The organism is Limosilactobacillus sp. (assembly GCF_022651205.1).
Taxonomy (GTDB): Bacteria; Bacillota; Bacilli; order Lactobacillales; family Lactobacillaceae; genus Limosilactobacillus.
The window spans coordinates 1-57,671 of sequence record NZ_JALCQI010000006.1 but is presented as its reverse complement, the minus strand read 5'-3'; the positions used below and the strand labels follow the sequence as shown (position 1 = coordinate 57,671).

Sequence of the window (57,671 nt, the reverse complement as noted above, 5' to 3'; positions counted from 1 at the left end):
ACCAGTTCTTAACATCCGGATTGATCACTGTTTCTGTTGGAATTTCTTCCATCACCGGATTTTCCATGTACTTTTTCAGGAATGGCCGTAACTTTTGCGGGATTGTTGCCGAAAAGACCATCATTTGTAGATCATCTGGAAAATGACTAGCAATTTGATCTACTTGATCCAAGAACCCCATATCAAGGGTCATATCAGCTTCATCAACAACGAACCTGGTTGCCGTATGAATATCAAGTGCTTGGCTTTTAATCAGGTCTAATACCCGTCCCGGTGTTCCGATAACAAGCTGTGGTTGCTGACGTTTTAATTGCTCAATTTGGTGTTGTTTGTCAGTACCACCAACATAATTATGAATTGTTACCGGAGTTGGTAAGTGCTTATTCAACTGTTTAGCGGCCGCATAAATTTGGTAAGCTAATTCTCGACTCGGGGTAGTAATAACAGCCTGAACTTCTTGCTTATCCTGATCCAATTGGGCAAAAATTGGCAAGAGAAATGCGTGAGTTTTCCCACTACCAGTTGCGGACTGACCGACAACGCTCTCCCCTTTTAAAATTAACGGAATTACTTTTTCCTGAACTGGCGTTGGCTGGCGGAAATTAATTTCTTTGACTGCTTCTAATAGGTATGGCTGTAAATTAAAATCTGCAAACGATTTTGTTTGGCTCATTATTAGCCTCCTTCTTACTTTTGGTATTCACTTACTAACTTATCTAATTCTTCAACTACCTGGTTAATCTCAGCATGATCTGCTGCCTTGGCACCACTGGCTAATGGGTGACCACCACCATCATGCTGCTTAGCAAGTTCATTAATAACAGGACCCTTTGACCGAAGCCGAATCCTAAAGTGACCGTCTTCCTGCTCCACAAAGATTGCCCATGCAAGAACATTTTGAATTCTTCCGGGAAGTGAAACAACCGCTGAAGTGCCTGATTCTGCTAAGCCAAAGTGACTTAATGTCTCATTATTCAAAACGATGTATGCAGCACCACTATCATTAATCGTTAGGTGTTCATAAACGTAGGCTGATAGACGAGCTACTGGTTCTGAAATCTCATTTTCTCGTTGACTAATTGCCGAAGCATCAGCACCTGCAGCCATCAAAGCTCCAGCCACCAACATTGTCCGTGGCGTAGTGGCCGGGTATAAGAAGCGTCCAGTATCGCCAATAATCCCAGCGTAAAGTGCCGAAGCTGCCTTCTTAGGTAGTTTTAATTCCTTAGCAAAGTGTTGGTAAAAGGAATAGATCATTTCTGAACAACTCGATGCTTCTGGTTCAACCCACATTAAATCACCATAAGGCTCGTCATTCGGGTGGTGATCAATTTTAATTAGTTGGTCACCGTTATCAAACCGCCGATCATCAATTCGCGGTGCATTAGCTGTATCGGTAACAATTACCAGTGCATCATCAAAGGTTTGCCCTTCAATTTCATCCATCTGACCGATCCAGTCCAATCCAGGAATGTCTTTCCCCACTACGTAGATCTGCTTGTAAGGGAATGAAGCCCTTAAAATTTCCGCTAACCCAATTTGGGAACCGATTGCATCAGGATCAGGCCGCTGGTGACGGTGAATAATAATCTTATTGTATTTTTTTATTTGTTCAAGAATTGCTTCTAATTGATCAGCCATGATGTATCTCCATTTCTAAATTTATGCTTTTTAAATTATAGCACTGCTAACCAGTTCGATTAAAATATTAATTTTACCGATAAAACGATTGAAAGTCTAGGTTAGCTTTCAAATTCAAAAAAATAAGTCTAAACAATCATCACTGAATGCTTAGACTTATTATTCTAAGAAAGAGTCGAATCACAAACGATCCTGAATACTCTCTCATATTTATAGTTAGTAATTAAATGGTTTACTTAGCCTTGTCCATTGCGTGGCCACCGAAACCATTCCGCAATGCAGAAACAACCTTACCATCAAAGCTGTCGTCTTCCATTGAACGGAAACGAGCACTTAATGCTTCGTAAATAACTGGAGCTGGAACTTGCTTGTCCATAGCATCCATCAAAGTCCAGTGAGCTTCACCAGAACTGTGCATCCGTCCAGCAATGTTATCAAGGTGTGGATCCTTTTCAAAGGCTTCTTGAGCCAATTCCATAAGCCATGAACGAATAACCGAACCATGGTTCCACATCTTTGCAACGGCAGCGTTGTCGTAGTCAAAGTCAGAAGCTTCAAGAATTTCGAATCCTTCACCCATAGCTTCCATCATACCGTATTCGATAGCGTTGTGAACCATCTTAAGGTAGTGACCAGAACCAGCCTTACCAGTGTAAAGATAACCATCCTTTTCAGCGATACCATCGTAAAGTGGAGCAAGACGTTCGTCGAAGACCTTCTTGTCATCCCCACCAATCATGAAGTTACCGTTCTTAAGGGCACCCTTCCAACCACCGGAGGAACCGCAGTCAAAGTAGTGAATACCCTTTTCGGTAAACATGCGGTTGTGACCCATAGAGTCCTTCCAGAAAGTATTACCACCATCGATAACAACATCATCGGCATCAAGTAATTCAGCTAACTTGTCCATGGTGTCGTCAGTTGGCTTACCAGCAGGAACCATTACCCAAACAGTCCGAGGCTTGTCAAGCTTAGAAACCATTTCATCCAAGCTGAAAGCCTTAGCAGCACCGTAAGAACCAGCTTCTTCAACAAGGTCCTTGCTTAAATCAAAGGCAACAACATCGTTACCATTGTTCATCATGTTTTGGGCAAGGTGAATACCCATCTTACCTAAACCAATCAATCCAATTTGCATTCTAAAATTCCCTCCTGTTTTACAGTCGTGATGAGCGAAAATGCAACACTCAATAGTAATAATGGCAATGAACCATTGCCATTATGAAATCACAAACTAAAAGGCTTGCAATAACATTCTTTAAAAGTGTCCCACGTTTTGCCATACGTGTCAATTACTTTTCGTCACTATCAGCATCAGATGCTGGTTCCTCATCCTTAGATGAATCAGAAGCAGCTAATTCTTCCTTTGTTTCTGAACTAGCTTCTTTCTTTTCAGCAGGTTCACTAGCCTTATCTTCAGTCTTTTCTGCATCAGCCGATTTAATAACCCTTGCAATTGCGACCATATCGAAAGTTAAGTAAATTCCTTCACAGTCCAAAGTTACGGTCCGGTCTTCACGGTTAATTGAATCAATCTTCCCGTGCATCCGACCAATTGTGACAACTTCATCACCCTTATGCAACTGACTCATCATATCTTGATGTTGCTTCCGTTGCTTTTGTTGTGGGCGAATCATAAAGAAATACATTAAAGCAATCATTAGGACGATCAAGATCAATCCAGAATAACTGCTGGCACTACTTGATGCGGCACCAATGTTTAAAAAGTTTAACCCGTTCACTAAATATCCATCCCTTCAAAATTCTTCAAGTCTAACTTTAACAAAAAATACGGCAAAAAGCTACTCACTACTAGGGATAATCGTATCCTAAATCAATTAATTTACGAACGAAAATCAGCAACAAAGTGGTTTAGCCAAAACAAATTATGCTGCAAGATTAAACCTATATACTGTGGCGAGTTAGTCTTGGCAAGGTAATGAAGGTAAGCTCGAGAGTAATGACCAGTACATATTGGGCACCGACACTCTGAATCAAGCGGTTCTTGATCATTAGCAAAGTGGGCATGATCAAAGTTAAGCCGCTTTCCACTAGCTACCAACGCATTTCCCATCACCGCTTCGTGAACTGCCACGTCGGAATATATAATATCAATTCCTGAAGATAATGCGGCTACCAAATGTTCGAAACTCGCCCTTGTTTTCGTTACCCGTAATTTCTGCGACGGTAACATACTAGTCACTACAGAAAGGTTTCGTTTTATCTCCGCAGGTGAATCAATTTGTTGTGTCTGGGTAATAATGTATCCCAGTGACTGTTGTCCGGCTAGTGAATCAACACTCTGCTTATGAAATCCTTTTAATCCACCACCAGTAACTGGTAAAAGAAAATTATTCTTGCTTAATGTCGAGTTCCAGCGTCCTGTTAACTCTACACCGGCTGCTAAATCATCAACTGGAGCGTAATAATCTACGTCCCGATAAAGTCGTTCACCAATGTTTGCATCTAATTGTTCTTGAAGCTGAACCGCCTCTTCAGGAGAAAGGTGAATTAGCTGACCTTCACCTGGTAGCCGAAAATTAACCCCATCACTCTTGTAACCACGTGACTTAGCCAGTTTGGCAACTTCACTTGCTCCAGAAGTTGTAAACAAGGTCCCCCGCCAGCCAAGTAACTGACGTAAATTAGGTAGTTTATTTAGATTGCCTGTTCCTATATCTTCCGCAAGAATAAGTGGATCATAAAAAAGAGCCTTCGTATTAGTTGACCAGATCTCATCTGGACGTAAATATTGAACTGTCTTCCCCGAATGGACGAGCAGTGGTGTTGCTAAAGTTAAGTCACCAGTAGATAGCTTCCCAGTCCGTAAGTTACCGGTAGAATGGTCAATTTTAAAGTACTTATCCATAATAGCCTCACTTTGTTGGATATTCTAATCCAAGGTGCTCATATGCCGCTGCTGTCACCATTCTTCCTCGTGCAGTTCTTGTTAAGTAACCAATTTGAAGGAGGTATGGCTCATACATTTCCTCAATTGTTGATTTTTCTTCACCAATATTTGCGGCAATCGTTTTTAAACCTACCGGGCCTCCATGATAATAGTTAATCATTGTTAAAAGAAGCTTGCGGTCGATCTCGTCGAGGCCTTGATCGTCTACTTGAAGCAATTTAAGTGCCTGTTGGACACTTAATGAATCAATTGAGTCTTTCCCAGCAACTTGAGCAAAATCACGGACTCGTTTTAATAGACGGTTAGCGATCCGAGGTGTCCCTCGTGACCGTAACGCTAATTCATGTGCTCCTTCATCCTCAATTTTTGTTTGAAAAATCTTAGCGGAACGAAAGATAATCTTAGTTAATTCGTCCTGGTTATAGTAGCTCATATGCTCCACAATCCCGAAACGATCCCGCAACGGTGCAGATAACATTCCAGCACGGGTAGTTGCCCCAATTAAAGTAAACGGTGGCAAAGGAAAATGAACGGGGTGTGCCGTTGGACCTTCACCAATCACGATATCAATATAGTAGTCTTCCATTGCGGAATACAGCATTTCCTCAACTACTTTTGGTAAGCGGTGAATTTCGTCAATAAATAAAACATCACCCGGCTTTAACTCGTTCAATAAGGCAACAAGATCTCCCGACTTTTCAATTGCCGGCCCACTTGTGGTCTTAATATTAACGCCTAGTTCGTTGGCAATCACCATCGCTAATGTAGTTTTTCCTAAACCTGGTGGCCCATACAAAAGAACATGATCCAATGCTTCTTCACGTTCCTTAGCGGCCTTAATATAAACGCTTAGTTCATGTTTTATCTTGGTTTGACCAATATAATCAGCTAATGTTTGCGGACGGAGGGTTAATTCAATTGCCGCTTCTTCTTTTCCCGTTGTCTTACCAGAAACAATCTGATGTTCTTCCTGATCTGCCATTTCAACCACCCTCCTTTAGTTTAGTAATCTTAGCGCATGACGAAGATACTCTTCCGTAGACATTGCATCCTCTTTCTCCAATTCCTTCTTAATCCGTTTAACTTCTCGCTCCTTGTAGCCTAAAGCGTTCAATGCTTCTAATGCATCTTGCAGTTCTCCATTAACAGATGCATTTTCAGGTGCTAACGGTTTTAAAAGATTATTTTCGTTTGAAGATAATCGTTCAATTTTATCCTTAAGATCCAGGCAGATTTGCGAAGCAGTCTTTTTCCCGATCCCAGGGAACTTTGTCAAATACTTAACATCATCATTAGCAATTGCGTTAATCAAGCCTTCATGATCCGGATTGGCCAAAATTGCTAAAGCGCTCTTGGGACCAATTCCAGAAACATTAATCAATTGTAGGAATAATCGTTTTTCATCTTGATCATTAAAACCAAACAATGAAATGTCGTCATCCCGGACTGCCTGGTAAACATACACCGTTACCTTTTCTTGCTTATCAACATGGTAACGGTAAGGATTAGCAACTAACAATTGGTATCCGATGCCATTAACCTCCACTACAATATAACGAGGTTCTACCATCGTGACCAATCCTGTCAGGTATTCATACATTCTCTTGCACTCCTCTTTTAAAATTCATGTTCATCAAAGTCCTGAGCAAACGGAACGTGAGAATCTTGAATCCGTTTAAACATTTTTTCCAAATCCCGATCATTAAAATGCACCGTAACTGGCCGTCCATGGGGACAATTAAACGGATTTTCACATTCTGGCAACCGCCACAATAACGCTTTGGCTTCACGATCGTCAAGGTGATGGTTCGCTTTAATTGCTCGCTTACAACTCATCATAATTGCGGTTCGTTGGCGAAAGTCATGAACTGAAATCTTACCATCATTAATTAGCCATTCAATCATTTCTTTAGCAGTTGCTTCCTCTTGCCCTTCCGCAAACCAGGTTGGGTGAGAACGCAAAATAAAACTATTTGGTCCAAATGATTCCAGGTGAAGGCCAACAGCTTCAAGAACGTCAAGGTGCTGCGTAATCGTCATTGCATCAACGGTTGAATAATTTAGTACTAAAGGTACCAAAAACGTCTGCTGATCATCACTCACCTGACCGATCTCTTTCCGGAATCGTTCATAGTTGATCCGTTCCTGAGCGGCATGCTGATCAACAATATACAGGCCATCCCCTGCCTGCGCAAGAAGAAAAGTCCCCTGCAGCTGGCCAATGTATTGCAAATCAGGAAACCTTTTTTGCGATTGGTCACTTTTATCCCGGACGTCCAGCTCGATATTTTCTGCCTTAGCCGGCTTTTGGGGAGCCTGTTCGTCTGGTCTCCCAAATGGATACGCAATGTTTTCATCCTGGTAACGACGGTCAAATTCTTGCATTTGAGAACCGGTCAATTCATCCTTTTGGTGAATAACAACTGGCTCGCGAACGATACTATCACTAGCATCCGCAGCGGCCGGCCCTCCATTACTTACTCCACTGACTGGTGAAGATGAATGCTGAAAATCATCACTAGGGGTTGTATATTGCCTAGCCGCCTCGCTTAATTGGTGTTCCAAATCATCCACAGTTGGTTCATCAGGAATAAACTGTTGTGCATCCACATCGGGGATCAAATTTTCGGTTGATATTCGTTGACGAATCACCTTGGCAATTAGGGACGCTAACTGCGGTTCCTTACTCAAACGGACTTCCCGCTTAGCTGGGTGAACGTTAACATCAACCAGTACCGGATCAAGTTGGATATTCAAAACCGCAATCGGATAACGACCAACCATTAATTTTGACTCATAGCCGTTAATAATGGCCTTCGTTAATTCAAAATTGCGAATGTAACGATGATTAATCGTGATCGTAATATATTGACGCGATGCCCGGGTAAGTTCAGGTAACGATACTAAACCAGACACTTTAAAATCATTATCCTCTCCCGCAAATGGCAACATCTTTTTACCAACTTGAATGCCATAAATTGCCGCAACAACCTGTTGGAGGTTATCGTTACCTGCAGTTCTGAATAGTTCTTTATTATTATGGGTAAGACTAAACGCCACTTGCGGGTTAGCTAATGCCAATCGGTTCACGATATCAGTAATCCGTGCTAATTCAGTTTGTGGCGATTTTAAATATTTTAACCTGGCAGGTGTATTAAAGAATAGTTCACGAACAATCACATCAGTTCCCTGACGCGCTGGTCCTGGCTTAAAATCCACTAACTCGCCACCATGAATATGAATTAGCGAACCAGTGGTACTTCCTGAAGTGGCAGTGGTTAAAGTCACGTCAGCTACCGAAGCGATACTTGGCAAAGCTTCACCTCTAAAGCCCATCGTTTGGACCTTAAATAGATCACGACGAGTTGAGATCTTACTAGTTGCGTGTCGCTTAAACGCGATCTTTACGTCATCTTCCGCAATTCCGGAACCATCATCAATTACCCTGATGCTATCCAATCCAGAATTTTCGACAATAATATCAATTCTTTTACTATTCGCATCCAGTGAGTTTTCAACTAATTCCTTAACGATTGATGCGGGACGCTCAATCACTTCCCCAGCAGCAATCTGATCCGCTAAGACATTGGTTAATTCATGGATCTTTCCCATTTATGCCACCTTACTTTAACTTTTGTTGCCATTGATAAATTTGATTCATAACATCCATTGGCGTCATCCCCATTAGGTTAAGTTCCCTTAGCTGTTTAACAATTTTAGTAGCCACCGGATCCTTTGGCTTTGGGGTAGGGGCCTTAAACAATTCAACTTGGCCATTGGAGTCAATTACTGGCGCTTCAGCTGACACTTGATTAATCGGTTTGGCAGGCTCTTCACTAACCTTATTTGCTTCACTTTGCTGATCACTTGAAGCGGAAATTGTTGGCAATTTAACGTCCTTCTTCTCAAGTGAACTAAGAATCTGATCAGCACGCTTAAGCAACTCATCTGGCATTCCGGCTAACTTAGCAACATGGATTCCATATGACTTATCTGCTGGGCCTGCACTCACCTTATGAAGAAAAACCAATTCCCCATTCTTCTCGGTTGCACCAACATGAACATTCTTCAACCGCTTTAAAGTCGTTTCAAGAGCGGTTAATTCATGGTAGTGGGTTGAAAAGAGGGTCTTTGCCCGTAAGTGTTCATGGATATACTCAATAATTGCCTGAGCAAGTGCCATTCCATCGTAGGTCGCTGTTCCCCGTCCAATTTCATCGAACAGGATCAAACTTCGGTCGGTAGCGTGAATTAGCGCATTGTTAGCTTCCATCATTTCGACCATGAAGGTACTTTCACCAGAAATCAAGTCATCAGCTGCCCCAATCCGGGTAAAGATCTGGTCAAAAATTGGTAATTCTGCTCGCTCTGCCGGAACAAAGCACCCCATTTGTGCCATAACTGCAGTTAAAGCCAGTTGACGCATATAGGTGCTCTTACCTGACATGTTTGGTCCCGTAATAAGGAGGATGTCCGTAGAATCATCCATCAAGACATCATTAGGAACGTATTCCTGGTGACCCATAAACTTTTCAACAACTGGGTGACGACCATCCTTAATCTTTAGAACATGTCCCGTATTCATTGTTGGCCGAACAAAATGGTAATCTTCACTAACCACCGCAAAGCTTTGTAAAACGTCTAATTCAGATAAGGCCTGAGCCAAACTTTGGAGTCGTTTGATTTGTTCCTTTACAGCCTCACGAATCTTAACAAAGACATCATATTCCAATGCCGTTGATTTCTCTTGAGCCCCTAATATCAATGCTTCCTTTTCCTTCAATTCAGGAGTCGAGAAACGTTCAGCATTTACTAATGTTTGCTTCCGCTCATAGCGATCACGAGGGATCTTGCTTAAATTGACCTTAGTTACCTCAATATAGTAACCAAAGACATGGTTATAGCCAATCTTAAGGTTATTAATTCCCGTGACTTCACGTTCATGTTTTTGTAAATCAGCAATCCATTGCTTCCCGTTATTCATTGCATCACGGTATTCATCAAGCTGCTTATCATAACCATCCTTAATTACTCCACCATCAGTAACACTAATCGGCGGATCCTCAACGATTGATTTCTCGATTAAAGAGGCAACGTCACTTAACGGGTCAAGGCGTTTCTCCAAGTCAGCAAAAGCAGGTGCATCTAGTGTTTCCAGAGTATATTTAATTTTTGGAACCTGGAGCAGGGATGTTTTTAGCTGAATCAGGTCACGACCATTAACACTGCCGTACGCTACTCGGCCAGCAAGACGTTCCAAATCGTAAACCTTAATTAATTCCTGCTGAATATTGTTTCGCTCAAAGTAGTGTTCAAGGAGCTCCTGAACCTTATCCTGACGAGCACTGATTTGTTTTGGATCAATTAATGGCCGATCGAGCCACCGCTTTAATAATCGGCTTCCCATCGCGGTCTTGGTTTCATCAAGCAACCAAGCTAATGTTCCCTGACGTTTACCACTCCGCATATTGGTTAATAACTCAAGATTGGTCTTTGAATAATGGTCAATTTTCATAAAGGAACTAGGTCGATATGAAACCGCCCGCTGCAAGTGAGCAAGAGAACGCTTTTGGGTTGTCAAAAGATATGAAACTAACAGCGAAACGACCCTTTGTTGTCCCTTATCCGTTAAATCTTGGGTTAAGTAGCTAACCTCGGCCTCTTTTACGATCTCTGGCTGGTGAGATTGCAAAATGTTCCGTTTTGTAAGTTGGTCCTTAAAACTCTCCTCAACCGAGTCATCAAGAACCACTTCTCGACTTTGCAAATTAATTAATTCATTGATGAGCTCGTCTTCACTAGTAAATTCAGTGGTTTTGAGTTCTCCAGTCGACAAATCAGTATATGCTAAATAATAATGATTATCTTGACGGATAACCCCTGCCAAATAATTATTTCTCTTAGCTTGCTCACCATTCAAATCCATTTGGGTCCCCGGGGTAATTAATCGGGTAACTGCTCGTTTAACCATCCCCTTGGCCTTTTTGGGATCTTCCATCTGTTCACAAATTGCAACTTTGTAACCCTTATCGATCAAAACATCAATGTAGCTATTTACTGCCCGATGAGGAACTCCACACATTGGAATCGGGTTTTTAGCACTATGATTTCTGGTTGTTAACGTCAGTTCAAGTAACTGCGCACCCTTGATCGCATCGTCATTAAAAAGTTCGTAAAAATCCCCTAGACGATAAAATAAGAATGCGTCTGGATATTGATCCTTAACTTTTTGGTATTGTTGCATCATTGGTGTCGTTTTTTTTGCCACCTAATTTCACCCCGTAAATTATTCTCTATTAGTTTATAACGTCTTTTTTACCAATTTACACTTTATTTATTATATTTTTTGCGCAATCTAAGTGCAAGGAAGGTTAGGCTGAACATGTTATGCCATATTATTTTTAAAGTAATAAAAAGACCGGGATTCACCCAGTCTCAAATTTCTACTTTGCGTAGTCGATCGCACGAACCTCACGAATAACTGTTACCTTAATGTGACCCGGATATTCAAGCTCCTGTTCAATCTCATGCTTAATATCATGGGATAAGGCAACCGCTTGAAGATCTGAAATCTTCTTTGGTTTAACAATTACCCGCAATTCACGACCTGCCTGAATTGCGTAACTATGGTCGACACCATTATGGTCATTTGCAATACTTTCTAGTTTCTTTAACCGTTGAATATATTGTTCAAGTGATTCACTCCGCGCTCCCGGACGAGCACCTGAAATGGCATCAGCAGCTTGCACTAATGCAGCAATCATTGACTTAGCAGGGACATCACCATGGTGTGAAGCAATTGTGTTAATAACTACCTGGTTTTCTTTATACTTAGTAGTTAATTCAACACCTAATTCAACATGTGAACCATCAACTTCATGGTCAATAGCCTTACCAATATCATGAAGAAGACCAGCACGCTTAGCAAGCGTCACATCTTCTCCCAATTCTGCTGCCATTATTCCAGCAAGTTTAGCAACTTCAATAGAGTGATCAAGCACGTTCTGACCATAACTAGTCCGGTACTTCATTCGACCAACAGTCTTAATTAGGTCTGGGTGCATTGAATGGATTCCAAGATCAAAGAGTGCTTGCTCCCCAGTCTCACGCAGGTTAGCATCCATTTCTTGACGAGCTTTATCAACCGCCTCTTCGATTCTAGCTGGGTGAATACGCCCATCCTGAATCAACTTTTCCAAGGCAATCTTGGCAATTTCACGCCGAACAGGATCAAATCCACTGAGCACAACCGCCTCCGGAGTATCATCAATAATTAAATCAATTCCAGTTAATGTCTCAAGGGTCCGAATATTTCGTCCTTCACGACCAATAATTCTGCCCTTCATATCATCATTTGGCAAGTTAACCACGGAAACAGTAGCCTCTGAAACAACATCAGCAGCACTTCGTTGAATTGCTTCAACGATTAACTTTTTAGCCGTCTTATCAGCAGTTAATTCAGCATTCTGCTCACTATCGCGAATCATGACAGCTCGCTCAGTCTTCAGCTCTTCCTTAACTTGATCTAAAACCCGTTTCTTTGCTTCATCATGTGACAGTTGGGCAACCTTTTCTAATTCCTGTTGCCGCTTTTCTATTAATGAATCTGCCTTTTCTTGAGATGCCTTTAATTGATTTGTCTGTTGTTCAAGGCGATGTTCACGCTTACCAACAGCACCTTCCCGTTTTTCGAGAGCATCATCTTTCCGGTCTAATGAAGTTTCCCGTTGCAAGAGCCGATCCTCCTGCTTCTGGACTTCGTTTCGACGTTGTTTTAGTTCTTGTTCAACACTTTCTCGGTAACGGTGGCTTTCTTCTTTGGCTTCTAAAATAGCCTCTTTCTTTGCCGTCGCTGCATCTTGCTTTGCAGTAGAAAGAATCTGATCTGCACTTTGGTTTGCAGCCTTAAGTTGCTTTTCAATTGAAACCTTATGAATTGCATATCCAATAATAATACCTACAACCATAGCAAGCGCGGCGAAAACTAAGCCGAAAGCTTCCATAATTTCACCTCCGCTTTCACTATATTTTTATTATTGGTTCAATTAATTAGTTTAATTTAACCGTATGATAAATTAAATATCACACATGTTAAATTTTAAGCTTGCCACTAATTGGTGTCAACCATTCTTTTAATAATTAAAAGTGAAGAACTACTAATACGGTAATTCTCCACTTTTAAATTAAAGATTATTACTTTTTGCTTGCTTCTTCGATCGTTTCCTGTTTGGAACTTCCTTTAGGAGCTGTCTTTTTCTCTTGATCCTTTTTATCAGTTTCCTTTAATGGAGCCATACCATAAGCTTCACGAACCTTGTTCATTAGTTCTGCCATGCTATTTGGATGTTCAGCCAACCACTTTTTAGCATTCTCACGCCCTTGACCAATGCGTTCGTCGCCATATGAATACCATGCTCCAGACTTCTTAACCAGATCCTTTTCAACAGCCATATCAAGAAGTTCACCGGTCTTAGAAATTCCTTCGCCATACATAATGTCAACTTCTGCCCGCTTAAATGGAGGAGCAACCTTGTTCTTAACGATCTTAATCTTGGTGCGATTACCAATAACATTCGTACCATTCTTGATCTGTTCAGAACGACGAATTTCCATTCGAATAGTTGAGTAAAACTTCAGTGCTCGTCCACCAGTAGTAGTCTCTGGATTACCAAACATTACCCCGACCTTTTCACGGATCTGGTTAATGAAGATGGCAATCGTCTTTGTCTTATTAATTTCTCCAGAAAGCTTCCGCAATGCTTGTGACATTAACCGTGCTTGAAGACCAACATGGGCATCCCCCATTTCACCTTCAATTTCAGCACGTGGAACAAGAGCAGCAACAGAGTCAACAACAACTAAGTCAACTGCCCCACTAGAAATCAATGCATCAGCAATTTCCAATCCTTCTTCACCGGTATCTGGCTGAGAAAGAAGTAAGTCATCAACATTAACCCCTAATGCTTCTGCATACTGTGGATCCAATGCGTTTTCAGCATCAATGTAGGCTGCTGTCCCACCTTGTCTCTGAACTTCAGCAACTGCTTGTAAAGCTACGGTTGTCTTACCAGAACTTTCAGGACCGTAAATTTCAACAATTCGGCCACGAGGATAGCCACCTACTCCAAGGGCTTTATCAATTGCCAATGAACCACTTGAAACGGTCGCAATTTTCATATCGGCAGCATCCCCCATCCGCATGATGGAGCCCTTACCGAAATTCTTTTCAATTTTACGGATTGCAACATCAAGTGCTGCCTTTCGTTGATCAGCCAATATAATTCCTCCTTTGATACGGAATATCCGTTAATAATCATAACAGTTTTAGGCAAAAAAACAAGAACTTTGGCGAACAATGGTTCGATTATTTACCAATTCTTTGCAAAATCATTTGTAGACCATATTGAACACTCAATAACCTGATCTCCTGTCGACCAAGGTACCCAGCTAATCTTAGCTGTTTAGCTACAGGTTCTTGGTCCTTGTAAGCCATTCCGATCCAAACCGTCCCTGCCGGCTGGCCTTCTAGGCTATCGGGTCCAGCAACTCCGGTAAAGCCAATTCCAATATCTGCGCCAAGCTTTCTCCGCGAATGTTCAGCCATTGCCTTAGCAGTAGCACTACTTACTACACCATGCTGCTTAATTACCGAATCTGGAATTCCTAATAGACCTACCTTGGCTGCTGCTGCATAAGTGACAAAGCCACCATCAAAGATTTCTGAAGCACCAGGAACAGAACAAATTGTGCTTTGAAATAGACCACCCGTCAAGCTCTCAGCACCAGTTACCTTTAACTTTTGCCGCTTAAGTAGCTCAACTACCCTGTTCGCTAGATTAAAGTCTTCTCCCATTCCCAAGTAGTACTGATCCTCTTTTTTGAGGATCATCTTGGTTACCTGATCAAACTTCAACTTAATCTCCGCTTCATCGTCTGCAACCGTTGTTAACCGCAACTCAATATTCGTTGGTTTTACATAAGATGTAATTGTAACATCAGGGAACGTATCCATTATTGGTTTTAGTTCACTCATTAATGTTGATTCAGGCCTTCCCAGAAAATGAAGTGCTCGTGTTTTGATCATTTTTTGAATACCATATTCTCTAATAATTCTAGGAACCACCTCTTGATCCACCATTGAACGGAATTCCGAAGGTGGCCCTGGAAGAATAACAAATCGCTGGTTTCCCTTTTCAATCCAGCTGCCCAAGGCTAATCCTCGCGAATTTGGAATTAGTTCACCGATATACTGAGCCTGACGCTTATTACCAGGTTGTACCGGTATCTGTCGCTGGCTAAAAATACTTAAAAGATGGTGCCAGGTTTGATCATCCGTCGCTAAGACTGCACCCAGTCCCCTTGCAACTGCCGGTAAAGTGAAGTCATCCGCGGTTGGCCCTAAGCCACCACAAATAAAGACAAGTCCTGATTGATTTCTGACCTCCTGAATACAATTAACAATTGCATCTGGGTCATCACCAACTGTTACCTGTGAGGTAATAGTTATGCCTAAAGAATTAAGTTTTTTCGCTAGGTACGCTGAATTAGTATTTGTAATTTCACCACGTTGGAGTTCATCGCCAACTGAAATGATTTCTGCATTCATGTTTTCTGCCTCCAAATATTAATAACGTAAAATCTTTTTGTTTTCACTTTTTTACTTCAAAAATATTTTCTTACTTTCAAGCTTACCACTCTTAAATCCTTAATAAATCAATAACTATTTTAGGAAATAATAAAAGGGCCCCTAGTAACCAATAATAACTGGTACCAGAGACCGTAAAGTTAATTAAATAACTTATTTTTGAGCATTTTCTTCTTTAGCTATCTTAGCTGTCCGATTTTCGTTAATCATAATGTAGATTAACAGGAGTAATGCCAATGTAGCTGCTGAGTACAAAACAATGTTACTTGCTAACCAGCCGTACTTGGATACCAAAATACCAATTAAAGCGGTGGCTAAAGTTTCACCAAAAATGTATTGGAAGAAGCCCATGAATCCTGTTGATGAACCAACGGCAAACTTAGGAACAGCTTCGTTAACCATCAAACCAACTAATGTTAATGGTGCATAAATCAATGTTCCCATGATGAATAGAACAGTAACGATCAAAGCATGACTTGTACTAAAGAAGTAAGTGGTCAAGCAAATGAAAAGCAAGATAACACAAGCAATGCAGACAATTGCCCGGCGATCCTTCAAGAAGTCAGAGATAGCTCCCATGATGATAACACCAGGAACGGCGGCTAATTCAAAGATCCCAACTAGCCACTTGGCAAACGAAGGACTAAAGCCCTTTGATTGAACAAGGAAACTAGGAATCCAGCTCATAACTCCATAACGAACGAGATAAAGTGACATGGAAGTCAGTGTAATCGCCCAAACAACCTTATTGGTTAAGATGTACTTAACGAAAATTTGAGGCAAGGTTAAATTAGTTAATTCTGATGAGGATGCCTTTCCATCTTCAAGAACGACTTCGTCACCAGTGTATTCAGAAATACTTGGTAACCCAACAGTTGTCGGCCGGTCAGAACCACAAATCAGCACAAATGCTGCAATAAGCAGAGAAACGACTGATGCTGTGTAGAAGACAGCCGGAATCGAACCAGCAAACATAAAGGTTGCCAACTGAACAACGGCCACGCAGACAAATGCTCCGGCATTGTGGGCGGAGGACCAGATGGAGTAAATGGCTCCACGGTGCTTCTTTCCCCACCAAAGCTGGACGATCCGCTGACACGCAGCGGCCCCCATCCCTTGGGCAACGGACATTACCAGCATCAAGAACATCATTACATAAAGGTTCTTGGTAGCTCCTAAACCAAAGTTCAGAATTGCTGATACAATCAATCCGGTTGCTAAATAACGGTTCGGGTTACTCTTATCACTAAGGGCACCCATAAATAACTTAGAAATACCATAACCAATACCGAAACATGAAAGAACCATCCCAACATCAGCAGTGGTAAATCCATACTGCTTCATAATGTCATTCTGTTCGGTTGTAAAAATAAGACGAATAACATAATAGCCAATGTAACCAATACAGATTGACAATAAGACACCAACCTGACGCCACTTATAAACGGTCGAAATCTTTTCTTCTGGAACCTTAGTTTTAGCATCAGGAGCTGGTTTTAAGAATGAAAGCATAACTACATCTCCCTATTTGGAATCCTTTTCAAAAAAAGGTACAGACCAATCATATCATAAGTAGCAAAGAAAATGAACACTTTTTTCAAAAACATTCATAACTTATTTTATACTATCAACACAAAATAGAACGTGGCTAAGGATGATCTCAACCACGTTCTATTTTAAAAAGTTTATTAAATTTAACTTAGATTACTTAAAGCCGTCTGAGAAGACGTCCCGCCCCTGAATGAAATAATCAACTCCAGAGTAAATAGTAAAGAATAAGCAGATGTATAACATAATTTGACCAAATGGAATTCCCCAAATTGCAAAAATCACGTTATTCAGGAGTAAGAAAATAATCGCTATAAATTGGGTTGTTGTTTTAATCTTTCCCGGCATTTTTGCTGCTAAAACAACACCGTCTTGTTCCACCAGTAGCAACCGTAATCCCGTAACGGACAGTTCTCGCCAGATAATAATTGACGTTACCCAAGCTGGGACAACCTGATTACCAGTCAAAACGATAAAAGCAGTCATTACTAATAGTTTATCTGCCAATGGATCAGTAAACTTACCAAAGTTAGTAACTAGGTGGTTCTTTCGCGCAATTCGACCATCTAAATTATCAGTTATAGTTGCCGCAATAAATAGGATTGCTGCAATTAATTGTGAAACCGGAATCGTTGCACCCCAAAAGCTTACTGCTCCCCAAGAATGAAGCGGAAGTACCATTAGCAATAAGAAAAAGGGGATAATAATTAAACGAACAACGGTTAATTTATTAGGTAAATTCAATTTGTTTCCTCCTCATAACCATTAGCGTGATTGTGTCTGGTTAGTTTGTGTCTGACCTTGCGTCCTGCTTTGGTTTACCGAAGTAGTATTATTGTTTGGACGTGTTGGCGTAGTTGTGGTCCGTTGAGTAGTTTGATTTGTAGTCGTCCGTTGAGTAGCAGATTGACCATTATTAGTTACCCGACTTGAAGATGAGCTAGTTGAAGTCGATGAGCTAGAAGAATTGCCAAAGTGAATCGTAACCGTCCGCGTATTGTTGTAGCGACCATTATTAGTAAAGTTAATCTTCTTGTTACCGATCTTCAAAGTAGTGGCTGGCGCATTACCAACCGTGATGACAACCGTATTAGCAGTTCTCTTAATAGCAACATTAGCGGTTGATTTAGCATCCATCGTCCGACTGAGGGCACTTGTACCATCAACAGTAACACTGTTCCATGCACGGCCACTAGTCTTGATTTGTAAACTAGTGTCCTTCTTTAAGGAAGCGGCATTATACGTCACACTATTGTTATTTCGACTAGCTTCTGTTAATTTGATTGCGGTATTCTTCTTGGTTGATTTGGTCGAATGCTTCTTTGCGGAACTACTGCTCTTCTTCCGACTCTCTCCTGAGACAGAAACAGAGCTATTGTCAATCTTCGTAGAAGCATCCTGGTGTCCACGGACAATCGCGGTCACCCAAATTGCTGCCAGCACAATAACAATTACGCACGCAATAATAATTGTCGGCATGTACTGACGAACCTTACTAACTCCCTGACTAACCGTTTTACGCCGGTTCGCTCGCGTCTCAACAGCTTGACTAATATGGTCGGAATATTCTTCCGTCTTTGCCTTTGGGAGCTGTTCGTTAAATTCCTTCAACAGCTCGTTGCCATCAAGGCCAACAGTGTCCGCGTATTGCTTAATAAAGGCACGGACATAAAAGTCACCCGGTAATTCATCAAACTTCTCGTCTTCAATCGCGATCAAGTACCGTTTTTGAATTTTCGTTAACTGTTGTAAATCATCTAACGTGTAGCCCTTTGCCTGACGAGCTTCACGTAACCTTTTACCAACTTGGATTTGTTGTTCATTCTCATTTTCACTCATTGTGATATCTCCATCTCTGAATTTTAATCCTACTTGCTAATTATAGCATGGCATTCCATTAATAATTATTAAGAAACTCTTGGATTAACGGTGCTGGGGAATAATTTGGAATACAGAAATTCCCTGTGAAACAATGAATCGCTTTGCAACATCATAAAGATCGTTTAACCCGATCGAGCGAAGTTCCCTAATCTCATCCATTAAATTAGCACCATCAAATAGCTTCCCTGCGTAATGGTTTGCCACTGCTTCAGGTGAATCTAGTAGACCAATTAAACGCCCAATCTCGGCATTCTTAATTCCATTAAATCTCGTTCTTGCGGCATCAATCTGTTGATTGGCGCTTTCTAAAATTGCGATCACTTCGTCCGCAAAACGTTCCATTTGATCCGTATCAGAACTAAAGTATGCAAAGTAAAAGTCGCGTTGCATTTCTAGATTATATGCAAAAGAATCATCTAGGATCTCGTTATTGTATAGGCGCAGGTAATTATCCGAAGTATCATCAAATAGCACATCCAATAATAAATCGATTGCAAGTTTATAATGCAACCGTTCATGACCATCTTCCGGCATCTCTATTCCCCGCAAACCAACAATTACTTTTGGTCGGGCAACGTCCATCGTTAGGGACCTAAACGGAATGACATCATGGGCTGTTGGATCATTTAGGTTAAAAAGTCGTTCTGGTTGAGTTGCAGGCAGAAATTGACGCCGAGATTGGTTTGACACTACCCAATCTAACGTTTCATTTGGGTCAACATTTCCAGCCAAAATGAGGTTCATGTTGCTTGGTTGATAAAATGTCTTGTACGTTTCCATTAAGTATTCAGGTGTTATCTTACTAATGCTATCAACGGTTCCTGCAATATCAATGTGCATTGGATCATGTGGATAGAGGTTACCCAAGATTCCTAAATACAGCCGCCAAGATGCATCATCATCGTACATCTTGATTTCTTGACCAATAATCCCCTGTTCTTTTTTAACAGTCTCTGCCGTAAAATACGGGTCTTGGACAAAGTCAAGCAAAACATCTAAGCTCTCATGGACGTGGCTAGTAGTTGAAAAGAGGTAGCTTGTCTGGGTAAAACTGGTAAAGGCATTTGAATCAGCACCCAACTTTCCAAATAAGTCAAACGCATCATGATCTGCCTTTTCAAACATCTTATGCTCAAGGAAGTGGGCTATTCCATCTGGAACTTTAATTGCTTCCCGCTTATCATAAGGGACAAAATGATTATCAATTGAGCCAAAATCAGTAGTAAAGATCGCATACGTTTTATGGTAACCAGTCATTGGTACCACTTGTAAAGAAAGCCCATTATCTAAAAGTTGCCGGTAGACTGGTTGATTAAATTCTTCATAAAATTCTTTATTCATATAATTTATTTTTCACCACTCAATAAATAGCTTGCCTGTAATTTAAGCATCGATGCAACTTTCATTACATCATCCCTTGTAACTCGTTTAACTTGTTCTGCAAAGTCCACCTGTTCAGGTAACGAAAGCAGCTGGTTTACAAGGCGGTGCTCTAAGATATTATTTGCTAAGTCAAATCCTGCATAATGTTGGTTGATTAGCGCATCTTGTACCTCACACATTAATTCAGCCGTAAAGTTACCATTTTGAAGCTCGTCTACTTGTTGCTGAATCATCGTTGAGGCAGTCTGGTAATCTGCGGACTGAATACCAGTTTGAACATTGATTAATCCCGAAAATGGTGCAAGTCGACTTGAGGCATAGTAAGCAAGACCTGCTTTTTCACGGACGTTCGTAAATAGTTTAGAGTATGGCGTTCCACCAAATAAGCCATTAAAGACTAAAGCTGCAGGGTATAATGGGTCACGATAATAGATTGGCAAATGGTAGCCCAGATCCAGTTTTGCTTGGTTAACTTGTTGCTGCTCCTTACGAGTAACCACGTTCTCATGGCTCTTCTGAAAGTAAAAAGGTGGCTGAGGAAGTTCTATTTCCCGATCTTTAAACGGAAGTCGCCCGATTATTGCACTTGCCTTTTCAGGATCAACATCCCCCAAGACAAAGATATCAACCTTATCCTGGTTAATCATTTGTTGATAAGTCTCTACTAAGCTTCCCGGTGTACAGTAATTAAGATCCATCTTTCTTCCGAAACTAGGGATCTTCATCACTGAGTCATCTGCGTAATAGAGCTTTAGCAACTGCTGGTTAGCATAAAACTGCTTATCATCGTACAGTGCCGTAATCGTACTAGCAAGATTATTTACCTGAAGGCGAAAAGTTGGACTATCAAATTCCCCATCATCAATTAACGGGTGAAATAGGATCTGGTTAATTAACTCGATAATTTGAGTAAATAACTCTTTTTGTGCTAACTGATCATTAATAAAGCTTGAACGTAATCGAACGGTGTGTAATTGACCAATTCGGCCAACACCAATCGAAGTAAATGTCCCGTATAGTTTGGCCATCTGACGGGCAAGTGCCGTTTGTGTCGGATAAAGGTGGGTACTTGTCTCTAATAGATTAGCAAGGAGGTTCCTTGCTGTGGCATTCGTAGTTGTCTGTGGTGTCGCAAAGTCAATCAAGATATGGGTCATCTTGAATTGCTTTGTCGGAATGATGTGCAGATCGACACCTTTAGCAAGACGATAATCCACTGATATATCTCCCTTCCCCAATGTAATTAACATTATCTCTCGAAATTAAACATACTGGTTAATGATACTTTATCACGCCCCAAATTACAAACTTTGGCTAAAATTAAAGCCCATCAAAAATGAGAACCCTAATACCTGGCAAAAGCTTCCATTAGGATTCTCTTTTCTTATATTTTTTGGTGCATTAGTCTGCACCAAGGTAATTGCTGTTTGTTCCAAACCACTTCTGGTTGATTTTCTTCAGTTCGCCGTTCTTTTGCAACTGGCCTAAACCAGCATTAATTTTTCGTTGCAATGTCTTGTCGCCTTTTCTCATTCCAACTGCGTAATATTCAACTGGAAGAGCGCTGCTTGAATAGGTCCGGTACGATGAACTATCTTTCTGGTGCTTAATGTAGTAATCAGCATACACTTGATCCATCAGAATTCCCTGAATTCGATTTGCATTCAAATCAATAAAAGCATCTGGAAAAGTATCATATAAAACAGGCTTCTTGTTCTTAATCAAATCCTTTAAGACTTTTGGTCGTTCATCCAGTGCGGTTAGTCCGGTAGATCCATTTTGTACCCCTAAGGATTTTCCTTTCATCCCCGCAAAATTCAAGATATTCGAGGATTTCTTAGTAACCAAAATTTGTTTGTTTTTTAAATAAGGACGACTAAACGCAACCTTTTTGCGTCGTGCGGGGTTAATCGAATAACCATTCCATAATAAGTCAATTGTCCCGTTTTTCAGTTCGGTTTCCTTCATTGACCAATCAATCGGCTGAAAGTCAGCCTTAATTCCATACTGCTTAAAGACTGCTCGAGCTAAATCAACGTCATATCCCACCAGCTTACCGTTTTTCTGGCGAAAGCCCATTGGGACAAAGCTATCATCCAAACCAATAATAACCCGCTTCCGCTTTTCGATTCGGTGCCAAGTATCCTGGGTATTTGCCCGTTGAGTAACATTTTCACAGCCTCCAAGAACAATAACTGGGGCAATTAGCATTAGGAGGACTAGCCAATATTTAATTTTTCGCATAGCATCCACCTCTTGTTTAATCTTGATTCTGGTCGATTGGGTTAACCTTGAGTAAGTCGTCAGCAATTTCTTCAGCAAAGTCCAAATCGTGGGTCACAACGAGCTGTGTTACACCACCCTTTTTGAGTGAAAGGATGATATTTGCAACTTCTTGACGGAGGTTCGGATCAAGGGCTGAAGTTGGTTCATCATAACAGAGAATCTTAGGCTTCATTGCCAAGGCACGGGCAATAGCAACCCGTTGCTTCTGTCCCCCAGATAGTTGCCAAGGATAAAGGTCACCTTTTGTTGATAATCCTAACTCGCCTAACAGCTTTTTAGCATTCTTTACTGCAGCTTCCTTTGACTCTTTCAAGACCATTGTTGGTGCCAACGTGATATTTTCCATCACTGAAAGATTAGGGAAGAGGTTAAAGTCTTGAAAGACAACCCCAATTACCCGATCAGATGCTCCAGTTCCTTGGGGATCAAATGGTTGACCATCCATTAGAAATTCACCGCTATCAGGTGTATCTAGTCCCGTAATGCACCGTAACAAGGTCGTTTTCCCTGCTCCAGAAGGACCAACTATGCATAAGATTTCGTCATCCCTAACGGTAAGGTTAACGTCATCTAGAATTACTCGTTCACCAAAACTCTTTTTTAGATTTTTAACTTCTAACATTGGCAATTCCTCCCTCTACTTAAAGTATGAATACCGCTTTTCAACTTGGCGTAAAATCAATGTACAGATACCAACAAGAAGCAAGTAGATTAAACCAACAAGAAGCAATGGAACTAAGGTAACATCTCGTGAGGTTGCAACATTACCGGCACGAAGAAGATCGCCAAGACCGATAACGTAAACCAATGATGAATCCTTAACCAGGTTAATAACTTCATTTCCAATTGAAGGAATCACAATTTTAACAACTTGTGGAATAATAATCTTCCGAACTGTTTGCCAGTAGTTTAACCGTAATACCTTTGCAGCTTCATATTGACCGACGCTAACCGATTGGAAACCACCACGAAAAATTTCTGCAAAATAAGCAGCGTAATTAAGAATAAAGGCAACTAAGGCTGCATCGTACCGTTGGAAAACGATTCCAATAATTGGCAACCCGTAAAAGACGAAAATTAATTGCAAAAGCAATGGGGTTCCCCGCATCAGCCAGACATAAATCTCAAGAATCCATTTAAGTGGCTTAATTTTTGAAGTTAATCCCAGACTAACAATAATTCCTAAGGGGATCGAAAGAATTAACGTCCAAAAGAAGATTTGAAGTGTTAGTCCTGCCCCCTGAATAAGTGAAGGTAATATTTGCGAAATATAATTAAATGACATTTAAAAGCCTCCTTAAATTTCAAAAGCAGTAAACAAAAATGTCCCCTTAAACTATCCCTAGTTTAAGAGGACGAGCAAGTCGTGGTTCCACCTCAGTTTATAATTACTTCACAGTAACTACCTCACGAGTTCAATCTCAGGAAAAGGAAAACGCCCTCACAGTCTCATCGACTATGAGGGCGTTTTACGCGGTTCCACCTCATGTTGTTGTTTTCTCACAAAAACAACCTCAGTAAGTTCATTAATTAAACTCCGCGCTGTAACGGGCTACCCCGGATCCACCTACTTAATTCAACGGATCAACTTGCAGATGTGATTCAAGAAAACTAACTCATCCGCTTCCCATCATCACGAACTTTCTTTAGGGTTAGTTAATTCTTTACTAGTCTGTTCATTGCCTTTTGATATTGTCATGTATAGTACACTTGATATTTAACTTTGTCAATCCTTTTTCTAAGACTTTTTAGTTTTTAAAGCCCAAGTATAGATAGATTGAATTGGCCAATAAAGGACAACAAAATAAACTAAGTTAAGGGCAAGGGTTGGTGCCAAAGTATATATAAGGAAGTCCCCAACGTTCATGTGGGTGATCCCAACTAATGAGTATGCCCAATAGGTTAGTGTTATAAAGGCCAAAATATCAATAAAGAAGATCATGATAATTGTCAAAAACGATTGACTAAAGTATCTCGAAAGAATTTTAGTAAGTTCGACAATTAACGGAAAGAGGAAAATATCTAATCCCAAAATACCGGTGAAGTAAACGTCAAAGACAATCCCTGCCAAAGCTGCAAAGGGGATCAATGGGATCTCAATGTTCTCTTCAAAATAGTAAGATAACACTAGCCAAAGCAAAACTAATTCACTCATCATCGAGTAAGGATAACTGAAAAATAACTTTGACCAAACATTACTCAATGCACCATCTAAAAATAATGCGATAAAAAGTCCAAGCGGAAATACATACCTTAATCGCGATAATCGATACATAAGCTCACCTCGATTAAGCCGGTTCTGCAACCGTTACAATGTTAACATCATTCAGGTCAGCAGCAGGTTTAATGTAAACCTTTTGAGCTAGTCCATAGTCATCTTTCCCCACACGGGTTACACGACCAACGTACAAGCCCTTAGGAGTCACTCCACCCATACCGCTAGTCATTACCTTGGTCCCCTTCTTTAACTTAGCTTTGGAACTAACCTGTCCCATTACCAGTTCATCTGTCGAGGCATTGTAATCGGTAATAATTCCGTTAACGTTTCGTCCATTCGAACCATCAATAACGACAGCAAAGCGGTTAGCTGATTCACCAGTATTACTTAATAGCTCAACCTTACTATTAGTTTTATTTACCTCACTAATCCGACCAATTAAGCCACTACCACTCATTACAGGCATATTTTTCTTGATTCCGTTAGATTGGCCTTTATTAATTACCAATTGCTTTTGCCATGACGAAGGAGTCCGCATCATTACTGAAGCAGTAATCGTGTTGTAATCAGTTAATGACTTATTCAGCTTCAACTCTTGCTTGAGTTCTTTATTTTCCTTCGCCAAAGTCTGATCGCGGACCTTGGTTTGTGCTAAATCTGTTACCTGTTGCTTTAGCTCACGATTCTCTGAATACGTGTTCATTAATTGACCAACAGAACTAAAGCCCCCCTGAACTGCATTCACGGGGAGAGCGACGATCCTGTCAACAAAACCGACAATATCATTTCCAAATTGTTGGATCAAGGGTGGGGTGTCTCGGCGGTTACGCATCGAAACCGAACCAGCCATCAACCCAAAACAAGCAATTAAAATTAGCACAAGGATAACAAGCCGTCGATTGGAAAAAAACTTGCGCATTTTATTCCTCCAGCATTACGTTACTAAGTAATAAGAAAGAGCTGGACAAAACAAATCGTTTTGCGACCAGCCCCATCCAATTACTTATTACTTCTTTTTCATTACATCGATACTCTTCAATGATTCACCAGTACCGGTTGCAACACAATCAAGCGGATCGTTAGCAATAAATACAGGAACCTTTGTAGCATCAGCAATTACATCAGGTAAGTGCTTCAATAGTGCACCACCACCAGTGAGGACGATTCCATGGTCAATAACATCAGCAGCAATTTCTGGTGATGTTTCTTCCAACGTTCCCTTAATTGCATCAATAATTGAATTAACAACATCTTGCAAGGCAACTGAAACATCCTTTGCGGATACTTCCATGGTCTTTGGCAATCCAGTTACTAGATCACGACCACGAACCTCAGTCGAACCCATTTCACTAGCAGCATCAACTGAAGCAGAACCAATGTCCCACTTAATCTTTTCGGCAGTCCGTTCCCCAATTAAGAGGTTCATGTTTTGCCGAACATATTGGGCAATGGCATCGTTCATTTCATCCCCAGCCATCCGAATTGAACGACTAGATACGATTCCCCCAAGAGAAATGGTAGCAACATCAGTAGTCCCACCACCAATATCAACAACCATACTTCCGGTTGGGTCCATTACTGGAAGACCTGCACCAATTGCAGCAGCAAATGGTTCTTCAATAACGTAAGCGTCTCGAGCCCCCGCAACACGGGTAGCATCAATAACAGCCCGCTTTTCTACTTCAGTAATTCCGCTTGGAACACATACCATAACGTATGGCTTCCCGTTTGAACTACCCAAAGCCTTTTCAATGTAATACTTCATCATTGCAACGGTCGTATCGTAATCAGCAATTACTCCATCCTTCATTGGTCGAATGGCTGTAATACTGCCTGGGGTCCGACCGATCATATCACGAGCATCTTTACCAACAGAAATAACTTCGTTGGTCTTAGTATTCCGAGCAACAACTGATGGTTCACGCAATACGATTCCTTTGCCTTCAACATACACAATTGTGTTTGCTGTTCCGAGGTCGATGCCAATATTTTTGGTTCCGATTCCTAGCAATCTGCTTCTTCCCTTCATTTAGTAAATTAATTTTTATCTAATATCGAGCATATTATACCATAGCAAAAAGCCATATACGAACTTTAATATACATAATAAATCGACCGAAAAGACTAATTTACAAATAAATTAACGTTTTCTTTAACTTTTTGGCCCATCATCTTTTCGAAATGCCTGGTTTTCTCGCCAACTAAAGTAATTGTCTCGAGCAACAATCAGAAAATCAAGGAAGGTCAATCCCAAAAGCTTGCACCCATTCTCTAATCGTTTAATCATCGCCATATCAGCTGCTGAAGGTTCAACGGTACCAGATGGATGGTTATGAACTACCGCTATTCCATGAGCCGACTGCAATAAAGCCCGACGAAAAATCTGATCAGGATAAACATTGCATTCACTTAGGCCACCCACAAACATCTTTTTAATATCAATAATATCGTTATGGATATCAGTACCAACAACGAACAAGCTCTCTTGGCTCTCGCCGCTCAACCGATCCATCATTTCGGTACTTAGCAGCTGACTCGAATATGCATGACCAAGTAACGGCGCCTTGCTGCGAACTACCAGCGTTCCTAGTTCAATTGCCGCTAATAAAAGTTCCATTTGCTCGCCGCCATTGTCGAGTAGTTCTTCTTTTTCATCGCTTGTCATATTCTTAACCGCAACCGGAGTCGGATAACGTTTAACGAATTGTCTAAAAAGAACATTACCCTCCTCGCTACCGTCAATTAAGAAGCGACCAACAAGTTGTAAATAGTGAGTTGATTCTGCTGAAAACATAAATAAAAAATCTCCTTTTTCCCATTCTATTTATATATAACGGAAAAAAGAAAGATTTGCACTAATTTATTTTAAAATTTTTCGAATTTCTGAAATAAAGTAAAGAGATCCCGTTACCAGCATAACATCATCCGAGCCTAATTCTTGAGATAATTTAACAAAGCCACTTTGCCAATTTTCAGCAATCTGTACTGGATACTTAGTTTTTAACTCACTAATAACGTCAGCTAAATTCGCGCTTGGCCTTTTAGGGCCGGGACCGGAAAAGTTAGTAACCATCAGGTGAACATTCCCCAGACTTGCAAGTTCACCAAGCATTAAATCGTACTGCTTGTCAGCAAGAATTGCGACCAAAATATATATTTCACGATCACTAAAATCATCACGAAGCGTTTTTACCAGTGCTTGCATTCCCGGAAGATTATGGGCGCCATCCAACAATACTGGAGGTTCATCAATCACTAACTCCATCCGACCAGGCCAGCTTGTTGTCATCAAGCCCTTTTTGAGATCAGCGACGTTGATCGGAATCCCCAGCTTGGTTAAGGTTAACTGGGCTGTTGTTATCGCTATCGCTGCATTTCCCACTTGGTAGTCACCAGCTAGGCTTAAGGATGCGTGAAATTGGTGGAGCTTTCCGCCATTATATTCAATTTCAGCGTTAACTGCATGCTGGTTAACCTTCCTTGCAGAAAATTCTTTTCCTAGCTCATATATTGATGAATGTTTTTCCATTGCTGTCTTCAAAATGACATCTCGCGCTGAGTCAGGAAGTTGACCAATCACCGTCGGCACGCCTTCCTTAATAATTCCGGCCTTTTGATCAGCAATCTTTGCTAGGGTATTTCCTAAGTATTTCATGTGATCCCAGCCAACAGTCGTAATTACACTAACCAACGGCAAGATTACATTAGTCGAGTCATAGCGTCCGCCAATTCCAACTTCTAAGATAACTAAATCAGGCTTTTTTTCGGCAAAGTAACAAAACATAATCGCAGTATCAATTTCAAATTCAGTTGGTCCACCAGTCGCCAATTCTTGATCTAATTGATGAACCACCGGCTCGATCTTCTGCGTAATCCTAGTTAAATCCGCGTCACTAATCTGTTCCGCATTTAATTCAATTCGTTCGTTAAAACGAGTAATAAATGGTGACGTAAAACTCCCAACGTTCAGTCCAGAATCAATCAGCATTTTACGAAGCATGGCAACGGTTGAGCCCTTACCATTAGTCCCCGTTACATGAACATATTTCAAGCCATCTTGTGGATTCCCAAGCCGTTTTAAGAAAAGGCGCATCCGGTCTAGCGTTGGAATCTTCTTAAATTTTGTCCGACCATGAATAAAGTTCAAGGCATCAGCATATGACTCAATCATTTTATCTTCCTTCTTCTAATAGCTTATTAATACCACATCTTACCATAGATTAAGGTATCGGAGGGTGAAATCCGCAACATAATAAAAACAACCTAAGATTAGTCCAGAACGAAAATAATCTTAGGTTGTTTCTTAATTTTAATGGAGCTAGCTATTGAATGCAACGTAGCTGAGATCGGCTCAGCCTAACCTTCCTCGAGCTAGTTTTAAATGCGGCATAGTCTAAACATGCTTCGTCCGAGTTTCCTAGAGCTAGCAACCTCCTTCCTAGGCGCAAGTCGCCTTCGTCAGGAGAAATTGCTAGCCTTCCGGAAACTCTTCGGGGCGAAAGCACTCTCTTCAATTCTAATGATACAAATCAAAACGGCCCTTGGCAAAGAGTTCTTTTAGACCACCAACTTCGAGGAGTGAACGGTTAGCAATCATTTTCTTCATGAATGAACCGATGTATCCCTTAACTTCGTGGCCCATGGCAACACCAAAGCCACGTGTGTTACCAACGGAGGCAACGGTACCAAGTGACTTGTAAGTGTAAGGTTCGCTTAGACGTTCGCCCTTTTTAATCCGGGAAGCCAAGTCTTCTGCAGCATAATCAGCCATTGAAAGGGCCAACTGTGCCGTTGTTGGATATGGACGAGGAGAACCTGGTGCCATTACAGCGGCCACATCCCCGATAATGTAGAGGTCGTCATGATCAGGATCGTTCAAGTGATCAGTAACAACAACCCGACCACGACGTTCGTTAAATCCTGATTCAGCCATTACTGGACTACCACTAACACCGGTTGTCCAAATGATGGTACCAGCGGTCATTGATTCATCACCGTTTCCACGACCATGTTGGTAAATAACCGTGCTTGGCTTAATCCGTGAAATCAAGCAACTAGTGTGCAAATGAACACCGAGTTTCTTAACAAGGGCAACACCATAATCTGCTAAGTCTTGGTTAAACATTGGCAAGAGTCGTTCTGAAGCTTCAATAAGGTCAATTTGAATATCTTCAGGATTTACTCCGGCAAGTTGAGCATAGCGAGGACGTGCATCAACCAAAGCTCCCGCCAATTCGATTCCGGTAAAACCAGCACCACAAACGATAATCTTCAAATCGTCTGGGTTCTTGGTGATCTTGTAATCCTTCATCTTGTCGATAATGTGACTGTGAATTTCAAGTGATTCCTTAACGTTAGTCATTTGGAGAGCATTTTCCTTAGCTCCTTCAATCCCGAACGTTTCGGAAGTGAAGCCAAGACTAACAACACAGTAATCATAATCTAATGGCTGTTCACGATGAGCTAATTCAACCGTCTTGTCATCAGGGTTAATCTTAACAACTTCATCTTGAATGAAGGTGGTTACTTTAGAGTCAATTAAATCACTAACCTGGTAAGAAATCTTTGCAGGAGGAACGTTTCCCGCAGCAACTTCATGGAGGTCAGTTGCTTCATAGTGGTAGGTGTTCTTGTCAACTAACACAATCCGTCCTTCACCTTTTAGCTTCTTTTGGAGGAGGACAACTGTCTTCAAGCCAGCATAACCAGCACCCAATACAACAATCTTCTTCATAAATAATTCATCCCCTATTTAATTACTAGTATAGAACATTATCAGTAAACTATCCTGTTTTTACAAACCTTGATCTGCTTTTTTCAACTTTTGATAGTGAGTATTATTCTTCCACAATTCTTGTGGTGTCCCACTCATTGTTATTTTACCATTTTCAAGGAAGATTACGCGATTCATTGCATCGATTCCCTGTAAATGGTGAGTGATCCAAATAAGTGTCTTTCCGGCTAATTCGTTCATAAAAGTATCAATTACCTGTTGCTCCGTTAATGGATCAAGACCAACAGTCGGTTCATCAAGAATAACAATTGGAACGTTCTTCAGGAGGATCCGGGCCAATGAGAGCCGGTGCCGTTCACCACCAGAAAAGATAAGACCAGCTTCACCAATTTTGGTGTTCAGTCCTTCAGGTAATTGACGAATTTTCTGTTCAAGGCCAACCCGCTTCAAGACGTCCCAAACATCATCCTCAGTAGCATTTTCGTTACCCAAACGAATATTATTCAGGACGGTCGTATTGAATAAGTATGGCGACTGGTGAACAACGCCAATGTAATCAGCAATCTGGTCACCAAACTGGTCGGTTTCCTCATTATTGATGGTAATCTTTCCGGCAGTCGGTTTAAGGTCTCCACGAATTAAGCTTGCTAAGGTACTCTTACCGGCACCGCTCCGTCCAAGGATCGCGAGCTTTTCACCTGGCTTAATGTGAAGGTTCAGGTTATCAATAATCAGCTTAGATTTAGCCGAATACTTAAAACTAAGGTTATCCACATTAATCTGGTATGGAGCATTAATCTGTGGGCTCTTCTTTACTGCCGTGCTTGGCTCTGGCAGACTATTTAACCGGTTCAAGGAGTCGGTATAAACATTTGTTTGTTGAGCTGCTGCTGGTAATCCGGCTAACGCTTCGTCCAACGGGAAAACACAAAGGACAAATGCGGCAATCCAGTTTGCACCCCAATGTCCACCAAAGTGAGCTGATCCCCAAACCACCAATGATATAACTATTAGTAAAATCATCATTTGGAGAACAAAGTCACGTAGGTTATTAAAGCGATGCATTGACTTTTGCGAACTCAAAAGCTTCTTCTCATCCACATCGTGACGCTGGATATACTTTGCCGAATTTCCAGAAAGGACCCAATCAGTAATTCCCATTACGTTATCAGTAAGATCAGAGTAAAGCCGATTGGTTGCTTGCTTTTCTTGCTCCTGTCGTGCCCCATTAACCAAGATTGACCACACTGGAATACCAAAAATGATTAACCCAAATAAGATTAACATTAGCAATCCCATCCATGGTGTTAAAGCACCAAGCGCGATGACAATGATTAGGTACAAGCCACAAGCTACTAGCATTGGAAAAATAGTTCTCAAATATAAGTTTTGAATGTGGGCAACGTCTTCGGAAAGCAAGCCTAAAATATCACCAATCCGGTACTTACTATTGAAAAACACGGCATCTTTTTCAAGTGAATCATAGAGCTTTTTCCGGAACATCGAGGTCATCTTAAACACCCAGTTATGGCTGGTAAGTCGTTCAGCATAGTGAAAAACCGGTCGAAAGATCCCGAACGCCCGAGTTAAAACAATTGGGACATAAACAAGTAGAATGTTAAACGGCATCGTTGCACACTTACTGATCAGGTAACCGGCCGTAAACATCAATCCACCAGCACAGACGAACGTTAAGATCCCTAACATAATTGCTAAAGTCAACGTCCACCGATATTTCTTTAGAAAAGGACGTACCCAGCGATCATGACGGAGGGCTTTTAATAATGGAATTTTATTCATCATTTTTCCTCCTTTGAACGGTCAAATACCAAGTCTGTAAAGTAACCTGGTTTGGCCATTAATTGATCATAGGTTCCCTGCTCAATCACTTGACCATGTTTCATCACAACAACATAGTCCATTTGCTTCATCCAGTGGAGACGGTGAGTAGCAAACAGGACCAAGTGATTCTTCATAATCGGGATCATCCGTTCCTTTAATTCTAGCTCGGTTTCAATGTCCAGGTGAGCAGTTGGTTCATCTAAAATTAAGATCCGACGAGAATGATCCAGGAAGGCCCGTGCTAACGCAATCCGTTGCGCTTGACCACCACTTAGTTGCCGATGTCCCTTACCAATCATCGTGTCAAGGCCATCCGGCAATTCTGCCACTAATGAGGTTAAACCCATAATTTCAACGGCTTGATTAACCTGCTCTTGGCTAACATCTGGCGTATAAAAACTAATATTATTGCGTAAAGTATCATCAAAGATATACGGATCCTGAGGGATATATATAATTTGTTTTTGCCAGTCTTCAATATTTAATGTCTTAACTGACTGTCCCTGAATTTTAATTGTCCCTGCCGTTGGCTGAAGGAAGCCCCCTAATAAGTTAATCAAAGTTGTCTTCCCTGCACCACTCATACCAACAATTCCGACTTTCTGAAAGCCATGAAGGTGTAAGTTAACAGGCGCTAATTTGCTTCCGTGCTCGTATTGAAATTCGACATTTTGTAATTCGAGCTGACTGTTTGCCTGCCATTGTTTAATATCAACGTGTGGCTCTGGCGGAACTTCTTCTTGCAAAATCTTTTCAACAGCATGAAACGAATTTTTTCCGTTAAGGGTCGCATGATAATCATTGGCAAAGTTACGAATCGGCATGAAGTACTCCGGAGCTAAAATTAAAATCCCTAAAGCTGGGAAAAGTAGCAGCCGGCCGTCGATTAATCGTAATCCAAGGAAGACCGCCAAAACGGCAATCGAGAGGGTTGTGAAAAAGTCGAGAGCAAAGGTTGATAACATTGCAACCCGAATAACACTCATCGTCGACTTTCGGAAACGTTCACTTGAACGGAAAATACTCTTTGAATACTTTTTACTCAAGCCGAAGTACTTTAATGTATCAATTCCCCGAAGTGAATCAATAAAGTGGTTTGATAGCACCTGGAAACTAGCGTACTGGCGGTCAGCTTTTGCCTTCGCCGCATAACCTAAAATAATCATGAAAAGAATGATTAACGGGTACACGAGTAACATTACCAGACCGGATATCCAATCTAGCCAGAAGCAAACAATTAACAGCATTACCGGGATAATCATCATGCTAACAAACTTGCTAAAAAGGAGGTTAATATAGTTTTCTACTTCAGAAATACCATCTAGAGTTAACGTAACAATATTTCCCGTCCCCTGTTGTTGAACAAGTTGGGGGCCCAACTTAAACAATTTTGCCAATAACTGTTGACGTAAAGATTGCGCGGTCTTTCGTGCATAGTTGTCAAGCAGAATCGTATCAAGCCAATTAATAATATGCCGTCCCGTAAAGCAAGCAATAAATGTAGCTAGCCAGGTCCATTCATGAATCAATGAGTGACCCGACCAAAGGTTAGTTAATAATAAAGCTAAAGAAATCGCTTGACCAATGATAAGAAAAGCTTGTAGGACGTAAAACCCTACAAGCTTTATCATGATCTGTTTGCTCCCCTTAAGCGTGAAGAGTAATCGATCAATCATAGTGCTTACTTAGCCTCCGTAACTACTGGCATTGCAATCCGCTTCCGGAAGATCCAGTATGCCCAGATCGTGTAAGCAAGAACAAATGGCAATAAGCAGCATGTAGCAATTGTCATTACTGTCAATGTGTACTGAGTTGATGATGCATTCTGAATTAATAAGTCATAACGTGGGCTAATTGAACTGATTAGTACCCGTGGGAATAAACCAATAAATAGTAATGCAACCAGTGCAACTAACGTTAAACCACTAGAAATAAATGCGGTCAATTCCTTACCCTTAATAGCAGCAACTTGAGCAATAATAGTCAAAACAACCATCACAACTAATAGTGTAATTATTGCTACTGGGTGAACCTTGATGAAGTCAGTCATAAAGATAAGCATCAAGGCGAAGACAATTAATCCAAGATAGAGAACCCAGTATAAGAATTGTGCAACGTTATTTGCCCGTTGACGAATATCTCCCGCGGTCTTCAATGCGATGTAGTTAAGTCCATGAAGGTAAGTTAAGAGTGTTAATGCAACACCACCAACAACTGAGAACCAGTTAATGTAGTCAAAGAATGTTGCGTGGAAGTTACCATTAGCATCAATTGGCATTCCTTGGATCATACTAATAAACATAACCCCGAGGAAGAATGGTGCCATAAAGCTACCAAGTCCAAGTGCTCCATCCCAAATCCGTTTCCGTGGCATTGGTGACTTTGAACGGAATTCGAAAGAAACACCACGAATAATTAGGCCAACTAGGACAAGCATCAGGATAATGTAATAACCACTAAATAGGCTCGCGTACCAATATGGGAAGGAGGCAAACATTGCCCCACCAGCAGTAATTAACCAAACTTCATTACCATCCCAAACAGGACCAATTGTCCGAACCATTTGGTCTCGCTCAGCCTCATCACTGCTTAGCGTAACGGTTGCCATTCCAACTCCGTAGTCAAATCCGTCCAGGAAGAAGAAGCCGGCAAAGAGAACGCCAATCAGGAAAAACCATAATAATTGGAGAAAACTCATTTAGAACGCCTCCTTATCGAATGGATCAAGAACCTTCTTGAATTTTGGCTCTATCATTTGAGTTGGATCCTTCTTAAGTTCGTGAACAACTAAACCGATCATTGTAATTGCCAAAACGGTAAAGAGGACGAAGTAAACGATGTTCGACGTTAATAATGATGCTACCGAAACGTTTGGCGAAACACTTTCTTGAATCGTAAAAAGTCCGTAAACCGTCCATGGATCACGACCAAATTCAGTAACAAACCATCCAGCAGTGTTAGCCATAAATGGTAGGAACGTCGTCAAAGCAAGGATCCATAACGTCCACTTGTGCTTGTACAGATATCCGGACTTTTCTCGGCTCATAATCAAGCCAACGAATGAAACTAAAATAATCCATGCAGAAATTGCACACATAATCCGGAAACTATAGAACAATGTGTTTACTGGTGGATAGTAATCAATATTCTTACCATACTTCTTCTTAAACTGAGCATTCAGTTCATTCATCCCGGTAACTGCACCAGTCGTCTTGTGGTAAGACAAAATACTTAACATATCAGGAATATCGATATTATCTTCAACCTTATGTTCTTTCGTATTAGCAATTCCAACTACTGTCCATGGCGCATGCTTACCAGTAGTAGTGTAAACATCTTCAGTGGCAGCAAACTTCATTGGCTGTTCCTTAACAAGGTACTGCATCTGCATATCACCAAGAACTAAGCCAAAGATTGCAAAGATCAGTGATATCCACAAGCTAAGATGCATTGTCTTCTTGTAAATAGTCCGTGCTTCACTAGAAAGTTCACGCTTCTTTAATAATTGAAAGGCAGTTAAGCCAGCGAAAATAACGCCACCCATCATAATGGCATTCAAAATCACGTGACCGAATTCAAACCATAATTGTGGATTCTTCAATAAGGCACCAAAATCAACCATTGTTGCTCGGCCACCACGAATTGCGTAGCCAACTGGATGCTGCATAAATGAGTTAGCAGTTAAAATCCAAAGAGCTGAAGTAAGTGAACCAAAACTGGTCATCCAAATAAAGAAAGCATGGAGTCCTGGCTTTACTTTATCCCAAGTAAAGATCCAAAGACCAATAAACGTAGATTCAATAAAGAATGATAGCAAAGCTTCCAAGGCTAATGGAGCACCGAAGATATCCCCCATAAACCGAGAATAATCAGACCAGTTCATCCCAAATTGGAACTCTTGAATAATACCTGTAACAACACCGACAGCAAAGCTCAACAGAAAGATATTTCCCCAGAACTTTGTCATTTTTTTGTATGATTCATTCTTAGTATGAACATACATTGATTCCATAATGGCAACAATAAACGCTGTTCCAATTGTAAATGGAACAAAGAAGAAGTGGTATACCGTCGTCATTGCAAACTGAAATCGTGCAAGACTAAGAATACTCATAACAAAAACCTCCCTCCAAAGTAATAATGTACGTGAAACCGTTATCTTGTTTCATTCATCTTTAATCATAATACTATTGATAAATAATTACAATTTTTATTACTAATTATTTCAATCTTTTTTCAAATCAAATCGCTTGAATTTGCTGTATTCTTCATCTTATCAAATGATATGTAATTTAGAAATTAACGGTAAAAAAATAGGGCCAGAGAGTAAGCAAATGCTTATTCTCTGGTCCCATTTAAGCCTTCAATAATAAATATTTTTTGTAATCCGGCACATAACTAAGCATCCTGCAGTGAAGCTAAACGATCCTTTGCTGCATCAAGCTTTTGCTGCCATTCCTTAGCCTTTGTCCGTTCTTCTTCAACAACCTTCTCAGGGGCGTTCTTAATAAAGTTCTCGTTGCCCAGCTTCTTTGAAGAACGTTGAACTTCCTTTTCAAGGTTAGCAATTTCTTTCTTCATCCGCGTTCGCTCTTCATCCAGGTCAACTAATTCCGCCATTGGAATATCAACTTCGGCTCCAGTCAAGATCCCGGATAAGGCTAGTTTAGGAGTCTCAACGTCAGTACCAATAGTTAGCTTTTCAGGATGGCAGAAGCGATCAATGTAATCCTTGTTTGCCTCAAAGATTTCGCCAAGGTGATCGTTTTCAACCTTAATAATCAGATCAACTGGCTTTGACATTGGTGCATTCGCCTGGTTACGGATGTTCCGAACAGCAGTAATCAATTCAATCAGGTGACTCATCTGTTCAGTAGCAGTTTCATCATCAAATTCATCATGGGCAACTGGGTAATCAGCAACCATAATTGACTTACCATCATGTGGCATTGATTGCCAAAGCTTTTCGGTAACAAATGGCATAATTGGGTGCATCAACTTCAGAATTTGGTCGAGAACATAACCAAGAATGTTCTTTGTGTTGGTCTTCTCTTCGTCGGTCCCGTTATTTAACTTCTCCTTGGTCATTTCGATGTACCAATCACAGAAGTCGTTCCAAATAAAGTTATACAATGCTCGACCAGCTTCACCAAATTCAAACTTCTCGAATTGAGCATTAACCTGCTTAACTGTTGCATTCAAGCGGCTTAGGATCCACCGGTCTGCCAAATCCCACTTATCCTTATCAGGAAGAACGGGTGCCGGCATTTCACCAAGGTTCATGATAACGTAACGACTAGCGTTCCAAATCTTGTTAATAAAGTTCCAAGCGGCATCCATCTTTGTGTAGCTAAAGCGGATATCTTGTCCAGGAGTAGAACCGGTAATTAAGAACCACCGTAATGCATCAACACCATACTTCTTAATCACGTCCATTGGATCAATTCCGTTACCAAGAGACTTACTCATCTTCCGTCCCTGTTCGTCACGAATCAACCCGTGGAGAAGGACATTCCTAAATGGTGCCTTACCGGTAAATTCTAGTGATTGGAAGATCATCCGGGAAACCCAGAAGAAGATAATGTCATACCCAGTAACCAAGGTGTTGGTTGGGAAGTAGCGTTTGAAGTCAGCAGAATCGGTATCTGGCCAGCCCATTGTTGAGAATGGCCAAAGAGCACTAGAGAACCAAGTATCAAGGACATCCTTATCTTGTTCCCAATTTTCGGCATCTTTTGGTGCTTCCATTCCAACGTAAACTTCGCCGGTCTTCTTATTGTACCAAGCAGGAATCCGGTGTCCCCACCATAATTGACGGGAAATAACCCAATCATGAATATTTTCCATCCATTGGGTAAAGGTATGTTCAAACCGTCCCGGAATAAAGTTAACCCGATCATCAGTTTCCTGGTTCTTCAAGGCGGCTTCTGCCAATGGCTTCATCTTAACAAACCACTGGGTTGAAAGACGGGCTTCAACTTGAACACCAGTCCGTTCTGAGTGACCAACTGAGTGAACAATTGGGTCAATCTTCAACATGTAATCTTGATCCTCAAGATCCTTCACCATGGCTTTCCGGGCTTCAAAACGATCCATCCCTTGGTACTTACCGGCATTTTCGTTCATTGAAGCATCTTCGTTCATGGTGTTTAATTCTGGAAGATTGTGACGCTTACCAACTTTAAAGTCGTTTGGATCATGGGCTGGAGTAATCTTAACCATCCCAGTACCAAAGTCTGGTGTTACGTAATCATCGGCAATAATTTCAATTTCCCGGTCAACTAACGGAACACGGACATGCTTACCAACCAAGTCCTTGTAACGTTCATCATGAGGGTTAACGGCAACTGCTTCATCCCCGAACATTGTTTCTGGACGAGTAGTAGCAATTTCAATGTAATCCTTACCGTTAAAGGTCGTGCCATCAGTAAATGGATACTTAACGTGGTAGAAAGCACCTTTGTCGTCCTTGTGAATAACTTCAATGTCTGACAAGGCAGTCCGTGCTTGTGGATCCCAGTTAATAATGTAGGTTCCCCGGTAAATCAAGCCCTTCTTGTAAAGTTCAACGAAGACCTTGCGAACAGCCTTATTCAATCCCTTATCAAGGGTAAACCGTTCCCGATCGTAATCAACGGAAATCCCCATCTTAGCCCACTGCTTGTGGATAATATCGGCATATTCGTCTTTCCAATCCCAAACTTGTTGGACAAACTTTTCCCGACCTAAATCATAACGAGAAATTCCTTGCTTACGAAGACGGGCTTCAACCTTGGCCTGGGTAGCAATTCCAGCGTGATCCATCCCTGGAAGCCAAAGAACATCGTATCCTTGCATCCGCTTTTGACGGATAATCATGTCTTGTAAGGTCGTATCCCAGGCATGACCTAAGTGTAATTTACCAGTAACATTCGGTGGTGGAATAACGATCGAATATGGATGTGCCTTTTTATCGCCACTTGGCTTGAATAAGCCTTGATCAATCCACCATTGATAACGACCAGCTTCAACAGCAGTGGGGTCATACTTAGTGGACATTTCTTTATCTGTACTCATTGAGTAGTCCTCCTCTAAGATATTTTACGTTGAAAAGAAAAGAACCCGTCCTAAGTATATAGGACGAGTTCCGCGGTACCACCTATTTTAGGCTACACTGACTGTGTAACCTCACTCATTCATTTTATAACGGTAAAATGAACCGTTCCAACCTACTATTAGTTCAGCCAGAGTGCTACCAAATTACTTTCATTAATTATCATCTAGGAACTTCTCATCAACCGTTCCCTTTCTGTTAAGAAGATAACCAACTACTCTTTTGATCAACGCATTTACTATTTGTTTGTTATGATAGCCAATTTAAAAACCAGCGTCAAGCAGAAGTTTAAAGAAGTTCAGCAAAAACATCCTCATTTTGATTCAAGAAGTCTTCGCCTGAGTGAATTTCCGTAATTTCAATTCCATCAAGCGCACGTTTAATTAGGCCGTCAATGTCTAAGCGTTCTTCGTATTTACGTGTCTTTTCAAGGTTTGGCTTGGTCTTTGGCGAAGGTGGTGTAAAGACAGTACAGCAGTCTTCATATGGCAAAATCGAAAGATCGTAAGTGTCAATTTTCTTCGCTACATCGATAATTTCGGTCTTATCATAAGAAAGCACTGGCCGTAATACCGGCAAACTAGTAACATCGTTAATTACTAACATACTCTCCATTGTTTGCGACGCCACTTGTCCCAAGGATTCACCGTTAAAGATCGCCAAGCCATGCCGTTTCATTGTAATCGCCGCTGCTAACCGAAGCATCATCCGCCGTTGAACAGTCATCAGGTAACCTTCTGGAATCTTCTCCTTAACGGTTTCCTGAATTTCAGCAAACGGCACCTGAATAAAACGAATACTCCCGCTATAACGAGCAAGCTTACTGGTTAATTGCTTGGCCTTAGCAAGTGCCTGAGGGCTAGTGTACGGCGGACTAAAGAAGTGAACCATTTCCATGGAAACACCACGCTTCATCCCTAGGTATGCTGCAACTGGTGAGTCAATCCCACCTGAAAGCATCATCATTCCTTTACCGGCAGTGCCAACTGGAAGTCCTCCCGCACCCTTAATCGTTTCACTTGAAAGGAAGATCCCGTTCAAGCGAATCTCAACCCGGATGGTTAAATCTGGGTTATGAACATCGACCTTTAACAAGTCAGGAAACTTTTCTAAAAGGTAGCCTCCTAATCGATCATTCATTGCAAACGTATCAATTGGAAATTTGTGATCCGACCGTCGGGTATTAATCTTAAACGTAACTGGTGATTTAACCTGTTCCCGAACCATCTGTTCAGCTGCTTTTGCGGTCGCTTCAAAGGTCTTTTCAACCCTAATTGAAGGAGAAAAGTTCTGAATTCCAAAAACATCCTGTAACCGATCCATGACCTGGTTATAGTCAGCACCATTTAACTCAACGTGAAGACGATCACGTTGGGCATGAACCTTAACCTGTTCAAAGTGGTGAAGGGCTTTACGAACGTTTGCTCCCAGACGATCAATGAAATTTTTCTTGTTATGGCCCTTAGTCGATAGTTCGCCATACCGGACCATAATCTCAGTGTAATCCACTAGTATTCCTCCCTCCTACTCAATAATTTTCTTAAAGCCAGCATAGAGCTTATCAAAAGTCTCGTTAAACTGATCAGCTTCTTCTAGTGTATTCTGGTCACCTAAACTAATTCGAACAGCACTGGTTGCCTCTTCTTCGGGGACCTTCATTGCTGCAAGAGTTCCTGCTTCAGAATGTTTCTTTGAGGAACAAGCACTAGTAGTTGAAATGTAAATTCCTTGATCCTCAAACGCATGAACAATCGTCTCCCCACGAACGCCAACAATGGCAAAGCAAAGGATATGCGGAGCAAAGCCCTGATCCCGACCAGAGAAGATCTTAACGTGATCAAATTGCTTAATGTGATCATAGATCCGTTCTTTAATCGCTTGTTCTCGCTTAATGGCAGCTGATTCGCCCTCTTTAACCAGGCGGATTGCCCGGGCCATTGCAACATCACCAGGGGTATTTTCAGTTCCACTTCGAAGGCCACGTTCTTGACCCCCTCCGGCAACTAATGGTGCCAGCTTTCGACCGGCCTTAACATAAACAAAACCAGTCCCCCGTGGAGCGTGGAACTTGTGACCAGAGAACGTTGCAAAGTCAACTCGGTCGCTAAAGACTGCATCATCAATTCCCTTGCCAATTGCTTGAACTGCATCGACGTGGAAGTGAATGTTTGGGTAGTCTTTTAAGATCTCACCAACTTCTTTAATCGGTTGAATTGTTCCGATCTCATTATTTACTGCCATGATTGAAACTAAAATAGTGTCAGGACGAATTGCAGCTTTTAAGTCAGCTGGATCAATTCTTCCCTCCTTATCAACTGGAAGGTAGGTAACATCAAAGCCAAGATCCTTTAACTGTTCAGTTGGGTTACGAACAGCTGCATGCTCAACGGAAGTCGTAATAATGTGCTTGCCGAAGCGTTGTTTAGCCATCGCAGTTCCCTTAACTACCCAGTTATCTCCTTCAGAACCGCCACTAGTAAAAATGATTTCACCAGGATTAACGTGAAACAGGTTGGCGATTTGCTGTCGGGCCTGTTCCAATAAATTCCAGGCTTCTTCACCAAAATTATGGAGACTGCTTGGGTTACCCCAAATCTTCTGACTAACCGTATTGTAAGTTTGGAGAACTTCAGGAGCTACCTGAGTTGTCGCACTATTATCAAAATAGATCATGCTTATTTCCTTTCATCAAACAAAGCTTGATTATAAATATTATTAATGCGCTAAAAATTGGATAGGTGTTTTGGTTGCGACGCCATTAAACCGATTTTTTATTATAACAGATAATAAGTAAGAACGCAGATCTTTTGTCCTAATCGGAAAAGATCTGCGTTCTTATTTCTCTATTTCTTACTACTTTTCGTTATAGTAACTGTCTTCAATTCGCTTATAACTACCTGGTTCGGCTTCTTCTAATGCCGTTGCAATTGTTTCTAAGCTTGCAGTGTAGTTAAACTTATTGAATTCTTCTTGCGATTTAGTTGCAGCTTTCGTAACTTTCTGATCATCACTAAAGCGATTAGCATACTGTTGAAGTCGTTCGGTCAATTCAACACTATCACGAATATCACTTGTCTTTTCATCAAGGGTCTCAAGATCGGATTCAACAATAATTAGCTGCTTGGTTACCTCATCCATGTTAACCTTGTACTTTTGCAACTCTTCAGCCAAGCGTTTAATTTCATCACTCACTCCAAAGAAATAGTTCAAATAATCCTTTGGTAAGCCAGGCAAGTTAAGTTGCTCAACTTGGCGTCGGGTTGTCTTTAATCTCGTTGAGTACTTCTGGAGCATCTGTTCAGCTCGTTGCTGATCACTTTGCAGCTTAGAAACTTCGTCATTGATCTTTGCCTGTTCTTTTTCGATCTCCGTCAATGACTTTTCATTCTTACTTTGCCGCGCGAGGATCTGGCTAAAAATTGCCCTATGCTTCTCAATTGCGGACTGATCGGTCTCAAATTCCTTCTTAATGTTAATGATTTGTTCGTTTAATGAACGGGCCGTTTCGATCTCATGGTTGTTTAACGTATAGTTAATACTTAACCGGTCTAGTTCATTGCTTAGTTCGGTATTTTGTGTTGCAGCGTGATTAATAAACTTACCAAGAACAGTCATAAGGTGTTCAACCTGTGGCCGTGCATCAATTTCACTTTGCATCACGTCATACAAATCGTCAATTTGATCCGCGATGTCCTTATTTGAATCCTCTACCCCGTCAAGCTCAAGGTTATTAATTTGCTTTAAGTTTTCTTGGCACAATTGGTGAAGTCGATTAATCTTTCCCGGAATATTGTCCGTTGTAAATTTATAATTCTGCCTTGCTAACTGTTCATAACCGGATGACAGCTCATCAAGTTGCGTTGGGTACTCAGCAATTAGTGGCTTGTAAAGTTTTGGTACCTGTTCAATCAATTCTGCTAACTTTTGATTATCCTTCTTCAAGTCAGTCAGAATGTTTTGGGCGGCATCATAGTCACCTGATTGACTTAATTTAGTAAATTGATCATATTGTTGTTCAAGGGTATTAAGTTGTTCGTTAAGTTCCTTAATACTATCACCATACTCAAAGCTCTTTTCGTCAAGCACATGGTGAAAGTGCCGATAACGCTGCTTTATCTGGTCAATTGCATGTTTATGTGCCTGGTGAAGTTCTTCTAAATGATGAAGTGATGACTGAACTTGTAAACACTGATCATTTAATTTTTGAATTGCGAAGCTTAAATCGCCAAGCTGCTTATTAATTGTGAATACTTTACTGGTATGAATTAGTGGCTTAATGGTCTTTAACTCATTTGCCAGTTCTTTCTTTTGAGGAACAATCTTTTCTTGGTAGTTTTTCTTGAGTTTCTTTAATTGTTCCTGCGAATCACCAGTCACCTTTAACTGTTCAACTTCAGTAAAGTGCTGATCAATTTTCAGTTCCCCTAATTGCTGAAATTGAGCATTAATTTGCTCATATTGGCGAATCACTTTTTTTTGGTAATAATATAATCCCGCCAAAACAACTGCAATAACGATTAAAATTCCAATTACTATTTGAAAAAACACTTTATCCACCTACATCTTTACGCCATCATTGACAAATACTATTCAAGGGCTCTAAAATTCTATGAAAATTATACCATAATGAATAACCATTACTGGAATCAATTTAATAAAGAAGGAAGAGAACAAAATGGCAGATTTATCTTTACTAAGCGAACAACTATCAGCATTACTCACTAACGAGCACTCAGCAATTGCTAATTTAGCAAACGCGAGTGCACTGATCAACGATAGTGTCGAGCAGCTAAACTGGGCTGGCTTTTACCTATTTAATCCTCAAAGTAAACAACTCGATCTTGGACCATTCCAGGGAAAAGTCGCCTGCATGCACATTGACCTTGGCAAGGGCGTTTGTGGTGTCGCTGCTTCAACCAAGGAAGTGCAAATTGTTGATGACGTCTCAAAGTTTGACTCATACATCGCCTGTGACAGCGCGGCTAAATCAGAGCTTGTCGTTCCCCTTTTAAGAAAAGATGGTTCACTTTATGGTGTCCTCGATCTCGATGCACCAATTTTAAATCGTTTTGACAAAGAGTTTGCCAAGAAAATGACAGAATTTGCCAACCGGTTAATGACAACCATTGACTAAAGAGGCGTAGTTGTTGTATATTATTCTTTGTGTAAAATAATGCAGCAGTGAGGAGCAAGCTCGTCAACAGACTAATGCCAATTTGGTGTTTTTAGTAACCCAGCTGCAAGGGTGAACAATTCAAATTAGCCTGCACGAATGCTAATCTCACATCGGATTATTTTACTCCAACAAAATTATTGGAGGATTTTTATTTATGTCACGTTATACAGGTCCTAGCTGGCGTGTTTCACGTCGTTTAGGTATTTCACTTTCAGGTACTGGTAAGGAATTAGCTCGTCGGGCTTACGCTCCTGGTGACCACGGTCGCGATCGCCATGGTAAGCTTTCCGAATACGGTACTCAACTTCGGGAAAAGCAAAAGCTTCGTTTCATGTACGGAATGACTGAACGTCAATTCTCAAACCTTTTCGTACGTGCCGGCAAGATTAAGGAAGGTACTCACGGTGCCAACTTCATGGCTTTGCTTGAACGTCGTCTTGACAACATGGTTTACCGTCTTGGTTTGGCTACTACTCGTCGTCAAGCTCGTCAATTGGTTAACCACGGTCACATCACTGTTGATGGTAAGCGCGTTGACATTCCTTCATACGAAGTTAGTGTTGGTCAAGTTATCGCTGTTCGTGATAAGTCAAAGAACCTTGATGTTATTAAGAACGCTGTTGAAGCAGTTGTTTCTCGTCCATCATATGTTGACTTCGACGCTGACAAGCTTGAAGGTAAACTAAACCGGATCCCTGCTCGTGAAGACATGGATGCTGATATCGACGAATCACTTATCGTTGAATTCTACAACAAGTAATCTTAAGTATTACTTGTTATTCAAAAAGGCTGAGATTTTCCTCGGCCTTTTTTCTGTTTAAATTAATTATCAACCGATATTATTTTTAAATATCGAAATCGTTTTCTTTGAAAATCAATTAATAATATTATATATTCATAGTTGTAAATAGTAATCATTATTTATATTTACCCCATTGAATATATAATATTATTAATTGATTTTAAAAGAGGGCCTCCTAAAATGCCTGCTGACCTCCCTTGAAGAGTTACCAGCAATATCCACGATCCTGACACATGTGAATACTGTAAATCTAGCTCGAGCCTAACAATAAAAGTATGGTTGTTTCCTTTAGCGAATCATCCGATGCTTGATTCCACCAAACATCCTTAGTTCCTATTCCCACAGACTATCATAATTCCGTTTTTATGGTAATCGTTCTTTTGATCGATCGAATAACGGAAATAAGAGACTGGGAATTAACCCAGTCTCTTAACTATTTTAAATATAAGAATACAACAGCGCAGTAGCTAGCTGGCAGTTCAAACGCTGATAAATCAGCATTTGACCAACCCCTAGTAGGCTAGCTTCGCGTCGTAGCCATCCTTGCGGAGGTGGGACAACGAACTAGGCAAGCTAGTTCTGTCCCACTCTCTTATTTTTGCAACTCAAAACAGAACTTTTGCTCCGTAGAAAGATCAGGACGGAAGCAGTAACCACCAACAGAAAACTTTTTTAAGTCAGCAGCAGTCTCTGCACCACTTTCTGCTAAGAAACGAACCATATTTCCTCGCGCCATCTTTGCTAAGGTGGCCTTTTGTTTTATCTTTCCGTTAATTAGCTCACCAAAAACACAGGTAATCATCTGATCCTGCGGCTTTAAAAATGGGGTAATTGCTTTGGAATACTCATTAGAAGCGAGGTTCACGACTAGATCATCATCCTGGTAAAGGTTCTGATATAGTTGGTTGCCCCAAAACTCATAAAGATTCTGTGCCTGACCAATTTTTGCTCGATCACCCATCCCCAATCGGTACGGAACGATCCCATCAAACGGTTTTAAGATTCCATAGAAGCCAGACAAGATCCTTAAATGGGACTGAAGGTAATCCAGCTCTTTCTCCGTCATTACCCCTGCACCAATGTACTGATATTGCAAGCCCTGAAATGCAAGAATCGCTGGTGTCAGATTTCTTGTCAGCTCCATGTCTTTAACCCGCCGATAGTTCAGGTTTGCCAGTCGTTCACTACAATTCCACCATAATTGGTGAAGCTGCTTAAAATTTAATGTTCTCATCCAATCTAGGATTGTTTGACTCTTCTTCAGATATTGGGGAAGTTCCTGATATGGTAAAGAATCTTGATCCTGTTTCATTGTCCGTGCTGGAGAAATAATAATTTTCATCTGTTGTTCCTCCTTTCATTCAAGATAACCTAAAATTTATTAATTTACAATTTTTCGAATTAAAATGTCTCTTATGTCAACCGGTTAACATATAATTCTATAAAAATATTTATGTCAGTTAAATACCCTCTAAACGTACTATTGACAAGCTTTTTTGAAGGTTGTAAATTTATATCTTGTAATCAGCGTGAAGTATTTCACGAATAAAAGGAGCATCATTATGAACGACGATATTCCAAGACAAGGTCAAGTCCAAAAACGGACAATTTCTTTAGCTGCAAGTTGGGCCTTCTTTGCTTTTTCAATTGTTATCAACTCTATGGGAAACGTTCTAACGCTAGTCACTAGCTCTCATATTCACCCACAATTCCTGGGCTCAGCTTATTGGACTGCGGCAGAAAATAACCTCGGGCTTGCAGTCTTAGGTAATAAGCCAACTACTTTATTCTGGGCATTCATGATTTTAGGGATGCTAACTTCTGTATTGAACGCTATCCTCATGCATAAGTGGGACTGGCGGCGAATTGGTGGTAACTTTATTTTTATGCTGCCATTCTCACTATTCATCCAGTGGTTCTCAAATATTTTTAACCGAATTATGCCAGACGCAACAACCCTGCCGATGATTATCCTTTACGTTTTCATCAACTTCTTAGGGGTTGCCTTTATTGGAACCGCCATCTCCATTTATCAGCGAGCTAACCTTGTTCTCCACCCCGCAGATGACCTCTTCCAAATCATTCGTTTCCGCTACTGCAAAGGAAACGCTACAGTTGCGATGTGGTTATCCTACATTCCACCAACAATCATGGCAATCATTGCCGCATTTATGCAAGGTGGTATTTATAACTTCGGTCTCGGAACCCTCTTTGCCCTTGCTTTCCAAGGAGCAATTACCGGTTGGGCTGATAAGAAGATTTTCCCAAAGCTTAAGCACCAAGCTTTAGATATCGGTAACTAACAATAGTTAAAACGAGTTTTCAATGTTTATTCACACTGAAAGCCCGTTTTTTCTATCCCTTCTGGTATTTCTTGATATAATTGTATATTACAAGTACAAAAAGGAGGACTACCATGCCTGAAGATAAATCAGCAATGGAGCAACGAATTGATAATGCAATCTATGGAACACCCAAAATTAAACCAGATGAGCAGCGGAAATACCTCGGAACCTTTCGTGAACGGGTATGCCTGACAATCAGCGTTGCGGAACTTCAAGAGCGAGACTGGTCTTCTGCCGTAGCCAAAGAACTCGAACGGGGAATTGGTAATCAGGTCTTCCTTAATGGCAATCTTCCGCACTCAAAGCTCCGGAACTACATTAAGGTTGCAACCTCCATGAATGCTAATTTTACATTAAAGACTGATCCTGAATTTCGCACTAATCCAGATTCTCTAGCAGTTGTCGTCGCCGCTAAATCTGCTGTCTATCAGGCACCGATTGACGTTCAAAAGCGCTATCCCGAAAGTCAACAACAACCCACGACAGACTCACCCACTAAGAAGAAGAGCCTCTGGGAAAGAATTTTCAAAGGAAAGGAGGAATAATCTTGCAGCCACTAGCCTATCGAATGCGACCCCGTAATCTAAGCGAGGTGGTTGGCCAACAGCACCTTGTCGGCCCAGGTAAAATCATCTCCCGGATGGTTAAGGCAAAGATGCTGTCTTCACTCATTCTCTACGGACCACCTGGCACCGGTAAGACCAGCATTGCAAGTGCTATTGCTGGCTCTACTAAATATGCGTTCCGCAAACTTAATGCAGCAACCGATACCAAAAAAGATCTTCAGGTCGTCGCAGAAGAAGCAAAAATGAGTGGAACGGTAATTCTCTTACTTGACGAAATTCACCGCTTAGACAAGAGTAAGCAAGACTTTCTCCTTCCCCACCTTGAAAGTGGTCGAATTATCCTAATTGGGGCAACAACCGAAAATCCTTATATTAGTATCAACCCGGCTATTCGCAGCCGAACCCAAATCTTCCCGGTTCATCCCCTTTCGATTGATGACATGAAGATTGCTGTTAAACGTGCTCTAACAGATTCGGAACGCGGCCTGGGAAAGATGCCCATTAAACTGGAGCAGGATGCCGAGGAGCAATTGTTAACCGCCACTAATGGCGATTTACGAAGTGCACTCAACGGCCTCGAATTAGCTGCCAAATCAACCGATCCAGATGAGGATGGTGTAATTCACCTGACCCTCTCCGTAATCAAAGACAGTGTCCAAAAGCGGGTAATTACCAGTGATAAGGATGGCGATGCCCACTACGATGTTATTTCTGCTTTTCAAAAGTCGATTCGTGGTTCTGATACTGACGCCGCCCTTCACTACCTTGCCCGACTAATTGATGCAGGGGATCTTATTAGTATTTGCCGACGGTTAATCGTGATCGCCTACGAAGACATTGGCCTTGCAAACATGCCCGCAGTTCAACGTGCAGTTACAGCAGTCCAAGCAGCCCAACAGATTGGCTTCCCTGAAGCGCGAATCCCATTAGCTGATGTTGTAATTGAACTTTGCCTTTCACCAAAATCAAATTCTGGAATTAGTGCAATCGATAGTGCCCTTGAACAGGTTCGTGCTGGTGGAACGGGTGAAGTTCCTAACCACCTTAAAGACGCTCACTATAAGGGAGCAAGTAAACTCGGTCACGGAAATGACTACCTCTTTCCTCACGATTATCCTCAAGATTGGGTCGCTCAACAATATCTTCCCGACCGGATCAAAAATGCCCAGTACTTCCATCCAAAAAAGAATGGTCGGTTTGAACAAGCGCTTGGCAATCAGTATTGGCAGCTTAAGAATGCCCAACGAAACGGTCTCCGGAATTCCCACCACCATCCTTGATCAATTGAAAAGTCTGCTAGATCATGCTAACATTATTAGTGGAAATTCTGTGGTGTACGCGTTGTCTAAACGCAGGTTTGCCTTACAGTCTTATAAAATTGGGACTAGTGTTTCGTTAATTGGCCAGTATGCCTTTTCACTTGGTAACTGAATAGTTAACAACCATGTCCCACCTGTCTTAAACACAGGTCAACACTGAATGACAATTAACGGCACTAACGGAGTTTTCGTACATAATTGTCAATTGGGCGTCAATGTTCTGTTTTACGAACGTTGGCGCCCATTGGTATCTTATTAAAAATACGAGGTTAATCATGTTACTATCAATTTTAATGACCCTCTTCGGGTTGATCGCTGCGTTTGAAGGTTATTTTTTCTTAACCCACCTTCATAAACCATTCCTAATTTTCCACCCTGAACGACAAAAGGCACTTTCAAAAGCACTAGTAGTGTGGGGAGTGCTCCTCCTACTTATTGGGATCCTTGCTATCATTTCTGCCTGGACTAACTCAATTCTCTTTATTGTTTCAATGGTAATTATTGGTTGTGTTTGCGAAACTTTAATGGCATATTCGCTTATGGGGTACTTTCAAGCAGATCAACGAAAAAACTAGACGATCAACGCTTTACTGTCATTTTTAATTCAGTGTATAATAGAGGTAAATAAATAAGGAGGCACCACAATATGGCTCAACAATACAAACATATTTTGGTTCCAGTTGATGGTTCTGAAGAAGCTGAATTAGCTTTCAAGAAGGCTGTTGCCGTTGCAAAGCGGAATGGTGAAGAAACAGAATTACGGTTATTACACGTCGTTGATACCCGAGCATTCCAAAACATTTCTAGTTTCGACAGCTCAATGGTTGAACAAGTTACTGAAACCGCTAAGAAGACCCTTGATAAGTATATTGACTACGCTAAGGATAAGGGCGTTAAGAATGTTAACTATTCAATTGAATATGGTGCACCAAAGACCATTATTGCTCGCGATGTACCAAAGGAAATGAATGCTGACTTAATTATGATTGGTGCCACAGGGCTCAATGCTGTTGAACGGATTTTGATCGGTTCTGTTACTGAATTCGTTACTCGAACAGCAATCTGCGATGTCCTAGTTGTTCGGACCGATTTAGATAACCACCCAATCGAAGTTGAAAAGAAAAAGAAATAGAACCGACTAAACTTAATAGTGGCTCCATAATTATTATTACTAGTTATGGGGTCCTTTTTAATTATCCCTAAAGAACAGGAGTCCTCATTTTGGAAGTGAAATACGAAACCGTTAAGCAGACCCTACGGAACGAAATCATTGATGGTAAATACAAGATTAACGAAAAGCTACCAACCGAAAGTGAATTGATGAAGCGATTTGATGTTTCTCGTTATACGATCCGCCGTGCAGTTGGTGACCTAGAGAACGAACACTACATCTACCGGATTCAGGGTGGCGGAATGTTTGTTCAAGATTGGCAACGTGATTGGTCAACCACCGAGAAAAATAAAATCATTGGTGTTATTAGTACCCATATGGCGGACTATATTTTCCCATCAATTATTTCAGGAATCGATGAAATTGTTTCTCAACGAGGATACTCTTTAATTGTCGGTAATACATTAAATGACCATAAGCGGGAACGACAAACGATTCTAAACATGTTGGATCTAAAGATTGCTGGGCTAATCATTGAGCCAACCGAAAGCGCCCTTCCTAACCCCAACCTGGATCTTTATCGTCAAATCCAAAAGTATAGTATTCCAACAATTCTCTTTCACTCTTCCTATCCAGGATTTTCCTTTCCAAACCTCCTTACTAAAGATCTAGAAGCGGAAAAAAAGTTAATCAAATACCTCTTTAGCTTAGGCCATTCAAGCATTCTTGGTGTCTTTCAAATTAACGATCAGCAAGGCGTCGACCGGATGAGTGGCATGATTCAAGCATACCAAGAAGAAAAAATTCCCACCACAAAATCCGACGTTATAATGTATCAGTCAAATGATTCCTATGCGGATATTATCAAGAAGGTTGACCTTAACCTAAAAGGAAATAAGACAATCACCGCTATTGCATGTTACAACGATGCATTAGCAACGCGAATCATTAGTCATTTACATTCCTTAGAGTATCGGGTTCCTGATGACATTTCTGTGGTTGGATTTGATAACTATGAAATGGCACAAATTATCCATCCAAAATTAACCACCGCAAACCACCCGAAACGGTTGTTAGGGGAAGATGCCGGAAAGATGATTCTTAAAATGATTAACGGTGATCAAGTTGAATCTAAACTGTATAATCCAGAAATTATCAAACGTGATTCAGTGGCTTTACCAAAAGTAAAGGAAGATAAAAATGAATAATCAAGTTAACCAATTAAAACTTGCTGATGGCCAATCAATGCCCCAAGAAGGATTCGGCCTCTATAAAATTACCGATCAAGCTACGATTACTTCTTCTATCAAATACGCTTATGATGCAGGGTATCGGCTTTTCGATACGGCCCAGTTGTATAAAAATGAAGCGGAAGTTGGGACTGCGCTTAAAGAATTAGGTCTTCCCCGCCAGGACCTGTTTATAACCACAAAGGTTTCAGAACCAAACCAGGGCTTTAAACAAACCATTGCTTCGGTTAAGGATTCGCTTCATAAGCTTAAATTAGATTACGTCAACCTTCTCTTAATTCACTGGCCAATTGAACGGGCCTTCTTTGATACCTGGGCTGCTTTTGAGGAATTAAAGAAGCAAGGGTTAACCCGCTCAATCGGTGTCAGCAATTATCAAATGATCCACTTACAATATTTAGCTACCCAAGCTCATGAAATGCCCGTAGTTAACCAGGTCGAACTACACCCCCGGCTAAATCAAAAACCACTAATTAAATTCGACCGTAAGCATGGTATTGTAACGCAAGCATGTAGTCCTCTTGGCCGAGGAACAATTCTCAATAATGAGGTCTTAAAGAAAATTGCCACTGCTCACCATAAGTCGCCAGCCCAGGTTGTCCTTCGTTGGCATCTTCAAAATGGTGTTGCCTTTATTCCAAAGTCAGTTCATGAAGCACGAATCAAACAAAATATTAATATTTATGATTTCACGCTTAGTGATCAAGAAATGGCTGCCATTGATGCTCTACACGATTTTACCCGAGTTAGTAAGGAACCAGCATTGGTTTATGAATACAATTTAAAATATTAAGTCAAACAGGAAGCGCCAGAAGTCATAGTTGACTCCTGACGCTCCCTATTTTTACTCCTAGTAAGGATTTTCTTTAATTACCCGGGCTGGATTCCCCGCAATAATAACGTTATCCCCAAAGGATTTAGTAACCACGCTCCCAGCACCGACAATCACATTATTACCTAAGGTTACACCGGGACAAATAATCGCCCCACCACCAATCCAGACATCTTCACCAATTGTAATATCGTGACTTTGTCCGTACGCACCATTTCGTCGCAGTTTAGGGTCAAGGGGATGGTTGACTGTATATAATTGTACACGAGGTCCGAGCAGACAATGGTTACCAATTCGGATCGGACTTACATCAAGCATCACACAATCATAGTTTGCAAAGAAGTCATCCCCAACATAAATATTGTAGCCATAATCACATTTAAATTGAGCATGGACCTCACAATCCTTTCCCACGTGGCCGAAGAGTTGACGAACAAATTCTTCACGTGCCTCTGGATTCATTTCACCAACTGCATTCAGTCGTTCGACCAATTGACGAGCATATTGTCGCTCACGAACTAATTCTAGATCATAGACCTTAAAGACTTCACCAGCTAGCATCTTCTCTTTTTCTGTTTTCATTAGCTCACTCCCAAAAATGGCCATCCACATAAACTTGCGGACGGCCATTTTGCATTAGAATACTTGTAAAAGATTTTCTATTCAAGAAGAAATTAAGTCAAACTTATTCGATGAAGTCAACCTTAACTTCTAACATTTCAAAGAGGTCCTTAACTTGTTGTGGCTTCAAGCTGAAGCTTAAGATAGTATGGTGTCCACCACCAGCATGCATCCAACGCTTTGCTCCTTCTTTCAAGCCAACAGTTGGTGTCCATAATTGCTTAGCAACTGGTAGGTGTGGTGTTTCGGCTTCTGGCTTGTGACAGTCAACAGCGTAGCCGATAACCTTGTAACCATCATTGAAGTAAGAAAGGGTAACATCGACCGCTTTACCTTCACGACCAGTAAATACTAACCGTGCTGGATCATCTTTACCACCAATGTCTAATGGGTGAACTTCAACCCGTGGCTTGTCGGAGGCAATTGATGGGTCAACTTCAAGCATGTGAGAACCAAGAATTGCTTCGTGACCATGACGAAGGTCAAGGGTGTAGTCTTCCATGAAGGCCGTAGCAACATTGTGAGTAGCAATCTTAAGCAGACGGTCCATTCCGGCAGACTTCCAGTCACCTTCAGCACCGAAGCCGTAGCCATCACGCATTAATAATTGAGCAGCTAAACCAGGTAATTCTTCAAGGCCGTGTAAGTCTTCGAAGTTAGTTGTAAAGCCAGTGTAGCCCTTTTCATCCATGAACTTCTTCAAAGCGATGTATTCACGGAGTTGGTAACGAACTGAGTGTTCATAGTGTTCCTTAGTGTTGTCACCTTGAACCATTTCGTACTTGCTTGCCAAATCCTTGTAAGCAGCGTCAATGTCGTCTTCACTCACAGCGTTAACGTATTCGACTAAATCACTTACTGGCCAGTAGTCAACAGTCCAGCCAAGGAACATTTGAGCTTCAACCTTGTCACCTTCAGTAACGGCAACGTTCCGCATGGTATCACCGAACCGAACGATCTTGATCTTGAAGCTTTCGTTGTAAGCAACGGCAACGTTTTGCCAATCAGCGATTTCTTCTTGAACGTCTTCGTCACCCCAGAAGCCGTAAACGATCTTGTTGTGCTTTTGGAGACGAGCGTTGATGTAAGCATATTCACGGTCACCGTGAGCAGATTGGTTCAAGTTCATGTAATCGAAGTCGATCGTGTCGTATGGAATCTTGTTTAAGTATTGGGTTGCTAAGTGGAGTAATGGCTTTTGCAAAAGCTTAGTACCACGAATCCAGTTCTTAGCTGGTGAGAAGGTGTGCATCCAGGTCATAACACCAGCGACGTTATCGTTGTAGTTAGCTTCCTTCATGAACTTAGTGATTCCTTCAGCAGTAGTCATAACACCCTTGAAGACAACCTTGTATGGCAAGTTGCCACTTTCGTTTAACTTGTTAACAATGTCTTCGGCGTCAGCAGCAACTGACTTTAATTGTTCTTCACCATAAAGGAATTGACTACCTGTAACAAACCAAAATTCATAATTCTTCATATCCATGAGATAATACTCCTTTGTTGTGCTAATAGTTGTTTTTAAATGTAGCTACCAAAATTAATTAAGCGTGTGCGGCATGGTCTTTAGAATGCGCATTATTTTGACCATAGTAGGCATTCTTACCATGCTTACGGTAATAGTGCTTGTCAAGCAAGTACTGTGGCAAGTGAAGATCCTTATGCGTTAACTGCATTGCGTGATAATCTTCCTCGGCGACAACTTCCAGTACCTTGGCATTGTAAACGGCCTTATCTGGGGTTGGTCCCCAGGCAAATGGACCGTGTTGCATTACCAATGCAGCTGGTGTTGCTTCATAGTCTAAGCCCCGTTCCTTGAAAGAACGAACAATTACTTTACCGGTATTACCTTCGTAATCTTCTTCGATTTCTTCCTTGGTCAAGGCATCAGCTGCTGGAACATCAGTGTAGAACGTGTCAGCATGGGTGGTGTTCATGGCTGGAATATCCATCCGTGCAGCTGCAAATGATACCGCCCATGGTGAATGGGTGTGAACAATCCCACCAATCTTTGGGAAATGGTTGTAAAGATAAGTGTGGGTTGGGGTATCACTGGATGGATTTAAGTCACCTTCAACTACCTCACCATCCAAGTTAACGACAACCATGTCTTCTGGCTTCATGTCCTCGTAAGGAACACCAGATGGCTTAATAACAAACAAGCCTTTATCACGATCAATTCCGGAAACGTTCCCCCAAGTAAAGGAAACCAGGCCTAACTTAGGTAGCCGCATATTAGCGTCATAAACTTCTTTTTTTAATTCTTCTAACATTCAGTTTTCGATCCTTTCTATTATTCTTCTCGTTCGCTAATGGCTTGACCGGCCTTAGCTTCGACGCTAAGACCCGCTTGATAACGTTTAATGAAGCTTTCGTAACCCTTTACGCCGTCTGGTTCTGGCATTAAGGTCATACTTTCTGGATCATCAAAGACATTTTCATCCAAGAAATCAGCCAACGATTCTTGAGTATCAGTCTCAGCATACTTAGCCAAGACGGCCATTCCCCATGGACCACCCTCACTAGCGGTATTCATAATCGTGATCGGAATATTTAAAGCGTTTGAAAGAACTTGTTGACCAATAACCGGTGTTCCAAACAGTCCACCTTGGGCAATCATGACATCGGTTTGGACATGTTCTTCATTTAATAGGATGTCCATCCCAATCTTTAGTGGGGCAAATGCAGCATACAGTTGAGTTAAGAAGAAGTTTGCCAAGTTCATCTTACTATTTGGTGTCCGGACAAATAATGGCCGACCGGCTTGAATCTTTGTGATGTTTTCACCGGAAAGATAGCTGTAATTAATTAGGCCACCAGCATCTGGGTCGGAATGGACTGTTGAATCAAATAATGTCTCGTATAACTTGTTTGTATCAATCTTGGCCCCAATCGCGTTTGCAAAGTCACGGAAAAGGCCAACCCAAGCATTAATATCTGAAGAACAGTTATTAACGTGCACCATGGCAACAGGGTCACCAGTTGGTGTAGTAACAATATCAATATCACGATGCAGCTTTTTTAATGGCTTGTCTAAAACATTCATTGAGAAGGCTGAGGTCCCGACAGAAATGTTACCAGTCCGTTTCCTTACACTGTTGGTTCCAACCATTCCGGTTCCGGCATCCCCTTCTGGTGGCGCCATCAGACTACCTGCATCCAGCGTGCCTGCAGGATCAATTAATTTAGCCCCATCAGCAGTTAAGCGACCAGCTTCTTTACCAGCAATTAACGCTGTTGGCAAAATATCTTCAATCTGCCATGAATACTTGGCGACTTCCGGTAAGTTCGCAAATTTCTCTAAGAAGTCCTTCCGGTAAGATAAGCTTTGTTCATCAATTGGGAAGACCCCGGAGGCATCCCCAATTCCTAAGACTTTCTTGCCAGATAACTTCCAGTGAACATAACCAGCTAAAGTGGTGATAAAGGTCACATCTTTAACGTGTGGTTCATCATTTAAGATGGCCTGGTAAAGGTGGGCAATACTCCACCGTTGCGGAATATTAAAGTTAAATAGTTTCGTTAAGGCATCGGCTGATTGCTCAGTGATGTTGTTTCGCCAGGTTCTAAATGGCACCAATAATTGGTCATTCTTGTCAAATGGTAGGTAACCGTGCATCATCGCACTGACACCAATTGAACCAATCTTCGTCAGATTGACATGGTACCGACTTAAAACGTCAGCCCTAATTTTTGAATAGGCTGTTTGGATACCTTCCCATACCTGGTCAAGCGGGTAAGTCCAAATACCATCCTTAAACTGATTTTCCCAGGTATAACTTCCTGAAGAAATAGATTCATATTCGGTATTAATTAAGACGGCCTTGATCCGGGTAGAACCTAATTCGATTCCGAGTGAAGTCTGACCATTTTTTATTTGTGTGGCAGTTTCACGTAAGTTCATTAAATAATCCCCCTAATCTTTATTTGTCTTAGTTATCCTATTTTCGATTAGTTCCTTGTTCCTCAATTTCTTCAAGAGTATGACCACGAGTTTCTGGAACACGAGTCTTAATAAAGATTACACCGAGGAGACAGATAACACCGAAGATAGCGAAAACTGCTTCTTGTGGCATACTTGCCGTCATAATTGGGAAAATCAAACCAACTAACCATGAACCAATCCAGTTAAATGACGAAGCCAAACCAGATGCACGACCACGAATAGCTAATGGGAAGATTTCACCGACTAGAACCCAGGTAAGTGGTGCCCAAGTGAATGAATAGAAAGCAACATAGATACATAAGAAAACAACGATCATCATTGGATTCATGTTAGGGATTGCCCAGTTAATTACTGCCGGTAAAATAAATGACAATCCCATGACGGAACCACCAACCATTAATAATGTTCGACGATTAAATTTCTCGGCGATCCACATGTAAACTAATGAACCAAGAACTAAGATGATTCCTTGAATAATTGGCCACATTAGGTTTGAAGCAGCAGCTTGACCAGTTGCCTTT

Annotated in this window: 49 protein-coding genes, 1 other RNA gene and 2 other annotated features (1 of these 52 running past the window's edge); of the genes, 10 read left to right on the top strand and 40 right to left on the bottom strand. The window is 41.2% G+C overall.

Annotated features, from left to right (window positions below; all coding sequences use genetic code 11):
* From LKJ51_RS02755 to ezrA, 34 genes are all read right to left on the bottom strand, one after another.
* Positions 1–673, bottom strand: the 5' portion of a protein-coding gene (locus LKJ51_RS02755) for a DEAD/DEAH box helicase (RefSeq protein WP_291979273.1). It extends 704 nt beyond the left edge of the window; the window shows 673 of its 1,377 coding nt (coding positions 1–673); it begins with the start codon at positions 671–673; the stop codon falls past the left edge of the window.
* 14 nt (positions 674–687) lie between these two features.
* A complete protein-coding gene (locus LKJ51_RS02750) occupies positions 688–1,641 on the bottom strand; it encodes a DHH family phosphoesterase (RefSeq protein WP_291979274.1) in 954 nt (317 codons plus the stop codon).
* Positions 1,642–1,873: 232 nt separating this feature from the next.
* Positions 1,874–2,779, bottom strand: a complete 906-nt coding sequence (gnd, locus tag LKJ51_RS02745) for a phosphogluconate dehydrogenase (NAD(+)-dependent, decarboxylating) (RefSeq protein WP_291979275.1) — start codon at positions 2,777–2,779, stop codon at positions 1,874–1,876.
* Between the two features lie 154 nt (positions 2,780–2,933).
* On the bottom strand, positions 2,934–3,302 hold the full coding sequence (gene yajC / locus LKJ51_RS02740; RefSeq protein ID WP_434737673.1) for a preprotein translocase subunit YajC: 369 nt from the start codon (positions 3,300–3,302) through the stop codon (positions 2,934–2,936).
* A 182-nt stretch (positions 3,303–3,484) separates the two neighbouring features.
* The gene (locus LKJ51_RS02735) at positions 3,485–4,510 is read right to left on the bottom strand and encodes a tRNA-guanine transglycosylase (protein WP_291980089.1); all 1,026 of its coding nucleotides are present in this window, start codon (positions 4,508–4,510) and stop codon (positions 3,485–3,487) included.
* A 7-nt stretch (positions 4,511–4,517) separates the two neighbouring features.
* Positions 4,518–5,534: a Holliday junction branch migration DNA helicase RuvB gene (gene ruvB / locus LKJ51_RS02730; protein ID WP_291980088.1), complete on the bottom strand. Its 1,017-nt coding sequence runs from the start codon at positions 5,532–5,534 to the stop codon at positions 4,518–4,520.
* Positions 5,535–5,549: 15 nt separating this feature from the next.
* The gene (gene ruvA / locus LKJ51_RS02725) at positions 5,550–6,152 is read right to left on the bottom strand and encodes a Holliday junction branch migration protein RuvA (protein WP_291980087.1); all 603 of its coding nucleotides are present in this window, start codon (positions 6,150–6,152) and stop codon (positions 5,550–5,552) included.
* Between the two features lie 17 nt (positions 6,153–6,169).
* Positions 6,170–8,164, bottom strand: a complete 1,995-nt coding sequence (gene mutL, locus LKJ51_RS02720) for a DNA mismatch repair endonuclease MutL (protein WP_291979711.1) — start codon at positions 8,162–8,164, stop codon at positions 6,170–6,172.
* Between the two features lie 10 nt (positions 8,165–8,174).
* Positions 8,175–10,799 carry a DNA mismatch repair protein MutS gene (mutS, locus tag LKJ51_RS02715; RefSeq protein WP_434737672.1) on the bottom strand — a complete coding sequence of 875 codons (2,625 nt, stop codon included), beginning with the start codon at positions 10,797–10,799 and terminating at the stop codon, positions 8,175–8,177.
* Between the two features lie 196 nt (positions 10,800–10,995).
* Positions 10,996–12,555: a ribonuclease Y gene (gene rny, locus LKJ51_RS02710; RefSeq protein ID WP_291979714.1), complete on the bottom strand. Its 1,560-nt coding sequence runs from the start codon at positions 12,553–12,555 to the stop codon at positions 10,996–10,998.
* Between the two features lie 190 nt (positions 12,556–12,745).
* Complete coding sequence (recA, locus tag LKJ51_RS02705) at positions 12,746–13,828, bottom strand: recombinase RecA (protein WP_291979715.1); 1,083 nt, start codon at positions 13,826–13,828, stop codon at positions 12,746–12,748.
* A gap of 88 nt (positions 13,829–13,916) precedes the next feature.
* On the bottom strand, positions 13,917–15,158 hold the full coding sequence (locus LKJ51_RS02700; protein ID WP_291979716.1) for a competence/damage-inducible protein A: 1,242 nt from the start codon (positions 15,156–15,158) through the stop codon (positions 13,917–13,919).
* 192 nt (positions 15,159–15,350) lie between these two features.
* Positions 15,351–16,709: an MFS transporter gene (locus LKJ51_RS02695; RefSeq protein ID WP_291979717.1), complete on the bottom strand. Its 1,359-nt coding sequence runs from the start codon at positions 16,707–16,709 to the stop codon at positions 15,351–15,353.
* A gap of 192 nt (positions 16,710–16,901) precedes the next feature.
* Entirely contained in the window at positions 16,902–17,489 is a 588-nt protein-coding gene (pgsA, locus tag LKJ51_RS02690) for a CDP-diacylglycerol--glycerol-3-phosphate 3-phosphatidyltransferase (RefSeq protein WP_291979719.1), read from the bottom strand.
* Between the two features lie 21 nt (positions 17,490–17,510).
* Positions 17,511–18,584 carry a helix-turn-helix domain-containing protein gene (locus LKJ51_RS02685; RefSeq protein ID WP_291979720.1) on the bottom strand — a complete coding sequence of 358 codons (1,074 nt, stop codon included), beginning with the start codon at positions 18,582–18,584 and terminating at the stop codon, positions 17,511–17,513.
* Between the two features lie 84 nt (positions 18,585–18,668).
* The gene (gene yfmH, locus LKJ51_RS02680; RefSeq protein ID WP_291980086.1) at positions 18,669–19,967 is read right to left on the bottom strand and encodes an EF-P 5-aminopentanol modification-associated protein YfmH; all 1,299 of its coding nucleotides are present in this window, start codon (positions 19,965–19,967) and stop codon (positions 18,669–18,671) included.
* Between the two features lie 5 nt (positions 19,968–19,972).
* Entirely contained in the window at positions 19,973–21,226 is a 1,254-nt protein-coding gene (gene yfmF, locus LKJ51_RS02675) for an EF-P 5-aminopentanol modification-associated protein YfmF (RefSeq protein WP_291978874.1), read from the bottom strand.
* Positions 21,227–21,410: 184 nt separating this feature from the next.
* Positions 21,411–22,253 carry an amino acid ABC transporter substrate-binding protein gene (locus LKJ51_RS02670; RefSeq protein WP_291978875.1) on the bottom strand — a complete coding sequence of 281 codons (843 nt, stop codon included), beginning with the start codon at positions 22,251–22,253 and terminating at the stop codon, positions 21,411–21,413.
* A 16-nt stretch (positions 22,254–22,269) separates the two neighbouring features.
* The gene (locus LKJ51_RS02665; protein ID WP_291978877.1) at positions 22,270–22,917 is read right to left on the bottom strand and encodes an amino acid ABC transporter ATP-binding protein; all 648 of its coding nucleotides are present in this window, start codon (positions 22,915–22,917) and stop codon (positions 22,270–22,272) included.
* Positions 22,918–22,932: 15 nt separating this feature from the next.
* Positions 22,933–23,580, bottom strand: a complete 648-nt coding sequence (locus LKJ51_RS02660) for an amino acid ABC transporter permease (protein ID WP_291978878.1) — start codon at positions 23,578–23,580, stop codon at positions 22,933–22,935.
* A 172-nt stretch (positions 23,581–23,752) separates the two neighbouring features.
* Positions 23,753–23,984, bottom strand: a binding site (T-box leader).
* A gap of 49 nt (positions 23,985–24,033) precedes the next feature.
* Complete coding sequence (mreD, locus tag LKJ51_RS02655; protein ID WP_291978879.1) at positions 24,034–24,570, bottom strand: rod shape-determining protein MreD; 537 nt, start codon at positions 24,568–24,570, stop codon at positions 24,034–24,036.
* Between the two features lie 13 nt (positions 24,571–24,583).
* The gene (gene mreC, locus LKJ51_RS02650) at positions 24,584–25,432 is read right to left on the bottom strand and encodes a rod shape-determining protein MreC (protein WP_291978880.1); all 849 of its coding nucleotides are present in this window, start codon (positions 25,430–25,432) and stop codon (positions 24,584–24,586) included.
* A gap of 87 nt (positions 25,433–25,519) precedes the next feature.
* On the bottom strand, positions 25,520–26,524 hold the full coding sequence (locus tag LKJ51_RS02645; RefSeq protein WP_291978881.1) for a rod shape-determining protein: 1,005 nt from the start codon (positions 26,522–26,524) through the stop codon (positions 25,520–25,522).
* 141 nt (positions 26,525–26,665) lie between these two features.
* Positions 26,666–27,307, bottom strand: coding sequence for a JAB domain-containing protein (locus tag LKJ51_RS02640; RefSeq protein ID WP_291978882.1), 642 nt, complete (start codon positions 27,305–27,307; stop codon positions 26,666–26,668).
* A gap of 66 nt (positions 27,308–27,373) precedes the next feature.
* The gene (locus LKJ51_RS02635) at positions 27,374–28,684 is read right to left on the bottom strand and encodes a bifunctional folylpolyglutamate synthase/dihydrofolate synthase (protein WP_291978884.1); all 1,311 of its coding nucleotides are present in this window, start codon (positions 28,682–28,684) and stop codon (positions 27,374–27,376) included.
* A gap of 345 nt (positions 28,685–29,029) precedes the next feature.
* Positions 29,030–30,247, bottom strand: a complete 1,218-nt coding sequence (locus LKJ51_RS02630) for an NAD(P)/FAD-dependent oxidoreductase (protein ID WP_291978886.1) — start codon at positions 30,245–30,247, stop codon at positions 29,030–29,032.
* A gap of 60 nt (positions 30,248–30,307) precedes the next feature.
* Positions 30,308–32,047 carry a thiol reductant ABC exporter subunit CydC gene (gene cydC / locus LKJ51_RS02625; protein ID WP_291978887.1) on the bottom strand — a complete coding sequence of 580 codons (1,740 nt, stop codon included), beginning with the start codon at positions 32,045–32,047 and terminating at the stop codon, positions 30,308–30,310.
* The gene (gene cydD, locus LKJ51_RS02620; protein ID WP_291978888.1) at positions 32,047–33,765 is read right to left on the bottom strand and encodes a thiol reductant ABC exporter subunit CydD; all 1,719 of its coding nucleotides are present in this window, start codon (positions 33,763–33,765) and stop codon (positions 32,047–32,049) included. Before cydD ends, cydC begins: the two co-directional genes overlap by 1 nt.
* Before the next feature lie 5 nt (positions 33,766–33,770).
* On the bottom strand, positions 33,771–34,787 hold the full coding sequence (gene cydB, locus LKJ51_RS02615) for a cytochrome d ubiquinol oxidase subunit II (RefSeq protein WP_291978889.1): 1,017 nt from the start codon (positions 34,785–34,787) through the stop codon (positions 33,771–33,773).
* Positions 34,788–36,203, bottom strand: coding sequence for a cytochrome ubiquinol oxidase subunit I (locus LKJ51_RS02610; RefSeq protein WP_291978890.1), 1,416 nt, complete (start codon positions 36,201–36,203; stop codon positions 34,788–34,790).
* A gap of 284 nt (positions 36,204–36,487) precedes the next feature.
* Positions 36,488–39,145 carry a valine--tRNA ligase gene (locus LKJ51_RS02605; RefSeq protein WP_291980085.1) on the bottom strand — a complete coding sequence of 886 codons (2,658 nt, stop codon included), beginning with the start codon at positions 39,143–39,145 and terminating at the stop codon, positions 36,488–36,490.
* A 56-nt stretch (positions 39,146–39,201) separates the two neighbouring features.
* Positions 39,202–39,421, bottom strand: a binding site (T-box leader).
* Between the two features lie 49 nt (positions 39,422–39,470).
* The gene (thiI, locus tag LKJ51_RS02600; RefSeq protein ID WP_291978891.1) at positions 39,471–40,691 is read right to left on the bottom strand and encodes a tRNA uracil 4-sulfurtransferase ThiI; all 1,221 of its coding nucleotides are present in this window, start codon (positions 40,689–40,691) and stop codon (positions 39,471–39,473) included.
* Positions 40,692–40,706: 15 nt separating this feature from the next.
* On the bottom strand, positions 40,707–41,855 hold the full coding sequence (locus LKJ51_RS02595; protein WP_291978893.1) for a cysteine desulfurase family protein: 1,149 nt from the start codon (positions 41,853–41,855) through the stop codon (positions 40,707–40,709).
* A gap of 180 nt (positions 41,856–42,035) precedes the next feature.
* Positions 42,036–43,730 carry a septation ring formation regulator EzrA gene (gene ezrA / locus LKJ51_RS02590; protein ID WP_291978894.1) on the bottom strand — a complete coding sequence of 565 codons (1,695 nt, stop codon included), beginning with the start codon at positions 43,728–43,730 and terminating at the stop codon, positions 42,036–42,038.
* 127 nt (positions 43,731–43,857) lie between these two features.
* Here ezrA and LKJ51_RS02585 point away from each other — a divergent pair, with 127 nt between their 5' ends.
* Entirely contained in the window at positions 43,858–44,316 is a 459-nt protein-coding gene (locus tag LKJ51_RS02585) for a GAF domain-containing protein (RefSeq protein WP_291978896.1), read from the top strand.
* A 196-nt stretch (positions 44,317–44,512) separates the two neighbouring features.
* Entirely contained in the window at positions 44,513–45,118 is a 606-nt protein-coding gene (gene rpsD / locus LKJ51_RS02580; protein ID WP_291978897.1) for a 30S ribosomal protein S4, read from the top strand.
* Between the two features lie 634 nt (positions 45,119–45,752).
* Here rpsD and yaaA read toward each other — a convergent pair.
* Complete coding sequence (gene yaaA / locus LKJ51_RS02575; RefSeq protein WP_291978898.1) at positions 45,753–46,502, bottom strand: peroxide stress protein YaaA; 750 nt, start codon at positions 46,500–46,502, stop codon at positions 45,753–45,755.
* 220 nt (positions 46,503–46,722) lie between these two features.
* Between yaaA and LKJ51_RS02570 the strand changes: the two genes are divergently transcribed.
* The 8 genes from LKJ51_RS02570 (at position 46,723) to LKJ51_RS02535 (ending at position 52,544) form a co-directional block, all read left to right on the top strand.
* Entirely contained in the window at positions 46,723–47,463 is a 741-nt protein-coding gene (locus LKJ51_RS02570) for a fructose permease (protein ID WP_434737671.1), read from the top strand.
* Between the two features lie 113 nt (positions 47,464–47,576).
* The gene (locus tag LKJ51_RS02565) at positions 47,577–48,050 is read left to right on the top strand and encodes a YueI family protein (RefSeq protein ID WP_291978899.1); all 474 of its coding nucleotides are present in this window, start codon (positions 47,577–47,579) and stop codon (positions 48,048–48,050) included.
* Positions 48,050–49,351 (top strand): replication-associated recombination protein A, encoded by a 1,302-nt coding sequence (locus LKJ51_RS02560; protein WP_291978917.1) that lies wholly within the window; start codon positions 48,050–48,052, stop codon positions 49,349–49,351. Before LKJ51_RS02565 ends, LKJ51_RS02560 begins: the two co-directional genes overlap by 1 nt.
* Positions 49,352–49,392: 41 nt before the next feature.
* Positions 49,393–49,580, top strand: a non-coding RNA gene (ssrS, locus tag LKJ51_RS02555) — 6S RNA.
* Positions 49,581–49,605: 25 nt separating this feature from the next.
* Positions 49,606–49,965, top strand: coding sequence for a hypothetical protein (locus tag LKJ51_RS02550; protein WP_291980084.1), 360 nt, complete (start codon positions 49,606–49,608; stop codon positions 49,963–49,965).
* A gap of 71 nt (positions 49,966–50,036) precedes the next feature.
* Positions 50,037–50,522 (top strand): universal stress protein, encoded by a 486-nt coding sequence (locus LKJ51_RS02545; RefSeq protein WP_291978901.1) that lies wholly within the window; start codon positions 50,037–50,039, stop codon positions 50,520–50,522.
* 89 nt (positions 50,523–50,611) lie between these two features.
* Entirely contained in the window at positions 50,612–51,709 is a 1,098-nt protein-coding gene (locus LKJ51_RS02540) for a GntR family transcriptional regulator (RefSeq protein WP_291978902.1), read from the top strand.
* Positions 51,702–52,544 (top strand): aldo/keto reductase, encoded by an 843-nt coding sequence (locus LKJ51_RS02535; RefSeq protein ID WP_291978903.1) that lies wholly within the window; start codon positions 51,702–51,704, stop codon positions 52,542–52,544. Before LKJ51_RS02540 ends, LKJ51_RS02535 begins: the two co-directional genes overlap by 8 nt.
* Before the next feature lie 57 nt (positions 52,545–52,601).
* On the opposite strand, the gene LKJ51_RS02530 is transcribed toward LKJ51_RS02535, so the two are convergent.
* From LKJ51_RS02530 to LKJ51_RS02510, 5 genes are all read right to left on the bottom strand, one after another.
* Positions 52,602–53,165: a sugar O-acetyltransferase gene (locus tag LKJ51_RS02530; protein WP_291978904.1), complete on the bottom strand. Its 564-nt coding sequence runs from the start codon at positions 53,163–53,165 to the stop codon at positions 52,602–52,604.
* A gap of 103 nt (positions 53,166–53,268) precedes the next feature.
* Positions 53,269–54,690 carry an L-arabinose isomerase gene (araA, locus tag LKJ51_RS02525; protein ID WP_291978905.1) on the bottom strand — a complete coding sequence of 474 codons (1,422 nt, stop codon included), beginning with the start codon at positions 54,688–54,690 and terminating at the stop codon, positions 53,269–53,271.
* 58 nt (positions 54,691–54,748) lie between these two features.
* Entirely contained in the window at positions 54,749–55,477 is a 729-nt protein-coding gene (locus LKJ51_RS02520) for an L-ribulose-5-phosphate 4-epimerase (RefSeq protein WP_291978907.1), read from the bottom strand.
* Between the two features lie 20 nt (positions 55,478–55,497).
* The gene (locus LKJ51_RS02515; RefSeq protein WP_291978908.1) at positions 55,498–57,108 is read right to left on the bottom strand and encodes a xylulokinase; all 1,611 of its coding nucleotides are present in this window, start codon (positions 57,106–57,108) and stop codon (positions 55,498–55,500) included.
* A gap of 37 nt (positions 57,109–57,145) precedes the next feature.
* Positions 57,146–57,671: MFS transporter (locus tag LKJ51_RS02510; protein ID WP_291980083.1), on the bottom strand; the 526-nt coding region annotated here is incomplete at its 5' end.

What these genes read in the sequence shown, in the direction of transcription:
- LKJ51_RS02750 (WP_291979274.1), bottom strand. Translation starts at nt 1,641, where the DNA reads ATGGCTGATCAATTAGAAGCAATTCTTGAACAAATAAAAAAATACAAT.
- gnd (WP_291979275.1), bottom strand. Translation starts at nt 2,779, where the DNA reads ATGCAAATTGGATTGATTGGTTTAGGTAAGATGGGTATTCACCTTGCC.
- yajC (WP_434737673.1), bottom strand. Translation starts at nt 3,302, where the DNA reads ATGATTGCTTTAATGTATTTCTTTATGATTCGCCCACAACAAAAGCAA.
- LKJ51_RS02735 (WP_291980089.1), bottom strand. Translation starts at nt 4,510, where the DNA reads ATGGATAAGTACTTTAAAATTGACCATTCTACCGGTAACTTACGGACT.
- ruvB (WP_291980088.1), bottom strand. Translation starts at nt 5,534, where the DNA reads ATGGCAGATCAGGAAGAACATCAGATTGTTTCTGGTAAGACAACGGGA.
- ruvA (WP_291980087.1), bottom strand. Translation starts at nt 6,152, where the DNA reads ATGTATGAATACCTGACAGGATTGGTCACGATGGTAGAACCTCGTTAT.
- mutL (WP_291979711.1), bottom strand. Translation starts at nt 8,164, where the DNA reads ATGGGAAAGATCCATGAATTAACCAATGTCTTAGCGGATCAGATTGCT.
- mutS (WP_434737672.1), bottom strand. Translation starts at nt 10,799, where the DNA reads ATGATGCAACAATACCAAAAAGTTAAGGATCAATATCCAGACGCATTC.
- rny (WP_291979714.1), bottom strand. Translation starts at nt 12,555, where the DNA reads ATGGAAGCTTTCGGCTTAGTTTTCGCCGCGCTTGCTATGGTTGTAGGT.
- LKJ51_RS02700 (WP_291979716.1), bottom strand. Translation starts at nt 15,158, where the DNA reads ATGAATGCAGAAATCATTTCAGTTGGCGATGAACTCCAACGTGGTGAA.
- LKJ51_RS02695 (WP_291979717.1), bottom strand. Translation starts at nt 16,709, where the DNA reads ATGCTTTCATTCTTAAAACCAGCTCCTGATGCTAAAACTAAGGTTCCA.
- LKJ51_RS02685 (WP_291979720.1), bottom strand. Translation starts at nt 18,584, where the DNA reads ATGAGTGAAAATGAGAATGAACAACAAATCCAAGTTGGTAAAAGGTTA.
- yfmH (WP_291980086.1), bottom strand. Translation starts at nt 19,967, where the DNA reads ATGAATAAAGAATTTTATGAAGAATTTAATCAACCAGTCTACCGGCAA.
- LKJ51_RS02670 (WP_291978875.1), bottom strand. Translation starts at nt 22,253, where the DNA reads ATGCGAAAAATTAAATATTGGCTAGTCCTCCTAATGCTAATTGCCCCA.
- LKJ51_RS02665 (WP_291978877.1), bottom strand. Translation starts at nt 22,917, where the DNA reads ATGTTAGAAGTTAAAAATCTAAAAAAGAGTTTTGGTGAACGAGTAATT.
- LKJ51_RS02660 (WP_291978878.1), bottom strand. Translation starts at nt 23,580, where the DNA reads ATGTCATTTAATTATATTTCGCAAATATTACCTTCACTTATTCAGGGG.
- mreD (WP_291978879.1), bottom strand. Translation starts at nt 24,570, where the DNA reads ATGTATCGATTATCGCGATTAAGGTATGTATTTCCGCTTGGACTTTTT.
- mreC (WP_291978880.1), bottom strand. Translation starts at nt 25,432, where the DNA reads ATGCGCAAGTTTTTTTCCAATCGACGGCTTGTTATCCTTGTGCTAATT.
- LKJ51_RS02640 (WP_291978882.1), bottom strand. Translation starts at nt 27,307, where the DNA reads ATGTTTTCAGCAGAATCAACTCACTATTTACAACTTGTTGGTCGCTTC.
- LKJ51_RS02635 (WP_291978884.1), bottom strand. Translation starts at nt 28,684, where the DNA reads ATGATTGAGTCATATGCTGATGCCTTGAACTTTATTCATGGTCGGACA.
- LKJ51_RS02630 (WP_291978886.1), bottom strand. Translation starts at nt 30,247, where the DNA reads ATGAAGAAGATTGTTGTATTGGGTGCTGGTTATGCTGGCTTGAAGACA.
- cydC (WP_291978887.1), bottom strand. Translation starts at nt 32,047, where the DNA reads ATGAATAAAATTCCATTATTAAAAGCCCTCCGTCATGATCGCTGGGTA.
- cydD (WP_291978888.1), bottom strand. Translation starts at nt 33,765, where the DNA reads ATGATTGATCGATTACTCTTCACGCTTAAGGGGAGCAAACAGATCATG.
- cydB (WP_291978889.1), bottom strand. Translation starts at nt 34,787, where the DNA reads ATGAGTTTTCTCCAATTATTATGGTTTTTCCTGATTGGCGTTCTCTTT.
- LKJ51_RS02610 (WP_291978890.1), bottom strand. Translation starts at nt 36,203, where the DNA reads ATGAGTATTCTTAGTCTTGCACGATTTCAGTTTGCAATGACGACGGTA.
- LKJ51_RS02605 (WP_291980085.1), bottom strand. Translation starts at nt 39,145, where the DNA reads ATGAGTACAGATAAAGAAATGTCCACTAAGTATGACCCCACTGCTGTT.
- LKJ51_RS02595 (WP_291978893.1), bottom strand. Translation starts at nt 41,855, where the DNA reads ATGATCTATTTTGATAATAGTGCGACAACTCAGGTAGCTCCTGAAGTT.
- LKJ51_RS02585 (WP_291978896.1), top strand. Translation starts at nt 43,858, where the DNA reads ATGGCAGATTTATCTTTACTAAGCGAACAACTATCAGCATTACTCACT.
- rpsD (WP_291978897.1), top strand. Translation starts at nt 44,513, where the DNA reads ATGTCACGTTATACAGGTCCTAGCTGGCGTGTTTCACGTCGTTTAGGT.
- yaaA (WP_291978898.1), bottom strand. Translation starts at nt 46,502, where the DNA reads ATGAAAATTATTATTTCTCCAGCACGGACAATGAAACAGGATCAAGAT.
- LKJ51_RS02570 (WP_434737671.1), top strand. Translation starts at nt 46,723, where the DNA reads ATGAACGACGATATTCCAAGACAAGGTCAAGTCCAAAAACGGACAATT.
- LKJ51_RS02565 (WP_291978899.1), top strand. Translation starts at nt 47,577, where the DNA reads ATGCCTGAAGATAAATCAGCAATGGAGCAACGAATTGATAATGCAATC.
- LKJ51_RS02550 (WP_291980084.1), top strand. Translation starts at nt 49,606, where the DNA reads ATGTTCTGTTTTACGAACGTTGGCGCCCATTGGTATCTTATTAAAAAT.
- LKJ51_RS02545 (WP_291978901.1), top strand. Translation starts at nt 50,037, where the DNA reads ATGGCTCAACAATACAAACATATTTTGGTTCCAGTTGATGGTTCTGAA.
- LKJ51_RS02535 (WP_291978903.1), top strand. Translation starts at nt 51,702, where the DNA reads ATGAATAATCAAGTTAACCAATTAAAACTTGCTGATGGCCAATCAATG.
- LKJ51_RS02530 (WP_291978904.1), bottom strand. Translation starts at nt 53,165, where the DNA reads ATGAAAACAGAAAAAGAGAAGATGCTAGCTGGTGAAGTCTTTAAGGTC.
- araA (WP_291978905.1), bottom strand. Translation starts at nt 54,690, where the DNA reads ATGGATATGAAGAATTATGAATTTTGGTTTGTTACAGGTAGTCAATTC.
- LKJ51_RS02520 (WP_291978907.1), bottom strand. Translation starts at nt 55,477, where the DNA reads ATGTTAGAAGAATTAAAAAAAGAAGTTTATGACGCTAATATGCGGCTA.
- LKJ51_RS02515 (WP_291978908.1), bottom strand. Translation starts at nt 57,108, where the DNA reads ATGAACTTACGTGAAACTGCCACACAAATAAAAAATGGTCAGACTTCA.